Here is a 57,671-nt window from a genome sequence, read left to right as displayed (position 1 = left end):
AAATTCAGATGGTGTAGAGTACACAATCACACACGATATTTTTTCAGATGCGGTATTAGAAAGCTCTGGTGTGGGCCGCGGTAAAAACAGATACTGGATAGGCTTTAGTGATTATTTAGTGGGTGAAATACTTAAGCTAAATTATCGACAAGTGTTGTACAGTCGCTTTACTAACTATTCGAGTGCACTGAGTCGCTTCCTTGATTTATATTTAAGTAACGCGTGGAAAAACGCGACATATAATACAACAACCCGTATTAGCTTAAACCGTATAATGGAAAACTTTGGTAAAAAACAAGTTCAGTTAGATTCGAAAAGACGAGACATGCGTCAGGCCTTATTAGATTTAGAAAAGGCAGGTGTTATTCAAAACGTACCTTACGCTGAAAAAACAATTGATGATGAAGGTTGTGATGACTACGTATATGATTTGCTACCCACTAAAAAGTTTGTTGATGAAATCATTAAGGCTAATGCAAAACATAAAGGGTTACGCAAATTAAGCGAAGGGATTGAACAAAATACGATTACGCATATAGGTACAAAAAAGCAAAGATTAACCTCTATCTAATTAATCCCCTATTGAATATTACCCAATAGGGGATCGATTTAGTAAATTGATATACCCACTATTTAACTTGATTTACCGTATAATAAATAACAGGCACACTTGGTGAGCGCCCTTTCCCATCTTTTAGCCCATTTAATGTAATCATAACAACTTTACGTTCAGTTAGTTTTGATTTAAAAATTAAACTCTTGCGGTCTTTCGCTACAACAACATTGTCTACCGCTAAAGATTTTTCATCTTGTTTAGGTGAGCCGTATCTATTGCTATATTGATAACCCCACTCTTTTACTTTTATCTCTAAATTTTTAGCTGACTGCATTGTTAATGCTTCAGTAAAAGTGATCTTGAATCCAGAGGAAACCATGCTTACATCAGCGATTTCAAAAGGATGGGTACCATCCCACTCAACTTTTTGTAAACCAAATGGTTTACCACCAACCGAATACCAACCTCTGGCTGTCTGGCCAACCCAAAGCCCACCATTTACATCAAACTCTGTTCGAATATTGCCACTTTGAAATCCATTGATAAAATTAATAACAGCGCCCTGATAGACGCCGTTGACTTCATCTAATATAACCCTAAAAATATTAGATTGAGTCTGATCGCCTATAAATATTTGATTTTCAAATGGTCCAAATTTGCCTTTTGTAATATTCCATTCTGGATTGCCAGGTGAGTTCGCCACTTCAGCATGAGGTATCCACACAACAGGATATTCACGCATTTTTTCAAACAGCTCAAAGTTTTTCTGCTCTTTTAAAATCCGCTTCGTTGTCCAATCTGGATGGTCTCTTAAGCCGACAGGGTGACCATAAAATGCATCTTTTTTAAGCAAGTGTAACTTAGAAGTTTCAACCCAGTCACCCTGATTATCAGTGAAAAATACTTCATTCTTAGGACTAATACCAATTCCTGCAGGTGATCTTAACCCTGTTGCATACGGAATAAATTCCCCTTTGTTATTGACTTGATATGCCCAGCCGCGGTACCCGCCAGCACTATCCATAGCACCTAGTTTCAACGCATCCGGCACCCCATGCCCTAAATTGAGTGTGCCATAATAATTACCTTGTTTGTCTTTTACCGGGCCAAAGTTAAATTCGTGATAGTTGTCATGAAACGTCCAATCATTCGCCATTCCAACAAATCTATCAATCACACCATCCTGATTGTCATCTATTAAACGTGTAAGTTCTGGTTTTTGTGCAACCACTAAACTTCCGTCGGAGTCACACATTAATCCAGTTGGCTCGTGCAAACCTTCTGCTATTTTCAACCATTCGTCATTTTTGTAACGCCAAACGTCTCCAAAACGAGTTGCAATGAACAATTCGCCCTTAACATTGGAATCCATCCCTGTCACGTGAAAACGAACATCTTTTGGTGTTTGAATCGTTTTGATATGGTAACCATCGGGTATATAAGTCGTCTTAGCCGCGGATGCCGGTAGTGCTGTGCAAGCACAATAAACGGATAGTAAAGTGGCTAATTTACCTAACTTGTATTTCATGTTATTTAACCTTTTTTTGTAAATTTAGCTGCCAACTTTGGGTATTTTTAGGTAACGTCAGTTGGTGATTTGTGATAGTTCCATTATTGGATGTAATCACTAATGCGTCAGATTTTGGCAACTGCCATGTTTTAAGCTGCGCATCGTTTAACGAACCGGATAGCAACGTAAAGTCTAATTTCAATGTATTAGGCGAGCTTGCCGACATTTTCAATTTAATTCTGCTGTTATTGATGCGATAGATAAACTCAACTGTTTTCTGGTGTAATTTATATTCTTCAAACTTACAATCAGAACGCTTAAGCGGCGCAATTTGCTGTGGAAAGTTGAACATCCAATCGCCTAAAATTATCGAACCATCACGCGCACGGCCTTCAATGTTTGGGCCGATATTCATAAAATCGCCACTCCACGCGCCAACTACGGTACAAGTTTTTGAATTAAATGCGGCATTGATTTTTTCGACAAAACCCACAGAAATGCTTGAAGTGGGCAGACCCAATACTTTTTTTCGCTGAATTTTTGTCTGATCTTCTGCTTTAATGGGTACGGTCGCATTGTTTAAAAATTGTTTTCCGCTGACAGAAATACCATAAATTTTTTGAGTTAAGTCATCATTTGCGACAAATATACGTACTCTGGAGTTTAAGTTATTTTTTAGGTTAATTCGGTAATACCTCATCTTAAAATGCTGTTTACCTTTTTTCAGTGGCCAGACTCGCCGCTCCCATTTATCTTCGCTGGTTTCAATTTTTTCACCATCAATGAATAATTCTGTTCTGTGATTACGGTATGTCATCGCATGCAGGTTTGTTTGCTCATCATTGGGCGTATATAAATCACCTTCAAATTCAATCACATAGTTTTGTACTTCAGGTAAACTAAAATCTATCAAGTTATTGGGTAGCTTGCCCGATTTACTGATTGGGCTGTTTTCTGAAAACTGATATTCGTGTATCCCTTTATTCGTTTCTATCGGATAAATTTTATAGGTCAGATTATCTAATCCTTGGCGTTTAGATAATACATAAGCGACGACTTGTTTGAGTTTTTTTTCTGGAAACATTGCGCCAAAGCCCGGCATACCGGCATTCATAAAACCGGTTGATACATTGTGTAGTATTTGTGAAGGAGCACTACCATGTATCCACTCTTCATCTTTCAAATTAAAGCCGGCACCGCCGGACAAATCGTTTGCATGGCACGCAGCACAAACCGTTTCATATAGCTTTTGGCCTGCCTTTAGTGCTTCTTCGCTTTGAGCGTAGTGCCTAATTTCTTTATTAACTGACTGTGCATTGACGCCTGAGCTTAATAACAGAGCGAATGCCATAATCGGAATGATGTTAAATATTGTGGATGGTTTTGCTTTATTTTTATGCACTTGGTGTCCTGCCGTATGGTAAGTTGGTTTATTAAACCACATTCTAATTGTAAACAATCTACTATAGCTATCTTGGGGAATAAATTAGAGTGTGAAAATATATAATGATAAAACCAGATTTTATACCTGATTTAAAAAGAGAAGATTTATTAACGTGCTAAAACAGATAAACCTCAAGCTGATTCGACCAGCTTGAGGTTTTATTTTGTACCGAACACTTTATATTATTGATACCAATGCGCTTGTATAATTTTATCCAAATGTGGGTAGTTTGCGTCAGTCTCGTTATATAATTCACGCTGGCGTTTAAGTTCTGCTTTTAGGGATTTTACCACTGCAGCATATTCTGGCTGGCCGTAAACATTGTTTAATTCTTGCGGATCTTTGCGTAAGTCATACAATTCCCAAGCAACAGGCGTTGCTATTTCGTTGTTTAGCTTACCGGTTTCCTTCACCCATTTTTGATCGTAAAAATACGGAGTATGGCCTGTTTTAAACCCTTTTCCGTAAAAGAAAATCAGTTTGTAATCTTTACTACGAATACCAAAGTGAGCCGGTACATCGTGGTATTGACGATGTGTCCAATACCGATAGTAAGTCGCCCAGCGCCAATCATCAATTTGTTCGCCCTGCAACGCGGCTTTAAAACTACGGCCATGCATATCATCAGGGGTTGATTGATTTGCTAAATCCAGCATAAAAGGGGCAAAATCTGTATTGTTTATCAATAAATCACTGCTTTTGGGTCCGTTTTTAATGCGTGGATCATGCACGATAAATGGCATATGAATAGACTCTTCATAAAACCAGCGTTTGTCTTGGTAGTCGTGCTCACCTAACATCATGCCCTGATCAGAGGTATATATAATAATGGTGTTTTCATATTCGCCAATCTCTTTAAGAGTTTGGATTAACCTTCCAATATTATCATCGACACCTTTGACACAACGTAAATAAGCTTTTAAAAATTTCTGATAGGCTTGATGTGTAAATTCTTTTTCAGGCAGGTTTGGATCAACCTTTAAATCAATACCTAAACTACGTCTGTTATGGCGCCGTGAAATTGAGGTGCCTAAGTCATTGACCAACTCGTTATTAAATCCCTTAGTCGCAACCGAGCCTTGAGAGGCTAGCTGTTCATATAAATCAACGGGTTCGGGGATTTCTACATTTTCCAAATACGATGCGTATCTTGGCGCGTACTCAAAATAATCATGCGGCGCTTTAAATTGATGCATTAAGAAAAAGGGTTCATCTTTTTTGCGGTTTTTCAGCCATTCAATTGATAGATCGGTAATAACATCAGACGAGTGTCCTTTGTACTGAGTGGTATTTTGAGGCCATATTTTTTCACCTCTGACTCTAAACAAAGGGTCGAAATAGGTACCTTGCATTTTAAGCACTTCATAATGGTCAAACGCACCGGGTTCTTTCTTGAGATGCCATTTGCCTATAACCGCTGTTTCGTAACCTGCATCAGACATCAGTCTAGGCAATGTTTGCTGCTCTGTACTGAGTGAGCCCACTAAGTCTAACACTCCATTTGTTTGGCTATACTGTCCGGTTAAAATGGTTGCGCGACTTGGGGTGCAGATAGAGTTAGTTACAAATACGTTTTTAAAATACATGCCTTGATTGGCGAGCTTATCTAAATTGGGGGTCGGATTTAATTTTGCTAAACGACCGCCATAAACCCCAACTGCCTGTGCAGCGTGATCGTCAGTCATTATATAAAGAATATTCATCTTTTTTTCTTTGGCTTGTGGAGCCTGAACTTTAAGCACTGATTTAGATGAATTTTCGGTATAAAACTGGCTGCAAGCGGCTGTTAAAAGCGCGAGAACCGCTGCAATTTGCATATAAATTTTTTGTCTCACAATTTACCTTTTAAATACAAAGTTTGTTATTTATATTAAAAGTTATTTAAAATTGATTGTCCACTCAATAACCAGAGTTATTGAACTTTATTTTGTTAACAAACAACTAAAGTATAGTGTATATTATATTAAATCATCAGGTTAGCATAATTTTAAAATGAGTTTCACAGGCTGCGAGTCAGACTTCGTAGAAATTGCTCAACGTGGTTTGGGTGTTTGTAAAGTGTTGTATTCACATATGAATATAATGTCTGTATATTTACTTTATCTTTCCACAATTGAAAAACATTATGAAACGTAAATTAACATTTGTGTTGGCGCTGGTCTTAGCAGCGTGCAGCACGCTTAATCAGCAAGCTCAAGTTGCCACTCCCTTTTTTGTTGAGGGTCAGGCGCCTGAAGCCGAGCAACAAAGTTGGCAATTGGTTGATTCAATGTCGGATGAATTTAATGATACTGAAATTGACCTGAGTAAATGGCAGTTAGAGCCTGTTGGTAATGGCTGGAGTTGGATTGGCCGCGCCCCGGGTTTGTTTAAAGCGGAAAACGTAAAAGAAACAAATGGCTCAATGGAAGTAACGGTTAGTGTGTTGCCCAAACCGGTAGAGCGCAATGGACGCGAGTTTTTATATCAAGGAGCGATCGTTCGCTCGCATCAAGCAGGGCAACCGGGTTGGTATTTTGAAACCCGAATGAAAGCGAATGCAACTGAAATGTCATCGACTTTTTGGTTGATGAGTAAAGGCAATACGGTAAAGAAACTTGAGCTTGATATTCAGGAAAACGTCGGCCATACCACAGAGCTGACGAAAAGCTGGGCAAAAGAATGGGATCAGATATTTCACTCTAATACCATACACAGAAAAAACAAATACAACCCTGAACCTGTGCAAATACAAGGCTCAATAAAAACAGAGACTAAGAATCACGAGCGTTTTTACGTCTATGCAGCTTGGTGGAAGTCACATGATGAAATACGTTTTTATCTAGATGGTAAATACGTATATTCGATTACGCCTCCGATTAAATGGGATGTACCAGGATTTATTCAAATGGCAATAGAAACCTATGACTGGAATCCGGTGCCAGCTGATGGAGGCATGGTTAAACGCGGCAGCAAATCACAGCGAACCACAAGTTATGATTGGGTACGGGTCTGGAAACCAGCGGATTAACTTAATACAGACGAACAGCGAATTAACAGGAATTAGAATGAATAAATTGAAGCTTAGCTTAGTATTTTTGAGCTTAATTGTTTTATCTGCGTGCAGCAACCTAACAGAAAAGGCAAATGACGAAACGCAGGTTAAAATGCTCAAAGCCTTAATTATCGATGGCCAGAATAATCATGTGGTTTGGCCTATGTCGACTATGATGATGAAACGCTATTTAGAAGACAGCGGAAGATTTACTGTTGATATTGAACGGACCAAATATACATGGAACTACAATAAATTTGGTCCTCAGTATCCGCTTAACGATGGCAAAAAATACACCGAACATCACCCGACTAAAACCGATCCTCAATTTAGTCCGCAATTTGAAAAGTACGATGTTGTGATTTCGAACTTTGGATGGAAAACCGCAGACTGGCCACAACAAACTAAACAAAACTTTGAAAATTACATGAAAAATGGCGGTGGATTTGTAGTCATACACGCCGCAAACAACGCATTTCCGAATTGGCTCGAGTACAACAAAATGATTGGATTAGGGGGTTGGGGTGGCCGCAATGAAAGCCATGGCCCGTATGTCTATTATGATAAAGACAATAAGCTCGTCAGAGACACCCGTAAAGGCAACGGCGGTGGACATGGTAAACAAGTTGAATTTACCGTGACAACACGCGCCGAAAATCATCCGATTATGCAAGGTATTCCTACCAGTTGGTTGCATACTCGCGACGAGTTATATGTCAAATTACGCGGACCAGCTGAAAATATGACGGTACTTGCGACTGCATATGATACGCAAAAAACTCATCGTCACGAACCTGTTTTAATGGCGATAGATTACCACCAAGGACGCATTTTCCACTCTACTCTGGGACATGCAAAACCCGCCTTTGAAAGTGTTGGATTTATCGCAACTTTACAGCGCGGGACTGAATGGGCTGCTACAGGCAAAGTAACTATCCCTGTTCCAGAAGATTTCCCGACGGAAACACAGACCAGTATCAGGGCATTTTAGAATTTTAAGAATTGAAGGTTAGATGAATGAAAAGGCAATACGTATGAGAAAATTATTCGGTCATTTGTGTTTTATGATTTGTGTACTGTGTTTGTCCGCTTGTACCTATACACAGCCGATTACACAGGCCGATCCACAAGCAAGCACACAAGCGACACAAAAGCCCAATATTATTGTTATCTTGGCGGATGATTTAGGCACCGGCGATGTGAGCTTTTATAATCGAAAAATATTAAACAAAAAACCGGTCGTAAACACACCGTCTATTGATGCCTTGGCAGAAAATGGCATTTGGTTTTCCAACGGACACTCAGCCACCGCGCTATGTGCCCCAACCCGCTATGCGGTGATGAGCGGAAAGAATAATTATCGCTCGTATGCGCCTTGGGGCGTTTGGAATTCGTTTAACAAAAATGCGGTGACCGAAAGCGATCATACTCTCGGTACAGTGGCTAAATTGGGTGGATATGCAACTGGATTTGTTGGTAAATGGCATTTAGGGGGCGACTTTGCGCTCAAAGATTCAAGTGCAATTTACCGAGGAACGGATGACGGAGAACAACCACAGGTCGATCTAACCAAAATGCTTGGCGGAGGTCCGAATAATTTAGGTTTTGACTACAGTTTTATGTTGCCGACCGGCATACAGGGACCTTTATATTTAGCGTATGAGAATCAAAGTTGGTATCCGTTAGAAGCGCATTCAAAAATTCAATATGTAAATGCGCAAACGGCCATCGAACCAAAGATCGTTTCTGATAAAGGCCCAGGTATGGGCGACAGCCAATGGGACACGCGTAAAATGGGGGATATTTTGTCCGCAAAAGCGGCTGATTTTATCAAATCGTCAAGTAAAGACGGACCATTCTTTTTATATTATGCCAGCCCCATGGTGCACATACCGCACATGCCGCCTGAATCATTTGATGGTAAAAAAATAGCCGGTTCTACACCTTCGCACCATCTCGATATGGTGGTGGAATTAGACATGCAAATAAATCGTTTGATCACGGCGTTAAAAGAAGCAGGCCAGTATCAAAATACATTAATACTGCTGACATCTGATAATGGTGGTTTACTTAAAAAAGCAAGTATTCGAGCCGGTCACAAAACCAGCGGCATTTACCGCGGCTCTAAAAATTTACCATACGAAGGCGGACACAGAACGCCATACATCGCGAGTTGGCCTAGTAAAATCACATCACCTGTTATCTCTGATGAAGCGGTTGTTGTGCAGGATTTATTGGCGACTGTGGCAGGCGCTGCGGGGGTAAAACTAAATGCCACTGATGCACCGGACAGTAATGATTTAACGCCGCTGTTTACCGGAGAAGGAGAGTTTCACCCAAGAAAACAGATGTTTCTTCAAGGTGGCAGTTTTACCCAAGCAATTTACATTAAAGGTGACTGGAAGTTAATTATTCAAAGTAATCGTAAAAGAACGAAATTTGAACCTATTGCATTGTTTAATTTAAAAACCAATATTCGCGAACTAGAATCACAAAATTTGCTCAAACAGCAACAAGCGCGTGTCCAAGCCATGTTAAAAGAGTACTTATCTATTCGTAACGCTGGCATACCCACTGCCCCAGCCTACTTAAACTAACACTTCACCGCATTCACCTCACACGGTGAAAGAAACTTACGCAGAAACATACGCAGAGAGTGATTAAATGGCTCTTTGCGTAATTTTCTGCGTAATCTGCGCACTTAATGCTGCTTTTTAGCGCTATTCACAATTAACCGTCTTAATTAACTGCCTAGGGCGTGTTTATCTTTGTATTATTTTTGAGCAATAGGCTATTTAAATCATTAACAAAGCAGAATGAGTGGGGTTTAGTCATTCTAAATAAACACGCCCTAACAGATATAAATAAAAGTTTAATAAATTTAGAGGTAACTGTGTCAATTTTGTTTTTTGTATACATTTTGTAGATCGACGTTTATACAAAATCAGAATTGAGAGAGTGATTAAAGAGTTATGAAATTTATAAAAAAGGCTTCACTTGTCTGTTTTGCACTATTGTTAGGTGCTTGCAGCAACACTGACGACACCAACGGCAAGCAACAATCAGGTTATCAAACTAATAACCAAAGTGATCCGTCACTCGCACCTTTAGAAGTTGTAAATGATAAGCCCAATATTCTCTGGATTATTACCGATGATCAGCGTGCAGATACCATTGCCGCGTTTAACCGCAATCAACGGGGAACATCTGAAAGTGCTTTGGGTTATGTCGAGTCGCCTAATATAGATGCGCTAGCCAAAGAAGGCACTATGTTTACCCATGCCTACAATCAATCACCCGGTTGTGCACCTTCACGCAGCTCGATGATCACCGGTTTATATCCGCACCGAGGCGGGCGATACGGATTTGAAAAAACACATGATCAAACCGATTTGTTTACCCCGCCGGTACCCGTCGAATTACGAAAACTTGGTTATCAAACCGCCTTATTTGGTAAAAGTGGCGTTAGAATTTACCAATATAAAAACGGTACAACTTGGAACGATTTGGGGTTTTACGACCAGTGGGTAGATTTTAAAAATGATCTGGCACACAACAATTTAACCGATTGGGTAAAGTTTGAACACTACGATAAAAACTGGAACAAACTGGGCAAATCAGAGCGTTTTGTTTTTCCAGATGGTCGCGTCGATGAATATAGAGTTGATAATAGTTTTGACCCTTCTACTCAGCCACTAGAACAACAGCTAGAAATATTAAGAGCTTATACCCGATCGTCAAAAACATTAATCATTGGCGGCGAAAGCCCACAACCGGCCGGTAAAACATTAGATGGGCATATCTTAAATGAATTTAAAAACTACTTAGTTAATCAAGATAACAATTATCAAACCGGCTTTAAAGAAACCTATCAAGGTGTGAAGTCAGATCAGCCGATGATGGTGAGCTTGAATTTTCACTTCCCTCATACGCCGGTATTGCCACCTAAATCTTATCGTGACCGGTTTAAAAACAAAGGTTACAAGGTTCCGGTATTTTCAAAAGCTGAGCTTGAAAAACTACCGCCTCAACTAAAAAGCTTATATCAACAAATGAAAATCGACGGTTTAACGGCTGAAGAAAAACAACAAGCCATTGCGGATTATTATGCTTTTTGTGCATATGGCGATCACCTGATTGGTCAGGCGGTTAAAGCATTTAAAGAATATAACGAAAAAAATCAAAAAGAATACATGATAATACTCACCGTTGGTGATCATGGCTGGCAATTAGGAGAGCAAGGTATTGAAGCCAAATTCGGGCCTTACAACACCTCTAACCAAGGGATAATTATTGCCGTAGACTCACAACAAAAGCGTTTTCCGGCCGGTAAAATTGTTAATCAGTTTGTTGAGTACGTCGATCTCGCGCCCACAATATTATCTGCAGCTGGGATGAATGTTGAGCAACAAGCAGCGCATTTAAGTGGATTCGATTTAGCCAAGGTTATCCGTTCTGAGCAATATCATCGCGATTATGTATTAGCTGAAGTGAATTATGTAATGGGACCAAGAGCCTATCTGCGCAGTAAAAATTTCGCATTTTCAATGCGTGTCAGGCCGACCAATAAAAGACCGGGAAAAGGGTTTAAGCCAGGAGACAATATCCAATGGGCAATCAACGCCACCGAAGAACAAGTAGAGATGGCTTTGTTTGACCTTAGATGCGACGTAAACGAGCGAAACAATGTCGCCTACGATAAAAGTTATCGTGAAGTTGCCCAGTTTTTTAGAACTAAACTCAGCAATATTGTGTTGGGCGACGGTCGTGTTGAGGTTGACTGGGAAAAACCCAATGAATACTACATCAGTAATTTTGCAAAGGGCGCGCACGACAGAAAGCTAGAAGGCCTTGCAAAGCAATCGCTGCCTAAGTGTCAGTCCCCTGCTTTTTAAGCGGGTTCAGCGTGCAATTTACCATTAATCAATGCTTTAAAATTGCCGCTCACTGAGTGTTGTTAACAATGCTCAGTGTGTAGTATACATTCTTGTATATGTGAAAATTCTTATTCATACCTTTAATTTTATATTTTTTTGATTTGTTTTTATCCTTTAATTTATAGTTAAATCAGTGACTTGTGTTTTAACTAATATTGTGAACAATGAACAATTAATAATTTAGTGTATATTATATTTGATGTACTCGGTTTGAATGTGATACATTTAACATAGAAGTAACATTTAATGTTTAAATGTTATGGAAATACCGCATAAGACGGTTAACCACTCGATAGTCTAATCACAAGGGAGGCTACTCAATGGCGACTCAACTTAAAGTAAAGCCATTAGTACTGACAATAGCGTCACTACTTGCATCTAATCAGATGGCCTATGCCGCTGAAAATGAAGAAAACCAAAATCAAGAAGTAGAAGTTTCTGGTGTCAAAACCAGTGAAGTACAAACGACAAACAAAAAAAATGATGACATTGAAGTCATAGAGGTTTCAGGGTTTAGGGGAGTGTAATGAAATCACTCAACCAAAAACGCTTCAGTGATAATGTTACTGATTCTATATTTGCAGAAGATATTGGTAAATCGACTGATCAAAATATTGCTGATGCCCTTTCTCGCGTAACAGGTGTTTCCGTACAATCTGAAGATGGTGAAGGGACAACTGTCAGTGTTCGTGGGGCCAACCCCAACCAAAATGTAATAACATTGAACGGTGCAACATTAACTAGTTCGGACGCAAACCAGTCTGTTGATTTAAGTAGTTTTTCATCAGATATATTATCGCAAATAAATGTTATCAAAACGCCAAGTGCGGATCACGATGAAGGCTCTTTAGGTGCGACGATACAGTTAAAAACAACTAAGCCTCTAAATATTAAAAATGATATTAAAAGCGTAACTCTACAAGGTCGATACAACGATTTTTCTGAAAATACGAATTATAAAATATCGGGCAGTTTCTCGAAAAAATTCAGAGATGACACTTTTGGTGTTTTAGTTACTGCATATGATGAAACAAACTCAGTTAGGCGTGATGAATTAAGAATCAATGACTTCGAAGCAATCACTATGCCTATTGCTAGTGATGTCAATGGTCAAATATTGACAGATCACACTGGGATTTATGCAACAGGGTTGGACTATTCTCTATATCAAAATAAAAGAGACCGACATGGTGCAACGGTAACCTTTCAATTTTTGCCCACCGACTCTACCGATATTAGCTTAGATTTTACTTATAGTAAGCAGAATTTTGAAACCTCTACTGATGGTGTGACAACTCGTACTCGCTTAGACTTTGAGCCTTATGTTGAGGGCGTCGTAAACAGCAAATATAAAATAGATGGTGATGATGCAGCACCACCTTTCACGGATCCTTTGCATGATTGGTTTATGGTAGACACTCAAACTCGCACATTTGTTAAAGCCACTAACAGGTTCGGGGACGGAGGATATACAAGGTCAACCGGGGGAGATACAACAACAAACAAAGTGGTAAATTTTGCGTTAAAACAATTTATAACTGACACTTTACGTATGGATATCGGATTGAATTATTCAGACACTCATTTAGTGCCAGAGTCCAAATTTAATCTTCAACTTTTGAGTGGAACCAACGGCTTACAATGGGCTGATGAAGCTGGCACGCCTCATACAGGAATACAACCAGTCGGCTATGACTGTTCAACTGGAACTTGTCAAATGGTGGTGGGAACCAGCTTAGGTTCACTTGAAGATCCAACTCAGCAATTTGATTCAATATTATCGACCGGATTTAATCCTGAGGATATCACAGCACTAGGAACGAATAACCTTAGGCTCAGAGATCAAGAAATAACGGATACAAATAAAACCGCTTTTATTGATTTTGATTTAGATATAGATTTTGCAGGCTTTACTCAAATCGAGTTTGGTGTAAAAGTTTCGCAACGTGATAAATTTAATGACGATCAAACTGGTAAATTTGAAAGTGCTGGTACGGCATTCTCTGTTCCTATTTTTGATGTAGATGGAAATGTAACCGGAAGTCGAATCGTGCAGCCGGGCGGATCGCTAGGTGCTGTTCCTGTGGCAAACTATCTTTCAGATAGAGAATTCCCTTATGACGACTTTATGAGCTCACTTGGGGTAGCAAGTAATACAGTAACTGACGGTTGGCCTTTAGTATCAACAAGTAAGTTGCTTGATATTGCCAATGACGTAGAGTCTTTGCAATATACAGTGGACCCTACAAATACGCGTTCAACAACATTAAAAAATCAAGCTGCATACCTTAAATTACGTTTTGAACCCTTAGATAATTTAAGAGGTGATTTTGGTGTTAGATGGGTCAGAACCGAAGTCAACTCAACAGGTTACTCGGGTGTTCAATTCTTTGCTGGTGACCCACTCAGACGCGTATTAGACCCTTTCTTATTTAGGCAGCTTAGAAACCCAGCTCACCCGAATGGACCATGTTCAATAGATCATTTAACTCCCAATGAGACTAATGATCGTGAAGGACAATATAATAGAATTGATGGCTTTGGTTGGGACTTAAATGGCACACCAACAGATTACAGTGATGATGTGCGTTTTGAAGGTGATCCAGATAATTACCCTTGCTATGATGCTAATACGGAGCGCAGTAGTTACACTCACGTAAATATCGGTCGTCACGTAGATATAGTTAAGTCTTCCACATATCTGGGTAATACATCAGATCCCGGTCAAGCAGAAGACAGAAGTTTAGATGTCTTTGAGACGACTGGGTCGCATGAGTATGACTTATTCTTACCGAGCCTTAATGTAAATTATCAGGTTAATGAAGAAGTCATAGCACGTTTTGCTGTATCAAAAACCATGTCTCGTCCAAGAATCGATCAACTGAAGCCTGGCTTTAGGGTTAACGAAGGTCTTTGGGGGCAACCATATACCAATAAAGGCTCTACTGTTAGTTTATCGGGTACAACCCTTAACCCTCAAAAATCTAACAACTTAGACTTATCGTTAGAATGGTATTTCAACGACGCAGGGCTTTTATCAGCAACTTTCTTCCATAAAGATATGTCTGATTTTGAAGAGTCTGAAACCATCGACTCCTATCTAACGGATTTACGTTACGTCGATACAAGTGCAGGTTTTGACGCAGCTAACCTAACGAAAACCGTTGCAGAGGTCGAAGCTGATTTTAACGAAGAAACTTTAGATGGTATTGGACAAGCAGCATGTTTCCCAGACCGCGGTCATATCAATGCACCTCGTCAAGATTGGTGGTATAGCGAAGAACTTATTGATCTTTGTAGGATATTCCGCGTCAACCGTCCTCGCAATGGTAGCGGAGCTGAGATAACCGGCGCGGAACTTACGTATAACCAAAGTTATGATTTCTTGCCCGGTATTTGGTCTGGACTAGGCGCTCAATTGAGTTATACCTATCAAGAGAGTAAAACTGACCCTGAATATTCAACGATCGATCCGACTAAGCTACTAGAATCTTTGCCTCGAGCTTATGTTCCTGAACACTCTTACAATGCGACCGTGTTTTGGGAAAAGTTTGGACATCAAGTTCGCTTAGCTTATCGCGGAAAATCTGACCAGCTTCAACAACGTGACTGGCAAGCCATTGGTCATTTATGGAGAGAAGGCTCTGGTACACTTGATCTTTCACTTAATTACAAGATTAATGACACCTTCCTAGTTTCTTTCCAAGCTATAAATTTAGCAGATGAAACTGTCAGAAATTATTTCACAAGTAGCAATTTAGACTTGGGTGACCAAGAATTTGTTGTAAATGAAAATGGTGAATCGATTTTGAAAGACGTTCCTTACGACGAGGGTAATGCTCTGGATGGCGGAGTAACCAAGTCGAGAACACAACTTGAGCAGAAAACGGGAAGAATTTTTCGTTTAGGCTTAAGAGCACGTTTTTAATCTAAGGACTAACAATGAATATTAAATATAAACATCTAATCTTACCAGCTGCGGTGGCAGCACTATTTGGTTGCGGTGGTAGCAATTCGAATTCAGATAATATGGGGTCAGGAACTGGGGATGCCCCAATTTTTGACGCTTCAATTTTTTCTGCCGACGGTGAAATAGGTGAGTTTGTCGAGGTATTTGATCCCTCTACAAACTCTAACGTCATGCAATTGCAATATATTTTTAATGAGTCTGACACCTTCGACGGTGGTAGTAAGACCTATGACATTGATTTGTTGAAAGGTTTTTCAGATCCTGAAGGTGACGCTTTAAGAGTCACTAACCTTCAATTTGTTTGGGATGGTCCAGACTGTTCTGATACGATTGTTGCCGCTGTTAATTATTTAGAATATTGTGCGCCATTTTTAACCGAGGCAGGTTTTGAGATTGGCGAGTCTATTACCTTTCAGGAGCGAGAGGAAGTAAGAAGAATTCAAGGGTTCCCTAGAACCAATGAGTTGTTGTATGGTTTTGACCTGAAGCAAACAGTGTTAAGAGTCACCCCAAGTGAGTTTATACCTGTGCTGTTTCAAGATGAGGTTTCAGTTGTCAATATTTCTTTTGACGTCACTGATGGGACTAGCTCAGTTGAGCATCGTTTACTTGCAAAAGTTGTAGGGGAAAACTCAGAGCCGCGCTTTATTCAATTAGATGCGCAAGGAAACCCTCTCATCGTAAGTGGTGAAGAGCAACCCGTTGAACCACATAACCAACGCGTATCAGAGAAAGGCGCAAATGTATCTGTTAACTTATTAGCAGGCATTTATGATGCTGATGTACAATACAATCGCACGTTCACTCGGCAAGTCGGTGACCTTGATAGTTATTATCAGTACAAAAACACCAATCAGTATCGAGTCGAAAAAATTGGCGTAAATATAAATCTAGCGGATGGGTTCACATGCTCTGGTGTTGATTGTACGGGTCTTCCATCATTTGCATCGACACAAAGAGTTGAAGATCCTATCACTGGTGACTTAAGTGAATTCAACCTTGTATTTAATCCTTCTGTATTTGCTGATAGCCTTGCAAAAGGAGAAGAGGCTACTATTACCTATACGTTTAACGTAACAGATGGTAATGCAAATAACACAGTCGAGCGAACAGCTACGTTTGTAGTGCTTGGCGCCAATGAATTCAATGAGCCAGAGTTTACTGGACCACTGGAAAAAACAGTGCTTGCCAGTGACGACATAGTCACGTTCGATTTATTTGAAGGGATCATTGATTTAGATGGAGACGACCTTTCAATTGATTCTGTAACTATTCCTGCTGAATCGGATGTATTTGGTATCAGTGTTAATCAAGAAACAGGTGAAGTTAGAGTTGATCCCTATGCCTTCTTATATCTTGACGACGGCGAAACGGAAACATTTACCTTAAGTTATATTGTGAGCGATGGATTACTTGTATCTGAGTCTCGTGATTTCAACTTAACCGTAAAAGCATCTGAGGCTAACTTACTTGCGGACGGAACCTTCGAAAGTGGCGTGCTAGATAACGGTTGGACCTCGGTTACGCCAGAAGGAATAACCGTATCCGAATTCGGTGCCTACTCAGGTGACATGGGGGCTTCTGTAGCTATCGACAATTCGGTTCTAAGACTGAATTCAAATGGAATTTCGCAAGGTAAGATAGAAGAAAACGATCGTTTCTTTATCACTTGGCAGTCAGAAAATGCAGGGACAACAGCTGGGGTTTGGGCGAATATTACAGCGACTGTAAAATCACCACAATCAGCGGGTAATACTAACTTATTACCAGCTTACTTCTCAGCAATGCGTGGAACACTCAACCAAGTATTACATACAGCTGACTTTGTTGCGGATGAAGATTTTACAGTTGATTCGAATATTGAGCTAACATTCCAAACTCGAGAAGGAATTACCTACGATGATGTTCGAATGATCACATACGATTACGTTCAAGCTCGTAATTTAATCAACGGCGCCGATAATAATTTCAATGACGGTACTGCACCTAATTGGAATGTTAATGTCGCAACTGCGTCTGCGACAGTTACGGAAGAAGCAAACCGCTTTGATGTAGATGGACAAACTCTATATGGGCTATCTGTGTCTACTGGCGCAGATTGGGCAGCATTGCAGTTGCAACCAGAAGGTATTAAACAAGGTACGTTTAAGAGCGGTATCCGTTATGTTGTAGAGTTTGACTTCCAAAATACGGGTGGTCCTGACAACTTAACGCTGACTCTTATCGACGAAGACTCAGGCAATACTTTAAAAAGCCCCAAGAATTTTATTAGTCAACAGTCAACTCTTTGGCAAAGTATGAAGTTCCACTTTGTCACAGATACTGATTCAGAATTCTTTGCAGGTGCTATTGCCTCAGACCCTAGTTTTGATTGGTCTACGGCAGAAAATGTTCGATTAGAAATCGCGCTTCCGCCTAATACTGCATTTAACATTGATAATGTAAGAATGTATCCTGTACCGGATTAATTAGGGCTACGTTCGACATAAAAAATGTAATTAGCAAAATGAAGACAAGGCCTTGTTAAGTTAACAAGGCCTTTTACTTTTGTACCGGATTTGACGTGCTCAATTCAATTAAACCACGTAAAAAAGTGAAGTGAACAAGTTGCCGGATCACAAAGCGATATTGAAAAAAGCTCAAAAAAAATACGCAAGTTAACCCTTGTTGGGGTTAACGACTAAAAGGAAAAAAGTTTGCGTAGGATTTTAATCTAGTACGTATATTATTAAGCTCACGATCAGCTTGCTCATGAACTTGTGCTGTCGATGAATTAATATTTGGAAATATTCCCATCCCGGCTAATAACACATACCAAGACATAGAAGAATAATATTGAGTGACTTGCTGTCTATGTAATTCTTGGTCTAGGTCGCCACCGCTGCACCAGACTTCCATCGCCGCTTGTAAACGATCAGAAAGTTTTATGTCATGACGGCATGCTCGCCAATAAGCAGAATCATTTCGACTGTTAGTTAGGTAATGCAACACAATATAATCACGAATATGTTCAAACATATGATTAACTCCGTGATTGTAAAAATCTTGATGTTTGTTTGTAAAACTTCCCTGTTTATATTGCTCAATAAATTGCTCGATAGACAACTGTACTATATGTAAGGCGGTGGCTTCTAAAGGCTCTATAAATCCTTGGGATAAACCAATAGCCACACAGTTTTTATGCCAGTGCTTATCTAAACGCCCTACTTTCATTTTAATATGTCTAACTTCAACATTGGCATTTGTTAAATTGATGGCTTGTTTTAACTCTTGCTCAGCCTGCTCTGCATTTATAAAATCAGAGCTATAAACGTATCCATTACCTGTTCTTGAGGTTAATGGGATATCCCAACGCCAGCCGGCAGTCATTGCGGTAGATATTGTTTGCGGGCTGTAACTATTTTTAGCTTCACTTGCTACCGTTACGGCGGCATCATTAAATAAATTATCCTTAAAGGAGGTAAATGGAACCTTTAGCGCTTTTTCAATAAGTAAGCTTTTGAATCCAGTACAATCTATAAATATATCAGCCTTTAGCTCTCTACCAGATGCCGTCATTATTGAGGCGATATCACCACTTAAACTCAAATTAACGTCAATCACATCGTCAATCAAATGCTGTACACCTAGTTTAATTGCTCGTTTTTTTAAATATTCACCTAACTTTCCAGCATTAAAGTGATAAGCATAAATGGAGTTAACATGACTTGGTTGAGTGGATATTGGCAGTCGTCTTTGCCGAATAAGCTCAGATTGTAAAAAATATTGATCAGGATGTGACTCTACTCGAAAATTTTTATGTCGCAAATGAGTAACTTGCCGAAAAATGTCATAGCTTTCTGGATCAATAGAGCTCGTAAAAGGATGAAAATATTGCGTGAATCCTTTACGGGTTGACCAATCTTTAAAAGTAATTCCACTTTTAAAAGTAGCATCACACTTAGACATCCACTCTTTCTCATCAATACCTAATGTCTGAAAGAACTGCTTAATATAAGGTGTTGAACCCTCGCCAACGCCAACGGTAGCAATGTTATCCGATTCAAGCAAAGCAATGTTAAAGCCCTGTGAACTCAAGTGATGCTGTAAAAGACTCGCGGCCATCCAACCCGCAGTACCACCGCCTACTATCAATATTTGCTTTTTGTACTGATTTTGATTCATATATTCATAATATTGACTACAATAAATTGTACTCAATCATACCCCTTTCTAACATCTTTTAACAATATGCATTTGAAGTTAATGACGAAGTGGTTGCAGTAATGAGGCGTAGAAAAGAGCTCGCTGCTAAGTTTAAATCTATATAACAAACCCGCATTAAAGAGCGATGCAATCTCTGACTCGGGACATTAGACTTATTGCTGTCTGATCACATCGCTGTTTTTAATGGTCTTAATCGATAATGCCTATTACCAATTTACGATTACTGTGGTTTCTGCAATTAAACCAGAGCCGTATGAATCGTTGGTATAGGCTTCAACACCCATATAAAAAGTAGATCCGTCACTGGTAAACGTCTGTACCTGTGTATTAGTTTTGTCAGTATAATCAACTGTTCTAACATCGTATCCAGTTACCCCTGCCTGATTACCTCCGGCCCAACCATTTGCAAAACATATATCATTTTGATTATTACCACCCGGCTTGCTACAACTTGTAATAACGGTAATTGTAACTGTTTCTCCTGCCGGGATTGTTAACTCTGGGTAGCTCGTCTTATTTTCATTGGGGTATGCCGTTACGCTATAAGTTTGACTACCTGCAAAGGCAAAGCTAGATACTGCACAAAGAGTGAGAAAAGAGATTAACTTTGTGGGTTTGTTTAACATTTTATTTCCTTATTTATAGGCGAGTTTTACGGACCATTATTTTATGAGATTAAATAATGGCTATGACACTATTGTCATCAATAAAAGGTAGGTTGTGTTAAGTTTATTGTCAACTATTTTGGGGTGTTGTTTTTAGTGAATTTACCGCACCTACAAAAAAACGATAATACAAACAATTAACGCTGAAAACACAAGTAGTGAGATTGCGCGGATGTTCGATTTAAAGTTCAGGGATTGCCAGTTTGGCGCTTGAATATTTGGTTTTTTACCACTAAACATTGCCTGTACTAACTTTTCTCGTTTTACCAGTTGGTAAAAAAAGACAGCAACCAGATGCAACCAAACTGCGCTTAAAATGATGTAAAAATTCCATCCATGCCATTGGGTGAGTTGGTCGGATAATGTTTTGTTGATGAAGTCAGCAAATGGTCCGCTGAAACCTAAATCGTTATTGGCCAATAAACCGCTGATGATTTGCCAAAACAACAAAGCTAACATGCATACCACCATCCAGCCGCCTGCCGGGTTGTGTCCTGCGTGAGCGGGTGCTTTGAGCTGCAGCGAGTTTTTCAGATATTTTAATGCCGTTATGGGCGAACATAAAAACGCAGTAAAATGAGCAGTTGTTGAACCCCAAAAGCCCCATAAAACACGGAAAATTAATAATACCGACAAGCAATAGCCAATGACAGCATGAGCTTGCATCCAACCATACTCAATGGTCAGCCAAGCACCGGTGAAACCGGCCAATAACAACCAATGAAATGCCCTGATCCAAAAATCCCAGACTTTAACTGTTTTCATAATATACGCTCTCTAAAATAATCCCGGCTTGCTGAAATTTTTGCAGGTCTAATTCTTGTAACAATCTTTCGCTGACTAAAATGCGTTTAAGCATGGGTAAATGGATGAGTTGTTGGATTGATGGTGCACTTAACGCGGTGCCTGATATATTGATGTAAGTAAGTGATCGCATGTTTAATATATACGGTAAAGACTGATCGGTTACCGGAGCATTGCGCAAATTCAAACGCGCGACAACAGGTAAAACCCGATCCAACTCGGTAAATGATTGGTCGGTCATCGCAGGCGCAGAGGAGATATGTGTTATCTCAATTAAATGAGAGGTTCGCGCCAAATACTGAACGTTTAAAGGATATTTTTTCTGTAATTTAGCAACCTGTTTTGCAAATGGCGCGCGCTTTTTTGCGATCTGCTCGGGCTGATAGGGGTTTAATTCTATGATTTTTTGTTTTTCCGGCGCGGTCGCAAAGGCCGCACGGGTTAACGAACCAGAAGCGCCTTTATCCAGCCACATCTGAATAACTTTCAGCTCATCTTTAGTTTGGCGTTTACGGCCTAGAGGCGGCATAGCTAATCGATTATCTGCCGGTAATTGCATGCGTGCTAACAATAGGCTGGTTGTGCTATTTTTGCCTAAAACATCACCACTACGACCACCAAATACAGCTTGTCTGAAGCTATCCAGCCGCAGTTTACCTTTGGCTTTGTTTTCATTGTGACAATCTACACAATAGCGTACAAAAATTTCGTCTACTCTGTGTTGATAAAATGAATCTGGTGTTGCTTGTAGTTTTGCCTGACCAAACAAGGTTTCTTTTGTCCATTGCAGCCCAGCGGGTTGTTGGCTGATGATGACACTCAACAAAAGCAGCGATAGGAAGGCGACAATTGTAAAATATCTTTTGCGGGTCATATCCACTCCCCTTATGCCAGTAGCTCAGAGATAATATGAGCTTCATTTACCCCTGTCAGCTTTTGATTAAGCCCTTGATAGCGGTAATTTAAATCGTGATGATTAAAACCCAGTAAATACAGTAGCGTGGCATGAAAATCGTGAATACTGACCGGGTCTTTAACTATCTCGTAACCCATATCATCGGTTTCTCCATGCGTGTAACCCGCCTTAACACCAGCACCTGCCATCCACATGGTATAAGCATTGGGATGGTGATCCCGGCCTGCGAAAACGTTGTTTACACCCCCTCGGTTTTCCTGCATCGGTGTGCGGCCAAACTCTCCCCCCAAATAACCAGTGTATCTTCGAATAATCCTCTTGCTTTTAAATCATCCAATAAAGCGGATATTGGCTGGTCTATTTGACGGCACTTATCAACAAAGCCGTGATCGAGCGCTTCATTTTTGTTACTGCCGTGTGAGTCCCAGCCATAATCGAATAGTTGAATAAAACGTACATCTTTTTCCGCCAACCGCCGCGCCAATAAACAATTGTTGGCAAAACTGGGTTGACCCGGTTGCGCGCCATAAGCAGCGAGTGTTTTTGCCGACTCTTGCTCGATGGCAAATGCATCTGAAGCCTCTAGCTGCATCCGATATGCCATTTCATATTGGGCAATCCGGGTTAAGGTTTCCGGGTCACCTTCTGTTTGATATTGCTGTTGATTCATTTGTTTTAAGCCATCCAGCACCAGTCTTCTCATTGATCGTGAAACATTTTCTGGGTTGCTTAAATATAATATTGGATCGCCTTGCGAACGGCAGCGTACACCTTGATAGGCACTGGGCAAAAAACCTGAACCCCACAGTTGTTTTCCACCATCCGGATCTCGACTACCGGAAACTAATACCATATAACCGGGTAAATTTTGATTCATGCTCCCCAAGCCATAAGTAGTCCATGCGCCGATAGACGGATGACCGGATAATGCATGGCCTGTATGTGCCAGTATCTGAGCTGGCGCATGATTAAATTGATCTGTGTGCATCGATTTTATAAAACACAGTTCGTCAGCGTGTTTGTGTAAATGCGGCAGCCGATCTGAAATCCAAGCGCCACTGTCACCATGTTGTTTAAATGAATACTGTGGCCCCAATAAACTGGGTCTGCCGGAAATAAAGGCAAATCGTTTACCTTCTAAAAAGGCATCTGGGCAGAGTTTGCCATCGTATTTAGCCAATTCGGGTTTGTAGTCAAACAACTCCAGTTGACTGGGTGCGCCCGCCATATGCATATAAATGACACGTTTTACTTTGCTTGGATACTGTGGTGGTAAAGGTGCAAGCGGCTGGCTCATCGGGCGGCTAAAGTCTAACTTATGTTCGCCGGCTAACAGTGCTGCCGGTGCCGCTGAGGCTAAAAAAGCACTGCTTAACAAACGTCCACTACCCTGTAAAAATTCACGTCTGGTTTGCTGCTGCAATTGTTGATATAAAAAATCTTTCATCATTTACCTCGTTAGCGCGGCATCTAGATTTAAAAGCAATGCACTGATTTGATTAAACGCTGTTTGCTGATCTGACTCGCTTTGTATGTTTGCAAAGGTTTGTTTTAGTTGAGTCAGCGCTTGTGACGTGGGCGGTTGTGAGGTAACGCGTAAAAATGCGTTTTTAAGCGCTTCATCCAGCTGATTGCTTGAGACATAATCTTGCGCAATTAATTTGCCTAGCGCTTCACTGGCCTCCACATAAACCGGATCATTTAAAGTTACCAGTGCTTGTAAAGGGGTGTTGGTTTGGATTCTTTTACCATGGCTAATTTCCCGCGTTTCCATGTCAAACGTTAAAAAGCTCGGATAGATATAAGCGCGTTTAATAAATGTATAAATGGCTCTGCGGTAACGGTTTTCGCCCTGTGCTTCTTGCCAGTCTCTGATAATGCGTCCTTTTCGTCCCCAGATCCCTTGCGGTTGTGGCGGCATAACAGGTTCGCCAGCTAACTTTTGGGTTAACAACCCACTGACAAACAGCGCTTGATCGCGCACCATTTCGGCACTTAAACGCCTTGTATTGGCTCGAGATAACAAGCGGTTTTGCGGATCGAGATTGGCTTGTTCGGCATGGCTAGCGGATGTTTGTCGATAGGTTTCACTCATGACCATAAGTTTGAGTAATTTTTTTATATCCCACTGATAATCTTGCTGAAATGTAACGGCCAGCCAGTCAAGTAATTTTGGGTGCGAAGGTAATTCGCCGGCACTGCCAAAATCACCGATTGTATCTACTAAACCCCGACCAAATAACTGCTGCCAAAAATGATTGACCGCGACTCTGGCAGTCAGTGGTTGATCGTCTCTAAAAAACCATTTGGCTAAGGTGAGGCGGTTTGCTTTTGATTGCACAGGCATTGGCGGTAATAACGCAGGTGTGTGCGGTTTTAATAATGGACCTTGTTTAGCTAAAAAATTACCTCGCGAAAATAAAGCGGTTCCCCGTTGATTGTACGGATCTTGTTCAAGCATAACTGGCAGCGCTATGCTGCTGATGTCAGCAAGCTTTTGGCTGAGTGTTTGATACTCTGCAATCAGGTTGGTACGCTCTTCACTGTCCGCATAGTGATGCCAGATTTCATCTGCTGTTATTTCAACTTTAAAGCGTTGCAATTCAGATGGCATACCTTCGTTTAAATTTCTAAGCTGATATTGTTTTAATACGATTTTTAGATTGTCGTCTGGCTTTAACCTAAGCGGTGTGTGCAGTACGGCGACCGTTGAAAGTGGCGCAAAAAGACGGTGGCTAAAGAGCCCGCCTGCCGCATCTATATTGGCATTTTTGGCCAGACGTTTAAGCTGCTCGTCTAGCGCTTCACCGTGCAAAGTAAAATAATCTTTGATCTGGAGTTTTTCCAAAGTGCCATTTGCATGATGTTTATAAATTTCGATATCGTCTATCGAAACTGCAAATTCAGGTGTATGTATGGCTTTCTGCGCGTTAACGGGTAGTGCTGTTAACTTGATAGCCGTGATAGCGCCGATTACCTGATCAGGTGGCACTTTTTCTGAGTCTAAGCTAATTTGTGTTTTTTGTGCAAAGTCATCCGTATGATGTAATTCATCGTTTTTAATGTGCAGTTTTTCTGGTTTGTATTGATTTTCAAGCAAAGATTGCAGGGTTTGCTGATATCGTTTGAGTGCGTACTTTGCATGATTCAATCGTGGTTTTTGTTTCTGCGGGTCTAAATTTTTAATCTGTTGTTCCGTCTTGGCAATAAGGTCTTCCAGCGCTGTTTTTTGATCATGACTGGCTGAAACAATTGCCAGTTTTAACCAGTCACCAGTTTGTTTGCTGAGCTGGTGGGTCGTGTTAATGGTTGTGTCTCTGATTGTTTGCATTTTCATTTGCAGTTCAAATGCTGTTTGTCGCAACTGTGTCTCTTTCGGGAGCATTAGGTGCGGGGCATCGCTGCGATAATCTGCATCTAAACTGGTGTTGAAAAAAGCGTAAGATTTATAGTATTCATCATGCTCTATCGGATCGTACGGGTGCGAATGACATTGCACACATTCCATTGTGATACCGTTAATTGCCCGCCAGCTTGTTGCGACTCTGTCCATCACCGCAATCACTCTAAATTCTTCATCGTCTGTGCCACCTTCGCTATTGATTGGGGTTTGACGGTGAAAGCTAGTCGCTATTAGATCATCTACGGATTTATCATCAAGCAAATCGCCGGCAAGTTGTTTGGTGATAAAGTCGTTATAGGGCATGTTTTGATTAAATGCTTTGATCACCCAATCGCGATACGGCCAACTGGCTCGGTATTCATCCCGGGTGTATCCTTGGCTGTCTGCATATCTTGCTAAATCTAGCCACATGGCTGCCCAGCGCTCACCAAATTGCTCAGATGCCAATAATCGGTCAACTTGTTTTTCGTATGCATCGTCAGAATTGTCGTGAATAAACTGCCTGATTTCGTCCAAGCTGGGCGGTAGTCCGGTTAAATCTAAACTGAGTCGTCTTAATTGCCGGTATTTATCGGCGCGTGGACTGATACTGAATGCATTGGACTTTAACCGTTGTTGAACAAACTGATCAATTGGATTGAGCTGCTGTGCCACTGCAAGCGGCAATGGTGGTTTTTGTGGTGCTTTAAAGGCCCAGTGTGTTTCCCATTTTGCGCCTTCACGGATCCATTGACGCAACTTGGCAATTTTCTCTTTCGCTAGAGGGGGCGCATTGTATGGCATTCTCAGGTTTTCATCCTGAGTTTCAATACGCGCAATCAGTTCTGAACCAGCCGGGTCGCCCGGTTTAATGGTCAAACGGCCCGAATGCCCCCGCCCATACGCCTCTTTTTGATAGACAAAAGACACCCCTGCTTGTTTGCTGACTCCACCATGACAGCCCGTGCAGTGTTCAGTTAAGATTGGTCGGATATCTCGGTTAAAACTGATTTCTGGTTTTTCTTTGTTTGACGTTGCAGGCTGACATGCCTGCATTAAAGCACAGATGAAGGGTAATAAAATAAAGCGTAGTGGCTGCATTAGATTACTCCATGTCGCTAAGTTCAAAGCGTAAAATGCGACCCCACTTGTTATATTCAGTGATATATAGATTGCCGTTTTGGTCAAAACTAATGCCGTGCGGCGCGGTAAATACACCGGCTCGCCATTTTTCCGGAGGCGTTTTGTTTTTATCGGTTTCAGCCCGGTTGTCATTGGTGCCAATATGGCGCACGACCTTACCTTGTTTATCTAAAATAGTGACACGGCCCGATATTTCAGCAACGGCTGCAAAATCGTGGTAAAAGTCAATTGCACTCAGCCGGCGCAAGTTAGCGGCATACTCTGCGATAAATTCACCCGTTAATTTTAAATGCACTAACCTATGGTTGGCTCGGTCTGCGCAAATGATGCGGTTAGGTTGATATCTTGGGTCGATATAAATCTTATGGCAGTTGTTAAATTGCCACGGGGCTTGCCGGCCACCAAAGGTTTTAAGGTATTTTCCGTTAGCTGAAAATTGATGAATGTAATCTAAACCATAACCGTCAACAACAAACAGATCGCCCGCGTTATTGACCGCAGTAGCGGTTAAACGTATCGGTGGTGGAGTCCAACCGCGTGCGTTAGCAACCGCTTTTTTGTGATATTTTTTGGGGATTTGTATCAAGGCATCAATATTTAAAATTCGTTCACCATTTAATCGCATTTTAAATATCTTGTGGCCAGACATTTCAGCACCGTAGATAAACTCTTCACCGCTTTTATCCGACTGGATGATAAAACCGTGGATATCATTGGGTGCATTTGGCACATTGCGCAAAAATTCACCCTGCGGATTGTAAACCTGAATTCCGCCTTTGGGCCCTATTACGCTCACGTAAACATCACCGTTGGCGGCGACGTCAATGCCACCGTGAGAATTGCCTATTTTACGACTACCATCCGCCAATAAAGACCAGTTATCAGAGCTGTTAAATTGATAGTGTTTGGCATGTGAAATATCTTCGTGCGCTTGGCAAAAATTCAGCAAAGCCGAAATAAAACAGAGTGAAATACAAATCTTTTGTATCATGCGTAGATGCCTTTTATCGGTAAGATTATAAAAAGCTTACCCAAGGCGGTTGGCCTGCACCTCTAAAATATCAACCAATCTACTTTAAAATAACAACATGATGTTAATTTTAATAAATATCAATCACTTAGTTTTCGCTTGATGGTGGTTGTAGTGTGCTTTTGTATTGGCCCGGTGTACAGCCAACTTGTTTTTTAAAGACCGTATTAAAGTAGTTTGAGTTGTTAAAACCAGCGGCGAAGGCGGTTTCTGTCACTGATAATTGTTTTAATAAATGTTTGGATTTTTCGATTCGTATTTGTGCCAAATACTGATTGACGGTTTGCCCGACGTGTTCTTTAAAAATCCGCATCAGATGGCCTTTGCTTAAACCAACCTGTTTCGCTATGGTGTCGATATCTAGATTGTCCTGACAATGATGCAACATATAATCTTTTGCTTGTTCAATTTGTGCCAAATTACGTTTGATTGGCATATCCGCAATTAAATTTGAAAATTGTGCCGCTTCTTTTGCCACTAGTTGGCTAACATCATGAATATTTTGGCTTTCATCAATCGCATTATTTTGTTGTTTGTGGCGCGACAGCAAGCTTGCAGAGTCGCCGCCTGCTTCTATGGTTGAATCGGTCAGTCGATTTAAAATATCTCGCACGCGCATTTTATAAAGTTCTAAATCGCCCTCAGAGGTTTTTTCAAGACGAGAAAGCAATTGAGCTATTTCCTGATTTTTGGCCGCTGTGTTTTTTGCGCTCGAACCTGTTTTGATTTGATAGAACAGCTCGTCTTTTAACAGCGCAGCTTTGCCTTTGATACTGCGAATATTTTGAAATACCGCATAAGCCCAGCACAAAGCACAAAATACAGAGCCTGTATAATAAAACCCATAGTCGATAACATTGGCACTGCCTAAGAAAAACAGCAACGCAAAGCTTAAAGCGCCCGCGAGAAATAAATTTAAGTTGGATTTATGGCCAATGTATAAACTGCGTAACAGCAGCAAACTACAAGGGAGCACCAGTAAAATAAAGCCGGCCAAAGTTTGCAATTGATGAGCAGTGGTTAGATATTGGTTTGCCGGAATAATACTTAACCATTCGAATGCTTCTAAATTTCCGCGAAAAACAGCCATAAAATAGACATATCCCGCGCCTAGCAGGAGACCGGCCAAACAAGGAGGGAGCAACAAATATGCGTTTTTACGAAATCCGGCGTGCAAACTGGCACCGATAACCAAAGCGGGCATACCAATTGCGAACAATAAAAATACGCGGCTATATAACAGCCCTTGTGAGATGTCCGGTTCGGAAAAATGTTGTAATGAACGGCCAAATAAAAAATACGCTAAGCAACCGAGAAATATCACATAATATTGATATTCTCGGCTGATTTGTTTGCGTACCAAAACAAAATAGATCATCACTGAAAAGATAATCTGTGTTGAAATGACGGGCATCACTAAAAAGCGGAATAAAGCTTCACTATCTGAAAACATCAGGCACCTGAAACACTTTTTATCCAGCGCTAATTAAAGTAAGTTGCAAAGCGTTCAGGCATTTTTGTCATCGATCTTATTTTTATATCCTTGTATACAAGCTCAGCGCCTTCCGATTGCAATTGTAATTGACCTGATGTCAGAGGTTGATTGTTTTCATCTTTTAAATCTTGCACCACCATAACCACTTTGCCATTCGCAACAAAGACCGCTTTATCTGCAAACGCAAATAACTCAAGTGTATTCCATTCACCGTGGGGGTTATCTACTTCTGGAGAGGCACTGGCATAACCGACTGTACCTAGTTTGCCGTTTGCATCATATATGGGGCGATCGCCCTGCTCCGGCATTCGGTAACGTATTTTGCCAGTCACTCTTTTGTTGTGGTTACCTAATGGGATGTAATCACCTAAGTCAGTTTCTTGAATTTGGTATTCTTGACACAATTTCCACACGCGCCAAAATGCGCCATGCTCACCGCGGCAATGAAACAATAAACCACTGTCTCTTAATTTATTCAGGCGTGGCGCCCATTTTTTATCCCCCCAGCGCATTTTTAACGATAAGTGATAGTTTTCGTAATGGGCTTTGGTAGATAAGCCGCCATAAATTTCACCAGAAACGTGCAGTTCGGGCGTTCCGTTATTTTGTTTAAGCTGAAAGACGTTTTTTATGTCTTGGTTTAACCCTATCGCATCATTCGGAGCACCGTGCTGGCTAATGTGATCTTGTTGCAAGGTGCCTTCTGGCAAACCTTTTACACTTGAATGCGGAACCCCTATCCAAACTTCCCAATTGGTTAAGTCGTTTGTTAATAGCGGTTGCCACGCTTTGTTTAACTGTGTATTGCTACAAGCGGACAACAATAAAATCGCTGAAACCAACCACAGGTAACCCGCTACGGTATTTATTCTATTTTTTGTCATATTGTTAACTTTTAACTTGGCTTGTTTAGTCGCCATAGTGCCCTTTTTTTACATAGAAAACAACGCTTTCACTTATCTAAGTGAAAGCGTTATGGCGTCAGACTGGATTCTGTCACTCAGTGCTGTAACGGTCGTTTCGCCTTTTTTGAACTTGCTTTGCACAATCAATAAAGCGCGGCCATTATGGGTTTTTATCTGTGTGCTTAAATGGCGCTGGATGTTATTGCTGGCACCATTATCGACCCCCAGCAAACGCAATGTTTCTGGTATTTTAAATTGAATTATTGTGTCTTGGTGTTTGACTGGGTTGTTGTTTTTATCAAACAATTGCGCCGTTATGTGGGCGACTTGATAACCATCTGCGTTTAATTCTGTTTTGTCTGTCGTTAACTGAATGGATGCGGGTTGGGACGCGGTTTTTAATTGACGGCTGTAGCGCTTCCCATTTTTCCAAGCGGTTGCCGTTAAAGTCCCGGCTAAATACGGAACCGCCCACTTTAAAATGCGATCTGGATTGTCTGCTAATGTTTGTTTTCCCAAACTTTGACCGTTTAAACTCAGCTCTATTGCATCAAAATTGGTATAGGCCTCTACTGAAATCAGTTGATTATTTTGATAATTCCAGTGGTTGTTAACCTCACGCCAATACCACTTGCCTTTTTTCCAACTGCCTTTGACTTTTTCAACAACCTGCCCGTTTTCTAATTTATAAGCCGATTCTTTCATGGGTTTTGTCGTTAAATAAATATGCGGTTCATCATTCCACAGTGTTTTCATCATATGAAAACTAGGCTTTTCAAATGCGGCAAAATCTAACATGCCTGAATTTGTACCTTTTCTTGGCCACTTTCCACTTGCTTCACCTAAATAATCGATGCCCGTCCAAACGAAAATACCCGGTATGTAGTCTTTTTCTAACACGTGCTGCCATTCATGCCATTGCACCCAGTTTTCCGTGCCTAAAATCATTTTGTTCGGGTAATGATTGTGCCCGTATTCATATACAGATTGGCGGTAGCTGTAACCTATAACATCGAGTACTTCTGTGTAGCCTTCGACATGACTTGAAGAAGGGGTGACTAAATTTGCAGTGACCGGGCGGGTTAAATCCATTTCCCGGGTCCATTTTGCTAATTTAGCCGCTGTTTGTGCCAGCGATTTACCTTTTATAGGTTGCGCTTTTAATGCTTGTTTAATCTGCTCCGGCGTTCTGGGAGGCGCCGACCAGTAATAATTTAAGTCTTCCGGTTTATCTTTTGCCCAATAACCTGTTGCATTGGTTAATCTGGGGTAAGTCCATTCTATTTCATTACCGATACTCCACTGAAAAATAGAGGCATGATTTCTGTCTCGTTTTATCGTGTCTTTTAGATCGCTTTCGGCCCATTTTTCAAAATAATGACTGTAACTTTGAGTTTCGTGTTCAGCATTGCCAGATTGGTTAAAATTTTTGCGCTTGTCTTTGGGGTTATCCCATTCGTCAAATATTTCGTTTTGTACTAAAAAACCCATCTCATCGCAGAGTTCTAAAAAAGTTTTTGATGGCGCATTATGAGCCGTTCTAATTGCGTTCACGCCCGCTTCTTTTAACTTTGATAAACGGCGCTGCCATACACCTTTTGGTACGGCGGCCCCTACCAGCCCGGCATCGTGATGAAGATTAACCCCTTTTATCTTGATATTGCGTCCATTTAAATAAAAGCCGGTGTTTGCATCGTTTTTAAAATAACGAATACCAAAGCGGGTATTAATGCTGTCTAATAATTTATCACCTGCATAAATATCGGTTTTAGCGGTATACAGGTGTGGTTTGGCGATATCCCAAAGTTGGGGGTGTAGCACAGTTAAACTTCTTTCTGCTGTTGCGGTTTGATTGGCCTGTAGGTGAATGTCTGATAATTTTGAGGTGATTAATTTGCCTGTGGGGCCATATATTTGGCTTAGAATTTTCACCGTTTGTGGCAGGTTTTTACGGTTTTTAATTTCGGTTTTTAAGTTTACGACAGCCTGTTCGCCGGTGATTTTAGGCGTTGTCACATAATCACCCCAAATCGGAATATGAACTTCACTGCCAGTGATCAGTTTTACATTGCGGTAAATACCCGAGCCCGTATACCAGCGAGAATCGACATAACGGCTGCGATCAACTTCAACCGCCACTACATTCTGTCTTCCGTCGCGATATAAGTAAGGTGTTAAATCATAATGAAATGGTACGTATCCGTAAGGGCGATAGCCTAATAATTGGCCATTAATCCAAACTTTTGAATGGTTATAAATGCCATCAAATAAAATTTGTACTACCTCGGCTTGCGGAGTGCTAAACGACTTTCTGTACCAGCCTTTACCTGCAGGCAAATAGCCTGTCGCGCCTGATGTATTTTGCTGCGTATAGTCGGCTTCAATGCTCCAGTCGTGTGGCAGTCGTACCGGTTTCCACTGGCTGTCATCATAGTTGGGTAAAAATGCGTTTTGCGTTGCGACTTGGCTAAACTTCCAATCAAAATTGAAATCATGTGAGCGTGTTTGAGTCATCGCATTGTTGATTCGAGTCGCCGTTTTTGCAGTGTGCTCCGTGCTTCCAACACTACCAACGCTGCCAACGCCGCCACCACTGCATGCCGTCAACATAAAACTGACCAGTGTCATCAGCAATACACTTATTTGCTTTCGATAAATTGTATTAACCATTTTCAATCTTCACCTTCTTACGCAAGTTCAGCGTCATTTTAAAAACTTAAATAAAACAAAAAATTTACATCTTATGATTATTATGCGATTATTTTATTTATAAGTAAAACTATTAATTTATATTTAATTTTTAAATTGTTTAATTTGGTTTGAAATTTAAGCCATTCAAGGATTCACATCATGAAAAATAGTTATAAATTAAAACCACTGTTGTCGATATGCGTTGCGATGCAACTAATAGCCTGCGGTGGGAGTACAAATAGCGCTGCTAATGCACCAGAACAAACGCCAGCAGAAAATACTGCACCTACGCACAATGGTGATTTAACCTTGCAGTTTTCAACTCAAGATCCCGTACAGACCATTTCATTGTTATCCGGTGCGCAGGATGCACAAAACCATGATTTAACGGTTGTCGATGTTATTGCCGATAACAACAATCCGGCGGTTGGCATCGTTTTGTCGTCTGACAGTGTTGTGGTTACGCCAGCCGAACTGGCTGCTTTGTTAAATCCGGGCATGGCGCAAAAGATCAAATTTAGTTTTTACCTTTCAGATGGTGAGCTAAAGGTTGCACGCAAGTTAGAAATCACCATTCAAAAACCAATGGATGATTCGAATATAGACGTTGTCGAAATATCAGCGGCGCTAGATACCCAACAATATTATGAAAACTCGGGTACGTTAGCGCGTGATAAGTTTTTTAATATGCATGACAGCTTCACCAAAGGATATGAAGAGGACGTTGTAAAACGCTATGTTGATGAATTTAGAATGGGTCAGGGGCGTCAGTTCTGGTCTCCGATAGATGCAGCCAGACAGATTGCCGGTGAAAGTACGTACCCACAAACACAAGTTGCGATGCAGCAGGGGCCGAGCAATATTACTCATTATCATGCGAATCCGCTGACAAAATTAACCGGCCCGCAGAACCGAACTGTGATTACTTCGCACCCAAAAAACAATCTGAGTGTGGGTAATAATCCTATTGAAGGTGCTCGTTGGGCCGCTGATTATTTTGAATATTATTATGATGATGCATCACGTCCACTGATTTATGAACCGATGAATGAACCTTTCGTACACGCGTGGGAATACAAAGCTCAATACAATAATAGTGACGCAGAAACCCGACAGCATATGAGCAATTGGTTTAAAGAAATAGGTCAGGCTATTGATAACCGGCCCGCCCTTAAAAACTTAAATGTTGTGGGCTATTCTGCTGCTTGGCCGTCAATGGAATTGCCTTTTGATACGGGTGAATATTTTGCACACTGGCAAAGTCGGCAAAAAATGTTTATGGATACGGCTGGCGACCATATGGATGGCTTCTCAGTACACTTGTACGATGGCATCAATATTATAGACGACAGTGTGCCTGATGATGAAAGCGAGATCCGCCGCAGTGGCTCAAACGCGCAAGCGATTTTAGATTTAATTGAAACCTACTCGCACTACAAATGGGACAAGGTAAAACCGCATGCCATTACCGAATACGGCAATATAGTTGATCGGGCACCCGGTGAGCGGGCGTACGATGAAATTGTCAGCAGCCAAACAATACGTTCTATCAATAACATTTTAATGGAGCTACTGGCGCGCGAAGATCGTATTTTAACCTCTATTCCATTTATTACCGGATACACAACATGGTACTGGCAAGATACCAATGCAGGCAATGGCCACCCTTATGTGCCTTCTATGTGGCGGCCAGACAGAAACAAAATTCAACTCAATTCAACCAGTAACAGGTGGGAATTTATCAACCCCAATGATGAAAATAACTACCTGCTTAATATCAACCACCTTTTTTATGCATTTTGGAAAGACGTTGAAGGCCACAGAATATCGATATCTTCACCCGACCCAGATGTGCAAACGGCCGCTTATGTGCATCAAGACAAAGCTTACCTGATTATTAATAACCTAGAAGATGAAGTTAAAAATATTCGATTGAATATTCAATCTCTGGCTAACTATAATTTCGATTCAATTAAACTTGAACGGCTGACTGTGCCGGTAGACAGCGCAGCGACGCATACCAGTGAAAACTTATCTGTTTCTGAGGTTCTCCAAGGTGCATTAGATACAGGTAATAGCGCATTAACAGTTCAACTGGCTGTTGGTGAAACCATTAAATTTACACTCGATTTAGACAAAACATTTGCTATTGATAACACGCTGCAACGCAAAACTTACTATGCTAAGGAACATCTGCAAAAAATAACCGCAAATCAAGCACTGGTATTTAATATCGATAATGTGGCATTAACTGGTAAAGACCCGAAAAAATCGACCGCGCTTTTGCGTATGGGGATTGGCCGAGCTCACTCAAGTTCAAAACAACCCGTTATCACAGTAAATGGCAGTGCAGTCACTGTGCCTGACGATTGGGCCGGTTATGATCAGAAGAATCGTAAAGATGGATTTTTTGGTGCCATCGATATCCCAATACCCTACGCGTTACTGGCCAAAAACAACCAGATTAGTGTCACATTCTCTGACACGGGTGGAAAGGTCAGTTCAATGATATTAGAAGTCAATAATCACATTGATAATGTTGTTGTGACAGATATTCAAGTAAACGAAAATCAAGTTTTAAAGCTTGGGGAAACGTTTCAAGCCAGCAGCCAGGTTTTACCCGAGTATGCCCCCTATCCTTCTGTCAGCTGGAGCTCGTCTGACGAATCAGTTGTGGTGGTTGATAACGAAGGCATTTTAAGTGCGGTTAACGCAGGCACCGCACTGATTACCGCGACCAGTCACAACGGGCTCAGCGCCAGTTTTACATTAACGGTACCGCAAGCGGATAAAAATTTATTGGCAGATCTAAATTCCGGTTTTGAAAGTGGCCAGTTTTCGCCTTGGGGAAAATATTGGCAAACGGCTGACAGTACCCTTATCACTGTCAGTGAAAATGCGGCGAATGCGGGTACCTTTGGATTGCACCTGCAAATAACTGACGACAGCCAGCACAATGGCATTGCACTTGGTAAGGGTGTGCCACCACAAATATTTGGTGAAAACCAAAACCGGCAATTTAAGTTAAGTTTTGATGTGAAAATTAACGCGAGCGAGCAGCAAGTTTTGCCTATCAAATTTTTAATGGTGCCGCGCAATGATAGTACAGGTAAAGACGAATGGGATGCTAGAATTGAAAAAAGTTTGACGTTGAACACCGACAGCGCAAACGCGGCATCTAACCCGGCTCGTTGGCAAACAATTGAAGTTATTTTTGATGAAGCAAACTGGGATCAACACTTGGCCCGGTTAGAGCTTTATTTTGTAGCCGGCAGTGGGCAAATAGATGCATTTATCGACAATATTCGAATTGAAGTGATCTAACCTGTTTAGTTAAATATTGGGCATCGTAATGTGTTATTGATGTTATGTTAAATGCACTAGATGCCCTTTTTCGCGCAATATACGCATACAATGTGCACATACTCAGAGACAGCATTGAGCGAGAATTAGACACTTGACTAGACATTAAAGTTTTAAATATCCCACCATATAAATTTCAGTTGAACTCGAATTAGTTGCGAATAAATTAAGTCGTGATAAGGTAGTGATCTGACTAAACAGTGGCTTATCTTTATGACAAATAACTCAAAAAGTTGTTTCTATAGTAATTGTATGGAGAGAACATGATCCGCTGTCATCTAGCTCGATTAATGGGTGAACATAAAATGCGCATTAGTGATGTAATGCGGGAAACTGGCCTGAGTCGCAACACCCTTACATTGCTATACAAAGAAACAGCTCAAAAAGTAGATTTAGAAGCATTAGATAAGCTGTGTGATTTATTTAACTGTCCGTTAAGCGACATATTAGAAAAAATGCCAAGCGATAGCCAAAGCTAAAAGCCTCAAGGAGTGATGATATGTCGTCTGAAGCCGATACCAGAGCAAACTATATCGACCCAGCATTAAAAGCCGCACATTGGCAGCCTAACAATATTATTCGGGAACACTATTTTACCGATGGCCGTAAGCTTTCCGGTGGTGTGCGTGGTCGTCGTTGTTTTGTCGATTATCTGCTCTATAAAGACAATCGTTACCTTGCAGTTGTTGAAGCTAAAAAAGAATCTGAGCACCCAACCAAAGGCCTTCAACAAGCCATCGACTATGCCAAGAAGCTACTCGTGCGCTTTGTTTATTCGAGTAACGGCAAACAAACCTATGAGTTCGATTTAGAAACCGGCAAAGGCGACTACATCGAGTTTTATCCAACACCACAAGAGCTTGAAAACCGCTACGCGGGAGTTAATTCGGATCTAGGTCAGCAACTTCGCAATGTGCCCTTTCATTTAGAAGGCGCAATGCAGCCGCGTTATTACCAAGAATTAGCGGTACATGCGGCAACAGATGCCATTGGTAAAGGTAAGCCACGCGTGCTGTTAACGCTGGCGACTGGCACAGGTAAAACCTTTATTGCCTTTCAAATCGTCCACAAATTGTTCCAGTCCCGTTGGAACAAAGAATCTCCGGGTACACGTAGGCCAAGAATATTGTTTTTAGCGGATCGCAATATATTGGCCGATCAAGCGATTAACACCTTCAACCCCTATGAAAAAGACCTCATCAAAATAAACGGTGAGGAGGTACGCAAGCGTGGTGGAGTCGTGCCAACCAACGCACACATATTTTTTGCTATTTACCAAGCTATTGCTGAACGTGAAAACATAGAGGGTTATTACAAAGCTTATCCAAGTGATTTTTTTGACCTAGTAATGATTGATGAGTGCCACCGTGGCAGTGCCAATGAAACGGGTTCATGGCGAGCCATACTCGATCATTTTGGCAGTGCTGTGCATGTAGGTTTAACAGCAACACCAAAACGTAAAGCTAACGTGGATACATACGACTACTTTGGCAAGCCTGCTTTTGAATACTCATTAAAAGATGGTATTAACGATGGTTTCTTAACGCCATATCGTGTCAAACGGGTGCGCACCAATTTAGATGAGCTGGTGTTAACTAAAGATGATCAGGTGGTCGAAGGCGAGTCTGGGCAAGACGTCTATCAGGTAGAAGATTACGACAAAAAAATCGTCGTAGATGAACGTACCGAACTGGTCGCAAAAGCCATTTTGAACAATATCAATCCACTAGAAAAAACCATCGTCTTTTGCGAAAACCAAAATCATGCACTGACCATGCGTGACATGATCAATAAACACAAAAAGCTGAAAGATCCGCATTACTGTGTTCGTGTAACCAGTGACGAAGGTAAAGTTGGCCGCGAACTACTGGAAAAATTTCAAGATAACGACAAAGATATCCCCACCATTATTACCTCATCGCAAATGTTAACCACTGGGGTAGATGCCCGTAACGTGCGTAACGTAGTGCTGGATAGAACCGTCGGCTCCATGGTGGAGTTTAAACAAATAGTCGGTCGCGGAACCCGTGTTTTTGATGGCAAAGACTATTTCACCATTGTCGATTTTCGCGGTGCAACCAATAAGTTTTACGACAAAGATTGGGATGGCGAACCTGAAGAACCAGAGCCAGGTGGTACTGGAGAGCCAACTCCGCCACCTTACACACCAGAGCCACCCGGAGGAACAGATGGCCCAGAGCCTGAACCTGGCGAGCCAAAACCTCGGTTGAAAGTAAAGCTAGGCAAACACCGTGAACTGAAAGTCATTGATGTAGAAACCCGTTATATTGATGAAAACGGCAAACCTCTCACGGTTCAAGAATTTGTTGAGCGCTTGATCACCCAATTACCTGGGTTGTTTAAATCGGTTGAGGAATTGAGGCAGATATGGTCAGACCCAGACGAGCGCGAAACCTTGCTCAGTAAACTTGTACAAGCAGGTTTTGATAAAGAGCAACTCGCCACACTACGACGCATGTTTGAAGCAGAAGAGTGCGATATTTTCGATCTGCTGGCTTTTTTAGCCTTTGAACAGCCCATGGCAACCCGTAAAGCTCGCGCCGATCAAGTTCGTACTAACAGCGCCTTCTTTAAACAATACAGCCACGAAAAGGCACAGCAGTTTTTGCACTTTGTGCTTAACCGGTATGAGCAAACTGGCAGTACTGAATTATCACGCGAGCGCTTACCAGCACTTATCGAGCTATCAGGTTTAGGTACGATTAAAGATGCCTCAACAGCATTTGGTGGCAAGCCAGTTCTCCTATTGGCCGCCTTTAAACAGCTACAGCAGCAATTGTATAACTAATTTAAGAGCACATTATGCTGACAATTAGCCCATTAATAACCCAACTAAAAGACATTATTCAACAAGCCAGAAATCAGGCCTACCGTGCTGTAGATGCCATACAGGTGCAAACTTACTGGCAAATTGGGCAGCACATTGTTGAGTTTGAACAACAAGGTGAAAACCGCGCCCAATACGGCAGCAAATTGCTGACGCAATTATCAGAGCAACTTACCGCTGAGTTTGGCAAAGGGTTTGATGCCAGCAACTTACGTAAAATGCGCCTGTTTTATCAAACTTTTCCAATTCGAGACGCACTGCGTCCCGAATTAAGCTGGACACATTACCGCAGATTATTGCGAGTAGAAGATGACAGCGCACGGCAGTGGTATATGAACGAAGCTGCCGAGCAAAACTGGAGCTCACGCGCACTCGATAGACAAATAGGCACGCTTTACTACGAACGTTTATTGGTTAGTCAAAATAAGCAAGCCGTTAGTGACGAAGCCAAACAACAGTTAATAGAACAAAACAAACAACTAGCACCCAAAGGTTTTGTGCGTGACCCTATGATGCTTGAGTTTTTAGGCATAGGCGGAATTGAAAAACTATTAGAAGCCGACTTAGAACAAGCCCTGATGGACAAGTTACAGGACTTTTTATTAGAACTAGGTAAAGGTTTTGCCTTTGTAGCCCGCCAGCAACGCGTAAGTACCGAAAGTAAAGATTTCTATATCGACTTAGTGTTTTACAACTATCTGCTTAAATGTTTTGTCTTGTTTGAGCTAAAAACCGGTGAGTTAAACCATCAGGACATTGGCCAAATGGATATGTACGTACGCATGTACGACGACCTAAAACGCGGCCCAGACGACAACCCCACGGTCGGTATTATTTTATGCACCAATAAAGATGAATCCATAGTGCGCTACTCGGTACTAAAAGACAGCGAACAACTGTTTGCCAGCCGATACCGCCTGATCTTGCCAAGTGAAGAAGAACTGCGCCAAGAGTTGGAACGCGAAAAGCAGCAAATTGCACAGCTAAAAAAAGAACAAACAAAAGGCGAATAATAAATGGAACTAACACTCGCACCTAACCCGTTGCATCAGCAGCCTCAAACAATAAGCTTGAGTAAAGTTACAACATTAATTGGTGAGAATGGTTCAGGAAAATCTAGCATATTGCACTCAATTTTTAGCCAAAAGTTAACTCAAAAGAAATACATCGACAAGAAAATAGTATGCTTTTCATCCGGTCAAAATGAAAAGTTCTCGAACGAGTTTTTGCGTCACTTAAAAAAAACGAACTCAAATGAAAATAACTTGCAGTTTTCATGTTTTTATTTTGATAAGTCATGGTCTAAATTGCTGATATTTCTAGCTACTGCTCTGAAGAAAGATGGCAAGGTGCGTGGGTTTCTTATTTCAGCAGGTTATGCAGACGAAGTTGAAGGGCTAGACAACACGACAACACTTAAAATAGCGTTTAGATTAGATTCGCAATATGTTAGGCAAGTTGACGAGGCTTTGAGTAGAGAAGCTCGCGGGGACATTGATACAATTCGGCAAACTGCTTTTCATAGAACCTTGGAAAGTTTCATTGAAAATTGTATTCGCGATAAATATGACTTTGACGTCCCTATTAAGAAAGATATATTTGAAATATATCCTGAAAACTTGCTGGACGTATCTTTTGATACTGAGAGGTTGGAGGATGGTGAAGAATCAATTAACAGGTTCGATCCTGAAATTGGATTCTTCATTAGAGCTTGTAACAATTCAAGTTTTCTTGATAAAGAAGCATCATCATTAGTCTTCAAAAGCAAGACTGATGATCAGCCTCTTGAATTAGGTGATTTAAGCGATGGCGAGTTTCAGCTACTTTTCTTGTATGCCATTGTCGACCTATTTGATAGTGACGATACATTATTCATTTTCGATGAAGCCGACTCTCATCTGCACTATGAAAATGTAAAAAAATTCTGGGACAGCCTCAAACAAATAAAAGGGAACTCTATATCAACCACGCATTTATTAGATTCAATATACTGTGTAGGGGTTGAGAATATTAGGATTTTAAACAAGGGGAAAGTTTACTTACCCTCAAATTCAAATGAGCTAATAAAGCGACTTTCACAGCTATCTAATATTAAAAAATCAGAATTTAGAGCTTTAACTTATTACAAGAAAATAGTGCTTATTGATGACTTAAATGACTGGTATATATTTCGAGAGTTATACAAGAAATCTAAGCAAAGTTTTGGTTTCCCTGATGAACATTTTGATGAAAAATTTGATAAGGTAGCTGTTGTAAAAGTAAATTCAGGCTGGAACACACATAACTGCAAATTTGCCGAGTCTAAATTAAACTGGGTTCAAAACTTTATGAAGTTTTGCGAAGGGTTAGACATTAAAACAACAGAGATATTTTTGCTTTGTGACAGAGATAATCTACCAATTGATGGTATAGGCACTGAAGAGTTCTCATTAAAAGTTCAAGGCATCAAGATTAATACAAGCAATAAGCTGAAAGTTCATGTTTTAAGTTGGCGAAGAAGGGAGATTAAACATTACCTTCTGTCAAATTCAGCACTGGGAGCATGTGTGGCCGCACTTAACAACCACAAGCTCCCCGAATCAGCACACTTACAACAATTTAAAAATGGCGATTATTTACTTAAACAATGTGACAATGGCTTTCAAGTTTTAAACGAAACTAAAGAAGTAAAAAAAGGCAAAGAGACCACCTTCGAAACCAAGCCAGTGTATAACAATTACCTAGCATCCCTGCCTTCCGATTTCGTGAAAAGTATCTTATCGCCATTTATAGAAGAGGTTGAAGAAGAACCTTACGGCTTCAGTAGAGAGATGTTCCAAGAATATATTTCTCATGTAGATTACAGAGAAATCAGCGAAGACATCACCAATATGTACAATTTTATTATCGGAAAACTATAAGCCATGTCATTACAACAAAAGATTGACCGAATTACCGACATACTGCGCCGCGACGATGGCATTAGTGGTGCCATGCACTATACCGAGCAAACCTCTTGGGTGTTGTTTTTAAAATTTTTAGATGATTACGAGTCTGAAAAAGAAGATGAAGCGGTTCTGTCAGGTAAAGACTATCATCCTGTATTGGATGAAGAACATCGTTGGTCAAATTGGGCCTGCCCGAAAAACTTCGATGGCAAGCTAGACATTAACAAAGTTCGCACGGGCGATGACTTAACCGATTATGTGAATAACGAGCTATTCCCTTACTTAAAAAGCTTTGCCAATGCCGCCGTTACGGGATCAGACCCTAAATCCTTCGCCTATAAAATTGGTGCCATCTTCCAGTATTTAGACAACAAGGTCGCTTCTGGCCATACCTTGCGTGAGGTGTTGGATATTATCGATACGCTGAATTTCCAGTCCAGTGATGAAATGTTTGAGCTCTCGTTAGTTTATGAAGGCTTATTGCAAAACATGGGCGATGCCGGTGGCTATGCGGGTGAGTTTTACACCCCGCGTCCAGTAGTGCGTGCCATGATTAAAGCCATTGACCCACAAGCCGGGCAAACCATTTACGATGCAGCGGCTGGCTCATGCGGATTCCTAGTCGAAGCCTTTGACCACTTAAAAGCCAAAAAGAGTGCTCTTTCTACTGAGCAATGGGACTTTATCCAGCGCGATACCTTCTTTGGTTTTGAAAAAACTTCGCTGGCTTATGTGATGGGCATGATGAACATGATTTTGCATGGCATCGAATCGCCCAACTTGTTTCGTGGTAATACCCTTACTCAAAATATCCGTGATATTCAGGAAAAAGACCGTTACGACATTATTCTCGCTAACCCACCATTTGGCGGCAAAGAGAAAGACCAGATTCAACAGAATTTTCCCATTAAAGCGAATGCCACCGAGTTGCTGTTTTTACAACACTTTATGAAAACCCTGAAAAGTGGCGGCAAAGCTGCCATCGTCGTGCCAGAAGGCGTGCTGTTCCAAACCAACAGTGCGTTTAAACAGGTCAAACAAGAACTGCTGGAAAATTTTAACCTACACACCATTTTAAGCCTACCCGCTGGGGTATTTTTGCCATATTCGGGCGTAAAAACCAATGTGCTGTTTTTTGAGCGCAGCGGCGGCACCAGCGATGTGTGGTACTACGAATGTGAGCCGGAGCAAAAGCTCACCAAAAACAAGCCTATTACCGATGACCACTTAAAAGAGTTTGTTGAGCTGTATAGCAGCCGCGAAACTACGGATCGCTCCTGGACGGTATCAGCCAGCAAACTCGCAGAAGACTATGACCTCTCTGCTAAAAATCCAGCCAAACAAAAAGATGCCGAGTACTTAGCGCCAAGCGATATTCTTAAGCAGATCCGCACCAAAGAAAAACTGGTGTCAGGCCTATTAGATGAAATTGAAGGCCTGTTGGCGGAGAAATAAGCATGGAGCAGGTTTTATATAAACTACCGGATGGGTGGGAGTGGCACAAGTTGAAAGATCTCACAACCAAGATTGGAAGTGGGGCAACTCCGAAGGGAGGCGAAAAAGCTTATAAATCTAGCGGTATTTCGCTAATTAGAAGCCTAAATGTTCACGACTGTTTCTTTAAAGAGAAAAAGCTTGCGTTTATTGATGATGAGCAAGCTAATGGCCTCAAAAATGTAGTCGTGGAGAGTGGAGACGTACTACTCAATATTACAGGGGCATCAATTGCAAGATGCTGTATTGTTCCTAATGAGTTCTTGCCTGCACGTGTAAATCAGCATGTCGCAATTATTAGACCAACGGAGTATGTCGATAGTAAATTCCTGAACTATTTGATCGTAAATCCTAAGTTTAAGGCACAACTGCTTTGGCAAGGCGCTGGCGGTGCGACTAGACAGGCCCTTACTAAAGCAATGGTTGAAGAATTGGACATTCCTCTTCCAAGCTTGCTGGAGCAACAACGCATCGTCGAAAAACTCGATGCACTGCTCTCCCGCATCGACACCGCCATCGAGCATTTGCAAAGCAAGCTCGATCTATCTAAACAACTGTTCGACAGCGTATTAGATGAATTTTTCAAACTGTCGGATTGTGATTCCGTGCCACTAACGGAGGTGGTTGATTTCATAGGTGGCTCTCAGCCGCCAAAATCACAGTTTTCTGATGTTCAGAAAGAAGGCTATGTTCGCTTAATTCAGATTCGTGATTATAAGACTGATAATCATATTGTTTATGTCGATAGCGCATCAACGAAGAAATTCTGTACGAAAGATGATGTGATGATTGGACGCTATGGACCACCAGTATTTCAGATATTGAGAGGGCTTGATGGCGCTTATAACGTTGCTTTGATGAAAGCCGTACCTAATGAGGAGCTTTTGACGAAGGATTATCTATTTTGGTTCCTGCAGTCACCGTCAATACAGAACTATGTTATTGGCATTTCCCAACGAGCCGCTGGTCAGTCTGGGGTAAATAAAAAAGCGTTGGAAAAGTACCTAATCCCTGTTCCAAGTAAAGCTATTCAGCATGATATTGTTGATAAAGTCGGGCAGTTAGTCGATAAAAGCCGCAATTTGGAAGCTGAGGTGACAGCAGAAATGACCTCTCTGAACCAACTAAAAGCATCAATTCTCGATTCAGCCTTTAAAGGCGAGCTCTAAGGAGGGAGTATGAGTGGTGGTCAAACAACAAATGCCGCGTTAACAACCGCCCTGGCCTTTCATTACCAGGTGCTGATTGGCTTGGAAAAGTGCTTTGCATTGGAAGAAGGCCAATCTATTTGGTTTGAAAAAGACGGTGATGTGAGCCTTATTTCCCCTAATGCTTTAACTTCATCTCAAACGGAAGTGAAAGACTATTCGGCAGCACTTACTGACCACCATGAAAACCTCTGGAAAAAATATGCCCCACAAGGAGGTTTACCATGCTAAAGAAAATTCAACACATTAAAAAGCTTGGTGTGTTCGATGATTTTAATTGGGATAGTGAGGTTAAAAACAAAGGGGGTGCTGTTCAGAACTTTGTTGATATCAACATCATCTATGGGCGTAACTATTCCGGTAAGACTACACTGTCGCGTATTGCTCGTGCTTTAGAGACACGCTCTTTATCAGATAAATATGGCACTCCCTCGTTTCAGCTAAAATTTACTGATAACACGGATGTGACACTCGCGACCTTACCCACCCACGACAAGAATGTTCGTGTTTTCAATGAAGACTTTATTAGAGATAACCTTCGGTTTATCACTAATCCTGACGACAGCATTGAGCCATTTGCCATTTTGGGGGACGACAATAATAAGATCGAAAAAGAGATTAAAGCTCTTGAGGCAGAACTCGGTTCTAGTATTGAAGGGCAAGAAACCGGTTTGTTTGCCGACAAAAAGCAGGCCGCAGTTGTATACAACAATGCCGTTACCGCTCATAAGCAATCGAATGTTCGTCTAGAAAAACAATTGGGGGAGAAAGCGACCAGCAAAGACATCGGCATTAAATACAAGCCTGAGCGTTTTGGTGACCAAAACTACACCATTACCAAATTAAAGGCCGATATCACAACTGTAAGTAGCCCTGATTTTCAGCAGTTAACATCAGAGCAAGTGAGCGATCACGAAAAGCTGATTGATGAAAAGGTTTTGCCTGCAATACCTAGATTTTCTTCACCTCAGCTAAGTTTTTTGAGCTTGGCACAACAAGTTGAAGTGCTGGTATCTAAGCCGATCAGTGAGTCTGACAAAATTCAGGCGTTAGTTAAAGATGCAGTACTTAACCGCTGGGTCAATGAAGGTCGTACTCACCACCGAAACAAGCATGAAAAATGCGCATTTTGCGACAATGAAATTTCTGCTGAGCGATGGGCTGAGCTTGATAAGCACTTTGATGAAGAATCTGAGTTATTAGAAAAGGCGATCAATGCATTACTTACTAAGATAGAAACCGAAAACATAACAGTTCAATCCGCACTCACCATTGATCAATCTGTTTTTTATTCCAAGTTTCACTCACAACTAATCTCATTGGATTGCAGATTAAAAGCTGCAACCAAGGATTATCAGCTTGCTTTAGGTAATCTAACCGCGCAACTGAAGGCGCGTAAAGGTGATATTTTAAACGCTAAAGACTATGAGAGCCCCGCTGATTGCACTGCTAAACTAGCGCAAATCTGGCAGGAATATAGTGACCTGTGCGCTCAATCAGAGTTATTTAGCAGTTCATTAGCCGGTGAACAAACCAAGGCTAAAGCCGACTTGCGATTGAAAGAGGTCGCTGATTATTTACTTACGATTGACTACCAAACACAGCTCAAATCAATTGAAACCTTAAAGCAAAAGAGGGATGAGGCTCAACAAGCGCAGACGACTATCAATAAGAATATTACCGAAAAACAAGCACAAGTTGCGGCTAAGAAACGTGAACTGAATGATGAAGAAAAAGGAGCTAAAAAGGTAAATGAATATCTGAATAATTTTTTCGGGCATCAGTTCTTAACGTTGGAGGCTAAAAAAGATGAAGGCCCAACGCAAGACGCTAAACGTATTCGGTTTGAAGTACTTCGTGACGGAAAGAAAGCTTATCACCTTAGTGAAGGTGAATGCAGCTTGCTAGCATTTTGTTACTTTTTGGCCAAGCTAGATGATGTTGCAACCAAAGATTCAAAACCGATTATCTGGATTGATGATCCTATCTCGTCGCTTGACGGTAATCATATTTTCTTTATTTATAGCTTGTTAAATGCAGAAGTGGTCGAGAAGGGAAAATTTGCACAACTATTTGTTTCAACACACAAACTTGATTTTTTGAAGTATCTGAAGAGGCTGAAAGACAATTACCTTATTGCTGAAGGCGACAAGAAAAAATGTCAGAAAGCTTACTTTGTTGTGGTTAGACAGGATAAAAAATCCACCTTACAGGTTATGCCATCGTACTTAAAAGAATATGTGACTGAGTTTAACTACCTGTTTCATCAGATCCATAAATGTGCTTCTCTTGATGCTATCGATGATACCAACTACGTAACCTTTTATAATTTTGCCAACAATGCGAGAAAATTTTTCGAGATTTACCTCTATTACCGATATCCCGATCAAGGCATGACGCCAGAGACCCTAAGTATATTTTTTGGTGAAGATAGTATTCCTGCAATCTTAACAGACAGGATTAACAATGAGTATTCTCACCTTTCTGGAGTTTTTGAGAGGGGCGCATCCCCAGTTGAGGTTCCAGAAATGCAAACCGCTGCAAAACAGATAATTGAGCGACTAAAGCAAGATCGAGATCAATTTGCTTCGTTGATGAAAAGTGTTGGAGAATCTAATGACAACATATAATGTCTATTGCGATGAAAGTCGCCATACTTCAGACCCATCTCAGCATTATATTGTTATTGGTGGGCTGCAATATGCTCGTGAAGAAAAATTCACATCGGCAGCTCAAATAAACTGAACTAAGGTGAATAATGAACGACTTAACCACAAAGCTCCCCGTTAATATTGATGATCTACTTACTCTTCGAACTGTTGAGAGTGAGCGCATTGAATATAAATCCGGTTGGAACCCTGAGTCTATTCTGCATACTATTTGTGCGTTTGCGAATGATTTTCATAATCTGGGTGGCGGTTATGTGGTGATTGGTGTCGCCGAGCAAAATGGTCAGCCGCTAGTGTCAGCCAACGATGCACCAGTTGGGTTATTACCTGAGCAAATCGATGCCATTCAAAAAGAGCTTTTAAACCTTGGTCACTCGGCAATCGCGCCAAATTATCACCCGCTTACAGCTAGCTATGAAATACAAGGCAAAACAATATTGGTTTTATGGGCTCCGGGTGGTGAATCTCGGCCATATAAAGCGAAAACCTGTTTAAGTAAAAAGGCTGATTGGGCTTATTATTTGCGTAAACATACCAGCACGGTTAAAGCAACAGGGAATGATGAACGAGAGCTTATGACATTAGCTGCAACCGTGCCATTTGATGATCGTTATCGTCAAACCGCTAAACTGGATGATTTGTCACCTTATCTAATGCGCGAATTCTTAGTTGATATTCAAAGCGAATTGAGTACCGAAGCTCATGATTTAGATACTGAAGCGCTCGGTCGCCGGATGAATGTGGTTGGTGGTCCATCCGAAATGGCATTTCCAAAAAATGTTGGATTATTGTTTTTCAATGAGAGACCAGAGCAATTTTTTCCTGCCACGCAAATTGATGTTGTTTATTTCCCAGATGGGGCTGGCGGCGATCGTTTTGAAGAAAAAATTTTCACAGGGTCGCTAGGACGTATTACCCGTAACACGTTAGATTATATTAACCGAAACTATCTAAAAGAAGCAGTGGTTAAAAAACCGACTAGGCCAGAAGCTGAGCGATTTTGGAATTTTCCATTAGCAGCGGTTGAAGAAGCCGTGGTAAATGCGGTTTATCATCGCTCGTATGAAATTCGTGAACCCATTGAAATTCGAATTGATGGCGAATATTTGATGGTGTTAAGTTTTCCAGGACCAGACAGGTCAATTCGTTTAAGTGATTTACAGGCTGGAAAAGCAGTAAGCCGACGTTATCGCAATCGTCGCATTGGTGAATTTTTAAAGGAGCTGGATTTAACGGAAGGCAGGTCTACTGGTGTACCTAAGATATTGCGGGTAATGAAGGCTAATGGTTCTCCCAAGCCCGAATTTGAAAGTGATGATGAACGTAGTTATTTTTTGATTAAACTACCAATCCACGCTGGGTTTACTGTGAAAAGTAAAGCTGAAGAACAAGTAACCGAACAAGTAACCGAACAAGTAACCGAACAAGTAGAACGGTTAATGATCGCATTAGTTGAACAGCCTCTAAATACCAAAGCTTTACTTTCAACACTCAAGATAAAGCATCGGCCAACATTTTTACAAAATTATCTTCAGCCCGCATTACAGCAAAGTTTGGTTGAAATGACTGAGCCTGATTCGCCCCGTAGCCCAACTCAAAAATATCAGTTATCAACAAAAGGAAAGCTAGTTTTAGAAGGAAAAAGATAAAACAAATGGTCAAACAGGGTCTGCTATAAGCAGAGTTTTAACTGGCATGGGTTTAAAGATGGGTTAGGTGAAATTTTTAAGGCAATAAAATCACTATAAATCATTCGCTCGTTGATTCGAGGAAAGCCTTGCTGCGCATATCGAAAATAAAGTTGCAAATAATGATTAAATTGGCTTAAATCAAACCAGACAACTGCCCCGTTTGCCCGTTGAACAAATAATTCTCACAAACTACGTGTGCACGAATACTAAAGCATTATGCATCTTTTTTGGAGGCCGCTCATGGATCAAGTAAGTGTAATAAATACTATTACTGTCCCGAGAGGGATGGAAGTGATTGCTGAGCAAATTCGTGATGAATATGTATCCTATTTTAGCGAACAAGAAGGTTTCGTGAGTTCAACCTTTTACAGGTCACTTAATCGAGAAGTGGATGGCTCTATAAAATATGTCAATACAGTAGTGTGGGCATCATATGCTCACTTCGAAAAAGTAGTCAATATCGGTTTCAGTAACCAGTCTGGTGAAAATAATGAAGGAAGAAAAGTTTTGGGTAAAGGTTTCCCTGAACCCATTATCGTTTCTCCGGGTCAATATGTTATTGTGAGCCATGTAAATACCTAATAAATAAGGATAAGCCCCTTGGTTTTGGCTCTAGAACGTAGAAACAAGTATGGCAAAGATTAAAGCTAGAAAAGCAGCAAAGATAGAGCGACAAAAGAAATATATGTGGGTTTTCATGAACGGAAAGCAAGTTAAGGTTAAGCGTCCGGCAAAAATTGATGGCGTTGACAGTAATGAATGGATAGAGAAAAATGCTGACCCAATATGGCTTCACCAAAACGAAATGTGGGAAACGCTTCATGTGCGATCGTCAACAGAAACCAGTGAAGAAGACGACTTATTTTAATGCCCAAATGTATTGCCGAAATGTTCTAACAACGCTAAGTAACGTCTCGCCAAAAGTATTATGCGTCTGGAACCACACCCGGTATCCAAAAAAATCACGAGAAAAAGTACGCTACAGTGAAGGGCCTTCTGAGGGCATTCACAACTTTTTAATTAGGAGCTGTCCCCGATTGCTATTCTTGGGCGTCTCGACCGCTAATTATTTATATTCAGGGCGATCATACAAATAATATTCGAAAAAGAGATACCCATTATCTATGACAATATCCCAACTTTCATTTCCTTTCGAAAAGCTCTTGAAACAAGCTGAAGCTTGACCTACATCTACTGTAGTATTTTTAAAAACATCATTACCAGAACAACCCGATATCGATCTTAAAAAATTGTCATCAGTTTTTACATATATGGTTAGAGCCCGTGGCATCGAAGTTCTGCTTCAGCAGGTTTGGCGCTACAGGAAGCTGATGTTCGAGCATAAATTCGATTCAGTTGAGTTTCACTGCTGGAATATCTACACCAAAATGTAAGTGAAAAAATCGGGTTAAGGGAATGTTAAACCCGAATTAAATTCAAAAACTGTACCTTGGGGCAGGTTTAATTTTGATTGGAGGCCCTATATTAGGAGGTGTTGGCGTTATAGTCGGCGCGTGTATATTTTGAACTATTCAAAAGCGGATTAATTTTAGAGGTCAAAATGAAATTTTACTTGTCGTACAAGCAATTGGATGTTCCAAATATCATAAATAAAAAATCTGTTTATAAAGACTATTATTTCAAAGCATTTAAAACCATTTGGCCTTTTATCGGTTTGTTAAGCTTATTACTTTCGTTATTTATAGGGAAATATATATTCCTTCTTGACGGGGTATATGCGAGGGGGTTATTGGGTGTTGTCGGTGGTGTCTTGTATTTTCATTTTCACTGTGTTGGTATTCAAAAAATGGTTGATAAGCAGAGCGTATTCAGCAAAAACGAAGCTGACTGATTTAGCGTAGCATGACGGACGTTTACGAATATGGGTACTATGCGGTTCAAGCACAGCAGATGTATCTAAATTTTACGACCACTAATTTCCCTCCAATCACCATCAACTCGTCGCTCCCGCGTAGTTAAAAGCTATACACAAATTAGATGCAGTCGGTGAATAATTGAAAATAAATGTGTCAATTTTCGCCGTACTTAACAATATATATAGATATAGGTGTAAACAAACTGAGCATATTTCTCAAATTGTCGACTGGGGTGGGTGTTTGAAATTTGACGATGACAGAAAAATTATCACTTTGGCTCAGTGTGGCGATGACAGTGCTTTTGCTGAAATTATCAGAAGATACGCAAGTGATGTTCGGGCGTTTCTCGCAATACGCATGAAGCTGGTAAGCGATGCTGATGATTTAGCTCAGGAAGCTTTTATTATTGCGCACAGAAAGCTAAAAGAGTTTGATATTAATCGCCCTATTCGGCCTTGGTTAAAAGGTATCGCACTTAATCAGCTCAAAGATTATTACCGAAAATTGAACACGCAAGTAAATCTGGATATCAGTGACTTTGAAGAAATTCTGATTGATGAAATAGAACACGAACTTAAAAACAATGATGAAAATACCATGCTGGATGCTTTAGAGCAGTGTTTGCAAAAAGTAGATGGTAAATATCATCAACTGATTATTCAGCATTATAGCGAAGGTTACTCCGTAGACGAGCTCACGAAACTGCACCAAGTTAAACATTCAGCAATGACGATGCGGCTGCATCGAATTCGTGAAAAACTGCGAAATTGTATAGATAAACGCCTAAAAGAGAGTACGGCATGAACAAACATCAAGACGATTTGATAGCGCGTTATATTGCCGATAAAACCAATCCAGCCGAGTTTCAGCAAGCGCTGCAGCACGATCCGCAGTTTAAAAAGCGCGCTGCCCGTCATTTTCTGATACATAAGCTGTTAAAAATTAAACTAAATCAAACAGATACAGAAGCGTTTACATCCAGTGTGATGGCCCGGATAAACCAGCAAGATAAAGCGGTTGCTGAAAATAAACCCCAGTTTAAATCAGTCGCTGCGCGCCAAGTGACAAAACATTTTTGGTATAACGGATTGCCAATAGCAGCGAGTATTTTAGTTTGTATTTTGCTGTTTTTCGCATTTGATCAATCGAACACTGAATTGGCGACTGTGCATTATGGGCCATCCGCCCGTATGACTAAAACCGCTGATAAAGAGCTCTTTACACTTGCTGCCGGCCCGTTTCAGTTATTAGAAGGTAAGGCTGAAATAACCTTTAAAAACGGTGTTATTTTGAAGGCTAATGCGCCGGTGCATCTGCATATTAAAGACAAAAATGACATTAAACTCGTGCAGGGACAGCTGGAAGTTAAGCTGCCAGCTAAATCTGACGATTTCATTGTGCGGACTCAAAATGATGAATATATTATCACCAGTTTGGCGGCGAATATCACCGCATCAGATGCGGACAAGTACCTTGATTTAACCCCTATTTATCGTCAAATCGACTTGCCTTATTCGTTTAAAATAACCGCTCATTCAACTCAATTATTACCAATAGCAGAGGATCAAACTCAGCAATCGTCAGGTGTCGGTTTGCCTTTTTCAGCCAATAACGCGACAAATAAAACGGAAAATAAAGCAGAAAATAATACGACGGATAAAAAATCAGAAAAAGATGCTGAACAAACGTCGAATACAGAACAGGATCACAGCCACCAGCTTCAAATATTAAAAGGACTGAACAGCGGTTTTGAAACCGGAGATTTAACCGATTGGCTGATAGATGCAAAAAGCCTAGGTTTTGCCAGCGTGAAAGCTGAAGCAGCAAAATCTGGAAATTACGGCCTACACATTAATACCATGAATGCAGGCCCTGTATTTTTGTTAATAGACCATAAATCTCTACCTGCCGGGTTTGTTAAAAAACACAAACAATACAAGATCAGCTTTGATATCAAACGAGTTTCTAAAAATGCCGAATCAGCCGATGGCTTTACCCGTTTTACCAATAGCTATAATTCTGATTTTCAAGCCACTGCGCATGGCCCTTGGTTTAGAATGCCACGAGATAACCAATGGCAGCACTATGAAAAAATTATTGATGGTGCAGACTGGCCCACAACCCACACTTTTGTCGAAATTGCATTCTGGACACCGAACGAAGAATGGTATTTAGACAATGTTAAACTGGTCGAGCTTAAGCCTGCGAAAAACCTAATACAGCCCGCAGTAAGTGGGTTTGAAAGCGGAAAACTGAGTGCTGGATTTAATATAGAGCGACAAATCGACCGTGAAAATTTTGCGATTTTACAAGTCACAAAAGACGCGGCAATTGACGGCAACTATGGCTTGTACGCCAATACCACCACAGGCGAAATGCAAATAAAATTTACATCTAATGCATTTACTCAGCCCAGGTTAGAGAAAAATACAGATTATTTATTTGCGTATGATTTAAAAGTGATACAAGGAAAAGTGTCACTCAATCATATTCCTAATACCGGAAACTCGCATTTTAAACCTAAGTGGCGAAACTTTGGTTTTGAACGCGGAAAATACTGGGTGGATGGTGAAGGATTAGTCCGCGTTAGGGTTATCATTCCTGCGCATGAAATACCAGAAAACCAAGCGTTTGAATTGAATATACAAATGAATGCCGGCGCAATTGCGCATTTTGATAATTTTGAATTATCTAAAATTAGCAGTGAGTAAAGTTTAGGTTTGATTCTCGAGTTTTTAAATTCATTGTAAAAAGTAAACAATTAAATGTGTCAATTCTGCTTCATTTTACGGATAAGGATATGTGAATAAATAAAAGAAGAGAAATAACGATGAAGTTAAGTTTATTTTCGAGCCGAAATTTACTGGTTAGTTGCCTCATACCGCTTGCTTTAGCGGGTTGCAGTACCTCTGAAAACCATCAGCCCTCCACCGAGGTTAACAAGGTTTTTGAACCTAAAGCGGCTACCCCTACCTTTAAATCTAAACCCAATATTTTATGGATCATCACAGATGATCAAAGGCCCGATTCGGTTAGTTATTATAACAAACTGGTTTATGGCCAAGCTGAAAGCCCGCTCGGGTATGTTGAATCACCCAATATCGATAAATTAGCTGAAGAAGGTGTATTTTTTACCCAAGCGTTTAACCAAGCGCCCGTCTGTGGGCCTTCGCGTGGCTCTATGTTGTCGGGTCGTTATCCGTTTAGAAACGGCCATTATGCGTTTGAACTGACGCACCAAAACCCAGATTTTGTCAAACCAACCGTTTCTCAGTCGATACGCGACTATGGTTATCAAACAGCAACTTTTGGCAAAGAAGACAGCTACATATTTAAGTGGGGCCCGGGTCAGGGGTTTCACGACGCCAACCTATACGATTATCAAGTGCACTTTAAACACGATCTGCAAAAAAATGGTATCGGCGATTTATTTACTAAAACGCTTTATGACTGGAGCAATGAACAGAATCCTAAACAAGGCGCAGTTGAAACCGTGTTATACCCCAACGGCGAGAAAAAACAGTATTTTATCAGTCGCCATAATGCTGAACTTACGCAGCAGGATTTAGCGGAAATAGAAAGTGTTAACCAAGAGTTTGGATTGCTGCGCGCTTATACGCGCGCCAATACCAGCCTTATTTTAGGCGGTGAAAATCCAAAACCGGCAGGCGAAACGGTTGATGCGTACATTGTAAAAGAATTTAAAAATTATTTAGAAAACGCCAATCAAGAGTTTAAAACATCTTGGGGCAAAACCGCAAAAGGCGCAGATACCCGCTTACCACAATTTTTAAATCTTGGATTCCACTTGCCGCATACCCCAGTATTGCCGCCAAAATCATTTAGAGGTCGTTTTAAAGACAAGGTGTATGACATTCCGAAATTCGAAAAGTCAGAACTGGCTAAATTGCCTGAGCAGCTTCGTCGTATTTACAATGCAGGCAAAATCGATGCAATGACGTATGAGCAAAAACAACAAGCTATTCGCGATTATTATGCATTTACTGCATATGGTGACGCGCTGATTGGCGATGCGGTAGAAGCATTTAAAAAATACAGTATTGAAAATGGTCAGGAATATTTAATTGTTTTTGCAATTGGAGATCATAGCTGGCATTTGGGTGAACAAGGTATGGAAGCTAAGTTTGGACCATGGAAACAATCGGTTGCTAACGCGGTATTGGTTGTTTCTTCAGATAAATCGGTTGTCCCGTCTGGTGGCGTCTACCGAGATTTAGTTGAGTTTGTTGATTTTGCGCCAACCATTTTATCTGCAGCAGGGGCAGACGTATATCAAGAGAAATTCAGCTACTTAGATGGCTTGAACTTATTTGATGTATACAACGAAAATTTGCCAAAACGTGATTACATTTTGGGTGAAATCAATGTGATAGCAGGCCCCAGAGCGTACTTACATACTAAAAGATTCCGCTTTTCTATGCGCACCCGTCCATTTAATGGATTGGTTAAAGCGCATCAGTTAGGTAAAAACTTAAAATGGGCTTTGAATGCGCCAGCGGAAAAAGTTGAAATGTCTTTGTATGATTTAGAAAAAGACCCGCTCGAAAGGAACAATGTCGCTTATGACCCTGAATACAAAGCTTTAGCAGCTTGGTTTAGGCAAAAACTAGGCAATATTGTGCTAGGCGACGGCCGTGCAGAAGCCGACTGGTCTAAAGCAAACAGTTATCATATCAGCAACTTTGCAGCGGGCGCTGACGATAAAATTGCCGATATCCCAGCTGATCTCATTCCCGAATAAAAGCATTTTCGATACATAAAATAAGCGAGAAATACAAGCTGTATTTCTCGCTTTCCCCTGCCTGTCAGTCTTATAAATAAATGTTTTAAATATCTAATTAAATTGAGTTTTTAGTTAAAAAAATGTGTCGTTTGTGTGGTTGGTTACGAATAAGGGGTAAGTACTAAATCAACAAACTACTTTACAATACATTAGGTGACTGCATGAAACGAATAACACAAATAAATATACTGACACTGCTAACTTGCTTTTGTATCTTGTTTACTGGAAAGCTTACCGCGCAAGTTATTGATTTTGATCAAAAGTACGCTTATGCAAGCGGCTGGAAACTTATATCCAATATTAATCATGCGGTCGCCAATGCGAATCCGGGTGATACTATTGTTTTTAACAGTGACTCGTACGATTTTGACAACTTGGGCTTTGCTATTCAAAAGCCCATTACCCTAAGTGGTAAAATCAATACCTTGCCACAGCAAATGACAGCCGGCGCCCATCAGGTAACAACTCAGTTTGATAACTTGTTGCATATTAACTTGTTCACCAATGATGCTACGGTACAGCACATTCAGTTTAACGCTGCGACTACCTCGACCAACTTAATGAGAGTTAGGCATTCTTCTTATAATTCGGGCCAGCAAACCGGTTTTTATCGTAATTTAAAAGTTTATAACGTCGTTTTTAACGGCGGTAGAACTCAAGCATTTGGAGGGAATGGTGCCGGAATCGAGTTTTTACATACCTCATTTATTAATTTTTCTCGCGGTGGGTTTTATTTAAATAGACGGGATCGCAGCAACGGACACCCGCGTATGATTATGGAAAATTGTTACTTTAAGCCGGATTTAGAGCAGGTTAATTACGACGTGAGAGCCGTGTCTTTTGATGCTGGAAACGATGAGTATCCGGTTGTTTGGGATCATAATTGGACCATCATTAGAAACAGTTTATTAGACGGTACAGGGATTGGGCTATCTTCAAAAGGTAAAAACTTAATTGTTAGAAACAATCATATTATTGGCTATCGCAAAGATGTTGATATGATTCACATTGAAGAGTTTTCGCACGATATCATTATCAATAATAATATTTTCGAACACGCAAAGCCGGCAAGAACTATTTATATGGAACGGGAAGCGCAGCCTTCGTACAATATTCGTATTGAAAATAACACTTTTATAGTAAGCGCCTAATGAACTAACGTTCTTACTTTCGAGATCTCAGAGCCGCATAATTTCCTCATCATTCACGCGAGGAAATAACATGCTCACCGCTAAACAAGAATACTGGCAAACACATATCGAACAATGGCAAGCATCAGGGCTTACTCAAGCGGCTTATTGTCGTCAGCATAATTTATGTCAAAACGGCTTAAGCTATCATAAGCATAAATTGGCTAACTTACCCAGCCATGTTAATTCCGTGACCAACGGATTTGCTCGTGTCCAAGTCATGGAAAGCTATACAACCAGTCAACCACTGAGCGTTCATCTGAATAACGGCCTCAAGGTCAGTGGTATTACACACCAAAACCTTGAGCTGGTTAAACAGTTGGCCCAGGTGTTGTCATGAACCAAGTGATGCGCCCCAACATCTCACTGACACAAGTCTACCTTTATTGTCAGCCCGTTGATTTTAGAAAATCCTTTCGCGGGTTATCTGCCATTATTGAATGTGAGCTTGGCCACAATCCATTTGAAGGTCACTTATACGCCTTCACCAATCGCCAGCGTAATAAAATAAAGTGCCTCTTTTGGGAAAACAACGGTTTCGTGCTCTATTACAAGAGTTTAGCCGAAGAAAAATTCCAGTGGCCACGCAACAATGAAGAGATGATAACTTTAACCGGACAGCAGATAAATTGGTTACTCGATGGCTATGATATTAGTGCTATGCAAGGCCATAAAAAACTTCATTATGAGGCTGTTTTTTAGGGCTTTTTGACGCTCACTTTGCTATAATACCCGCCATGAAAATGTCGCCCAAAGCTCAATCAAATCAAGCTTCTACATCTGTCGAAACTACGACTGAGATGGCAGCCTTGCTGTCTGAAAAAGACGACATTATCGACAAAAAATCAGAAGTGATTGCTTGGCAACAACAGCGTATCGCTTTGTTAGAAGAATACCTCAACCTTGCTAACC

The 57,671-nt window shown here is 40.9% G+C and carries 41 protein-coding genes and 1 pseudogene (2 of these 42 running past the window's edge); 29 read left to right on the top strand and 13 right to left on the bottom strand.

The annotated features are described in order from the left end of the window. A protein-coding gene (locus tag FNT16_RS19045; RefSeq protein ID WP_143873491.1) for a hypothetical protein crosses the window boundary here: on the top strand, nt 1-571 show its 3' portion. Its footprint begins 545 nt before the window's first position; only the last 571 of its 1,116 coding nucleotides appear in the window; the start codon falls outside the window, past its left edge; the stop codon is at nt 569-571. Nucleotides 572-629: 58 nt separating this feature from the next. Here the strand turns inward: FNT16_RS19045 and FNT16_RS19040 are convergent, their stop codons facing one another. The 3 genes from FNT16_RS19040 to FNT16_RS19030 form a co-directional block, all read right to left on the bottom strand. Beyond that, entirely contained in the window at nt 630-2,084 is a 1,455-nt protein-coding gene (locus FNT16_RS19040) for a hypothetical protein (RefSeq protein ID WP_143873490.1), read from the bottom strand. A gap of 1 nt (nt 2,085) precedes the next feature. After that, nucleotides 2,086-3,468, bottom strand: coding sequence for a c-type cytochrome (locus FNT16_RS19035; RefSeq protein WP_246072541.1), 1,383 nt, complete (start codon nt 3,466-3,468; stop codon nt 2,086-2,088). 224 nt (nt 3,469-3,692) lie between these two features. Beyond that, nucleotides 3,693-5,345 (bottom strand): sulfatase family protein, encoded by a 1,653-nt coding sequence (locus FNT16_RS19030; protein WP_246072540.1) that lies wholly within the window; start codon nt 5,343-5,345, stop codon nt 3,693-3,695. 290 nt (nt 5,346-5,635) lie between these two features. Between FNT16_RS19030 and FNT16_RS19025 the strand changes: the two genes are divergently transcribed. The 7 genes from FNT16_RS19025 (at nt 5,636) to FNT16_RS18995 (ending at nt 17,919) form a co-directional block, all read left to right on the top strand. After that, nucleotides 5,636-6,520 (top strand): glycosyl hydrolase, encoded by an 885-nt coding sequence (locus FNT16_RS19025; RefSeq protein WP_143873488.1) that lies wholly within the window; start codon nt 5,636-5,638, stop codon nt 6,518-6,520. 37 nt (nt 6,521-6,557) lie between these two features. Continuing rightward, complete coding sequence (locus FNT16_RS19020) at nt 6,558-7,535, top strand: ThuA domain-containing protein (RefSeq protein ID WP_143873485.1); 978 nt, start codon at nt 6,558-6,560, stop codon at nt 7,533-7,535. 43 nt (nt 7,536-7,578) lie between these two features. Next, nucleotides 7,579-9,141 carry a sulfatase family protein gene (locus FNT16_RS19015; RefSeq protein WP_246072538.1) on the top strand — a complete coding sequence of 521 codons (1,563 nt, stop codon included), beginning with the start codon at nt 7,579-7,581 and terminating at the stop codon, nt 9,139-9,141. Between the two features lie 375 nt (nt 9,142-9,516). After that, nucleotides 9,517-11,439, top strand: coding sequence for a sulfatase-like hydrolase/transferase (locus FNT16_RS19010; protein WP_143873483.1), 1,923 nt, complete (start codon nt 9,517-9,519; stop codon nt 11,437-11,439). Nucleotides 11,440-11,801: 362 nt separating this feature from the next. Beyond that, on the top strand, nt 11,802-12,008 hold the full coding sequence (locus FNT16_RS19005) for a hypothetical protein (RefSeq protein ID WP_143873481.1): 207 nt from the start codon (nt 11,802-11,804) through the stop codon (nt 12,006-12,008). Continuing rightward, nucleotides 12,008-15,409 (top strand): TonB-dependent receptor, encoded by a 3,402-nt coding sequence (locus FNT16_RS19000; protein WP_143873479.1) that lies wholly within the window; start codon nt 12,008-12,010, stop codon nt 15,407-15,409. Before FNT16_RS19005 ends, FNT16_RS19000 begins: the two co-directional genes overlap by 1 nt. Before the next feature lie 14 nt (nt 15,410-15,423). Then, nucleotides 15,424-17,919, top strand: a complete 2,496-nt coding sequence (locus tag FNT16_RS18995; protein ID WP_143873476.1) for a hypothetical protein — start codon at nt 15,424-15,426, stop codon at nt 17,917-17,919. A 205-nt stretch (nt 17,920-18,124) separates the two neighbouring features. Here the strand turns inward: FNT16_RS18995 and FNT16_RS18990 are convergent, their stop codons facing one another. The 10 genes and pseudogenes from FNT16_RS18990 to FNT16_RS18945 all read right to left on the bottom strand — a co-directional run bounded on the left by FNT16_RS18990 (nt 18,125) and on the right by FNT16_RS18945 (nt 32,667). Further along, nucleotides 18,125-19,651 (bottom strand): tryptophan halogenase family protein, encoded by a 1,527-nt coding sequence (locus FNT16_RS18990; RefSeq protein WP_143873474.1) that lies wholly within the window; start codon nt 19,649-19,651, stop codon nt 18,125-18,127. Nucleotides 19,652-19,863: 212 nt separating this feature from the next. After that, nucleotides 19,864-20,283: a hypothetical protein gene (locus FNT16_RS18985; RefSeq protein ID WP_143873472.1), complete on the bottom strand. Its 420-nt coding sequence runs from the start codon at nt 20,281-20,283 to the stop codon at nt 19,864-19,866. A gap of 150 nt (nt 20,284-20,433) precedes the next feature. Beyond that, nucleotides 20,434-21,087 carry a cytochrome b/b6 domain-containing protein gene (locus FNT16_RS18980; protein ID WP_143873469.1) on the bottom strand — a complete coding sequence of 218 codons (654 nt, stop codon included), beginning with the start codon at nt 21,085-21,087 and terminating at the stop codon, nt 20,434-20,436. Then, entirely contained in the window at nt 21,074-22,000 is a 927-nt protein-coding gene (locus tag FNT16_RS18975) for a c-type cytochrome domain-containing protein (protein WP_143873467.1), read from the bottom strand. The genes FNT16_RS18980 and FNT16_RS18975 overlap by 14 nt, the downstream gene beginning before the upstream one ends. A gap of 11 nt (nt 22,001-22,011) precedes the next feature. After that, nucleotides 22,012-23,270: pseudogene (locus FNT16_RS18970) on the bottom strand (DUF1501 domain-containing protein). A gap of 222 nt (nt 23,271-23,492) precedes the next feature. After that, nucleotides 23,493-26,525 (bottom strand): PSD1 and planctomycete cytochrome C domain-containing protein, encoded by a 3,033-nt coding sequence (locus FNT16_RS18965; RefSeq protein ID WP_143873465.1) that lies wholly within the window; start codon nt 26,523-26,525, stop codon nt 23,493-23,495. Nucleotides 26,526-26,529: 4 nt separating this feature from the next. Beyond that, on the bottom strand, nt 26,530-27,558 hold the full coding sequence (locus FNT16_RS18960) for an NHL repeat-containing protein (RefSeq protein WP_185976812.1): 1,029 nt from the start codon (nt 27,556-27,558) through the stop codon (nt 26,530-26,532). A gap of 127 nt (nt 27,559-27,685) precedes the next feature. Further along, nucleotides 27,686-29,050 (bottom strand): helix-turn-helix domain-containing protein, encoded by a 1,365-nt coding sequence (locus FNT16_RS18955; RefSeq protein WP_246072590.1) that lies wholly within the window; start codon nt 29,048-29,050, stop codon nt 27,686-27,688. A 29-nt stretch (nt 29,051-29,079) separates the two neighbouring features. Then, entirely contained in the window at nt 29,080-30,012 is a 933-nt protein-coding gene (locus FNT16_RS18950) for a 3-keto-disaccharide hydrolase (RefSeq protein WP_246072588.1), read from the bottom strand. Nucleotides 30,013-30,048: 36 nt separating this feature from the next. Then, the gene (locus tag FNT16_RS18945; RefSeq protein ID WP_143873463.1) at nt 30,049-32,667 is read right to left on the bottom strand and encodes a glycoside hydrolase family 2 protein; all 2,619 of its coding nucleotides are present in this window, start codon (nt 32,665-32,667) and stop codon (nt 30,049-30,051) included. A 180-nt stretch (nt 32,668-32,847) separates the two neighbouring features. On the opposite strand from FNT16_RS18945, the gene FNT16_RS18940 reads away from it, so the two are divergent. From FNT16_RS18940 to tnpC, 21 genes are all read left to right on the top strand, one after another. After that, nucleotides 32,848-36,012 carry an Ig-like domain-containing protein gene (locus FNT16_RS18940; RefSeq protein ID WP_143873461.1) on the top strand — a complete coding sequence of 1,055 codons (3,165 nt, stop codon included), beginning with the start codon at nt 32,848-32,850 and terminating at the stop codon, nt 36,010-36,012. Between the two features lie 302 nt (nt 36,013-36,314). Further along, the gene (locus FNT16_RS18935; RefSeq protein ID WP_143873459.1) at nt 36,315-36,530 is read left to right on the top strand and encodes a helix-turn-helix domain-containing protein; all 216 of its coding nucleotides are present in this window, start codon (nt 36,315-36,317) and stop codon (nt 36,528-36,530) included. 20 nt (nt 36,531-36,550) lie between these two features. After that, complete coding sequence (gene hsdR, locus FNT16_RS18930) at nt 36,551-38,860, top strand: EcoAI/FtnUII family type I restriction enzme subunit R (RefSeq protein ID WP_143873457.1); 2,310 nt, start codon at nt 36,551-36,553, stop codon at nt 38,858-38,860. A 14-nt stretch (nt 38,861-38,874) separates the two neighbouring features. Beyond that, nucleotides 38,875-39,912 carry a PDDEXK nuclease domain-containing protein gene (locus FNT16_RS18925; RefSeq protein ID WP_143873455.1) on the top strand — a complete coding sequence of 346 codons (1,038 nt, stop codon included), beginning with the start codon at nt 38,875-38,877 and terminating at the stop codon, nt 39,910-39,912. A gap of 3 nt (nt 39,913-39,915) precedes the next feature. Beyond that, a complete protein-coding gene (locus FNT16_RS18920) occupies nt 39,916-41,799 on the top strand; it encodes an AAA family ATPase (protein ID WP_143873453.1) in 1,884 nt (627 codons plus the stop codon). 3 nt (nt 41,800-41,802) lie between these two features. Next, nucleotides 41,803-43,281, top strand: a complete 1,479-nt coding sequence (locus FNT16_RS18915) for a type I restriction-modification system subunit M (RefSeq protein ID WP_143873452.1) — start codon at nt 41,803-41,805, stop codon at nt 43,279-43,281. Nucleotides 43,282-43,283: 2 nt separating this feature from the next. Then, nucleotides 43,284-44,489: a restriction endonuclease subunit S gene (locus FNT16_RS18910; RefSeq protein ID WP_143873450.1), complete on the top strand. Its 1,206-nt coding sequence runs from the start codon at nt 43,284-43,286 to the stop codon at nt 44,487-44,489. Between the two features lie 9 nt (nt 44,490-44,498). Beyond that, nucleotides 44,499-44,759, top strand: coding sequence for a hypothetical protein (locus FNT16_RS18905; RefSeq protein ID WP_246072586.1), 261 nt, complete (start codon nt 44,499-44,501; stop codon nt 44,757-44,759). Then, nucleotides 44,753-47,158 (top strand): AAA family ATPase, encoded by a 2,406-nt coding sequence (locus tag FNT16_RS18900; protein ID WP_143873448.1) that lies wholly within the window; start codon nt 44,753-44,755, stop codon nt 47,156-47,158. The genes FNT16_RS18905 and FNT16_RS18900 overlap by 7 nt, the downstream gene beginning before the upstream one ends. After that, nucleotides 47,145-47,273 carry a DUF3800 domain-containing protein gene (locus tag FNT16_RS20575; protein WP_221935106.1) on the top strand — a complete coding sequence of 43 codons (129 nt, stop codon included), beginning with the start codon at nt 47,145-47,147 and terminating at the stop codon, nt 47,271-47,273. The genes FNT16_RS18900 and FNT16_RS20575 overlap by 14 nt, the downstream gene beginning before the upstream one ends. Nucleotides 47,274-47,286: 13 nt before the next feature. Beyond that, nucleotides 47,287-48,846, top strand: a complete 1,560-nt coding sequence (locus FNT16_RS18890) for a Fic family protein (RefSeq protein WP_143873446.1) — start codon at nt 47,287-47,289, stop codon at nt 48,844-48,846. Nucleotides 48,847-49,128: 282 nt separating this feature from the next. Beyond that, a complete protein-coding gene (locus FNT16_RS18885) occupies nt 49,129-49,470 on the top strand; it encodes an antibiotic biosynthesis monooxygenase family protein (RefSeq protein ID WP_143873444.1) in 342 nt (113 codons plus the stop codon). A 49-nt stretch (nt 49,471-49,519) separates the two neighbouring features. Beyond that, a complete protein-coding gene (locus FNT16_RS18880; RefSeq protein ID WP_143873442.1) occupies nt 49,520-49,756 on the top strand; it encodes a hypothetical protein in 237 nt (78 codons plus the stop codon). Nucleotides 49,757-50,449: 693 nt separating this feature from the next. Next, nucleotides 50,450-50,740, top strand: a complete 291-nt coding sequence (locus FNT16_RS18875) for a hypothetical protein (protein ID WP_143873440.1) — start codon at nt 50,450-50,452, stop codon at nt 50,738-50,740. Nucleotides 50,741-51,005: 265 nt separating this feature from the next. Next, nucleotides 51,006-51,569: an RNA polymerase sigma factor gene (locus FNT16_RS18870; protein ID WP_185976811.1), complete on the top strand. Its 564-nt coding sequence runs from the start codon at nt 51,006-51,008 to the stop codon at nt 51,567-51,569. Beyond that, a complete protein-coding gene (locus FNT16_RS18865) occupies nt 51,566-53,476 on the top strand; it encodes a hypothetical protein (protein ID WP_143873436.1) in 1,911 nt (636 codons plus the stop codon). Before FNT16_RS18870 ends, FNT16_RS18865 begins: the two co-directional genes overlap by 4 nt. A gap of 119 nt (nt 53,477-53,595) precedes the next feature. Beyond that, a complete protein-coding gene (locus FNT16_RS18860; protein ID WP_143873435.1) occupies nt 53,596-55,527 on the top strand; it encodes a sulfatase-like hydrolase/transferase in 1,932 nt (643 codons plus the stop codon). Between the two features lie 203 nt (nt 55,528-55,730). Continuing rightward, entirely contained in the window at nt 55,731-56,720 is a 990-nt protein-coding gene (locus FNT16_RS18855; RefSeq protein WP_143873433.1) for a hypothetical protein, read from the top strand. Between the two features lie 70 nt (nt 56,721-56,790). Continuing rightward, a complete protein-coding gene (gene tnpA / locus FNT16_RS18850; protein WP_143869686.1) occupies nt 56,791-57,099 on the top strand; it encodes an IS66 family insertion sequence element accessory protein TnpA in 309 nt (102 codons plus the stop codon). Beyond that, a complete protein-coding gene (gene tnpB, locus FNT16_RS18845) occupies nt 57,096-57,461 on the top strand; it encodes an IS66 family insertion sequence element accessory protein TnpB (RefSeq protein ID WP_143869685.1) in 366 nt (121 codons plus the stop codon). The genes tnpA and tnpB overlap by 4 nt, the downstream gene beginning before the upstream one ends. A 35-nt stretch (nt 57,462-57,496) precedes the next feature. After that, nucleotides 57,497-57,671: the 5' end (the start) of an IS66 family transposase gene (gene tnpC / locus FNT16_RS18840; RefSeq protein ID WP_143869684.1), read on the top strand. The gene runs 1,397 nt beyond the window's last position; the window shows 175 of its 1,572 coding nt (coding positions 1-175); the start codon lies at nt 57,497-57,499; its stop codon lies beyond the right edge, outside the window.

The organism is Catenovulum sediminis (genome assembly GCF_007289895.1).
GTDB lineage: Bacteria > Pseudomonadota > Gammaproteobacteria > Enterobacterales > Alteromonadaceae > Catenovulum > Catenovulum sediminis.
Note: the sequence above shows the minus strand (reverse complement) of the source record. Positions and strands in the feature narration are given on the sequence as shown.

Excerpts from the sequence above, each read along its gene's own strand:
- FNT16_RS18915 (WP_143873452.1), top strand. The coding sequence starts at position 41,803 with ATGTCATTACAACAAAAGATTGACCGAATTACCGACATACTGCGCCGC.
- FNT16_RS18950 (WP_246072588.1), bottom strand. The coding sequence starts at position 30,012 with ATGGCGACTAAACAAGCCAAGTTAAAAGTTAACAATATGACAAAAAAT.
- FNT16_RS18875 (WP_143873440.1), top strand. The coding sequence starts at position 50,450 with ATGAAATTTTACTTGTCGTACAAGCAATTGGATGTTCCAAATATCATA.
- FNT16_RS18910 (WP_143873450.1), top strand. The coding sequence starts at position 43,284 with ATGGAGCAGGTTTTATATAAACTACCGGATGGGTGGGAGTGGCACAAG.
- FNT16_RS18945 (WP_143873463.1), bottom strand. The coding sequence starts at position 32,667 with ATGGTTAATACAATTTATCGAAAGCAAATAAGTGTATTGCTGATGACA.
- tnpA (WP_143869686.1), top strand. The coding sequence starts at position 56,791 with ATGCTCACCGCTAAACAAGAATACTGGCAAACACATATCGAACAATGG.
- FNT16_RS18905 (WP_246072586.1), top strand. The coding sequence starts at position 44,499 with ATGAGTGGTGGTCAAACAACAAATGCCGCGTTAACAACCGCCCTGGCC.
- FNT16_RS18985 (WP_143873472.1), bottom strand. The coding sequence starts at position 20,283 with ATGTTAAACAAACCCACAAAGTTAATCTCTTTTCTCACTCTTTGTGCA.
- FNT16_RS18960 (WP_185976812.1), bottom strand. The coding sequence starts at position 27,558 with ATGATACAAAAGATTTGTATTTCACTCTGTTTTATTTCGGCTTTGCTG.
- FNT16_RS19020 (WP_143873485.1), top strand. The coding sequence starts at position 6,558 with ATGAATAAATTGAAGCTTAGCTTAGTATTTTTGAGCTTAATTGTTTTA.
- FNT16_RS18890 (WP_143873446.1), top strand. The coding sequence starts at position 47,287 with ATGAACGACTTAACCACAAAGCTCCCCGTTAATATTGATGATCTACTT.
- FNT16_RS19040 (WP_143873490.1), bottom strand. The coding sequence starts at position 2,084 with ATGAAATACAAGTTAGGTAAATTAGCCACTTTACTATCCGTTTATTGT.
- FNT16_RS18940 (WP_143873461.1), top strand. The coding sequence starts at position 32,848 with ATGAAAAATAGTTATAAATTAAAACCACTGTTGTCGATATGCGTTGCG.
- FNT16_RS18975 (WP_143873467.1), bottom strand. The coding sequence starts at position 22,000 with ATGACCCGCAAAAGATATTTTACAATTGTCGCCTTCCTATCGCTGCTT.
- FNT16_RS19010 (WP_143873483.1), top strand. The coding sequence starts at position 9,517 with ATGAAATTTATAAAAAAGGCTTCACTTGTCTGTTTTGCACTATTGTTA.
- FNT16_RS18980 (WP_143873469.1), bottom strand. The coding sequence starts at position 21,087 with ATGAAAACAGTTAAAGTCTGGGATTTTTGGATCAGGGCATTTCATTGG.
- FNT16_RS19000 (WP_143873479.1), top strand. The coding sequence starts at position 12,008 with ATGAAATCACTCAACCAAAAACGCTTCAGTGATAATGTTACTGATTCT.
- FNT16_RS18900 (WP_143873448.1), top strand. The coding sequence starts at position 44,753 with ATGCTAAAGAAAATTCAACACATTAAAAAGCTTGGTGTGTTCGATGAT.
- FNT16_RS19005 (WP_143873481.1), top strand. The coding sequence starts at position 11,802 with ATGGCGACTCAACTTAAAGTAAAGCCATTAGTACTGACAATAGCGTCA.
- FNT16_RS20575 (WP_221935106.1), top strand. The coding sequence starts at position 47,145 with ATGACAACATATAATGTCTATTGCGATGAAAGTCGCCATACTTCAGAC.
- tnpB (WP_143869685.1), top strand. The coding sequence starts at position 57,096 with ATGAACCAAGTGATGCGCCCCAACATCTCACTGACACAAGTCTACCTT.
- FNT16_RS19015 (WP_246072538.1), top strand. The coding sequence starts at position 7,579 with ATGAGAAAATTATTCGGTCATTTGTGTTTTATGATTTGTGTACTGTGT.
- FNT16_RS18995 (WP_143873476.1), top strand. The coding sequence starts at position 15,424 with ATGAATATTAAATATAAACATCTAATCTTACCAGCTGCGGTGGCAGCA.
- FNT16_RS18885 (WP_143873444.1), top strand. The coding sequence starts at position 49,129 with ATGGATCAAGTAAGTGTAATAAATACTATTACTGTCCCGAGAGGGATG.
- FNT16_RS18865 (WP_143873436.1), top strand. The coding sequence starts at position 51,566 with ATGAACAAACATCAAGACGATTTGATAGCGCGTTATATTGCCGATAAA.
- hsdR (WP_143873457.1), top strand. The coding sequence starts at position 36,551 with ATGTCGTCTGAAGCCGATACCAGAGCAAACTATATCGACCCAGCATTA.
- FNT16_RS18955 (WP_246072590.1), bottom strand. The coding sequence starts at position 29,050 with ATGTTTTCAGATAGTGAAGCTTTATTCCGCTTTTTAGTGATGCCCGTC.
- FNT16_RS18925 (WP_143873455.1), top strand. The coding sequence starts at position 38,875 with ATGCTGACAATTAGCCCATTAATAACCCAACTAAAAGACATTATTCAA.
- FNT16_RS18965 (WP_143873465.1), bottom strand. The coding sequence starts at position 26,525 with ATGCAGCCACTACGCTTTATTTTATTACCCTTCATCTGTGCTTTAATG.
- FNT16_RS19025 (WP_143873488.1), top strand. The coding sequence starts at position 5,636 with ATGAAACGTAAATTAACATTTGTGTTGGCGCTGGTCTTAGCAGCGTGC.
- FNT16_RS18860 (WP_143873435.1), top strand. The coding sequence starts at position 53,596 with ATGAAGTTAAGTTTATTTTCGAGCCGAAATTTACTGGTTAGTTGCCTC.
- FNT16_RS18880 (WP_143873442.1), top strand. The coding sequence starts at position 49,520 with ATGGCAAAGATTAAAGCTAGAAAAGCAGCAAAGATAGAGCGACAAAAG.
- FNT16_RS18920 (WP_143873453.1), top strand. The coding sequence starts at position 39,916 with ATGGAACTAACACTCGCACCTAACCCGTTGCATCAGCAGCCTCAAACA.
- FNT16_RS18935 (WP_143873459.1), top strand. The coding sequence starts at position 36,315 with ATGATCCGCTGTCATCTAGCTCGATTAATGGGTGAACATAAAATGCGC.
- FNT16_RS18855 (WP_143873433.1), top strand. The coding sequence starts at position 55,731 with ATGAAACGAATAACACAAATAAATATACTGACACTGCTAACTTGCTTT.